At 38.6% G+C, this 57,671-nt stretch carries 41 protein-coding genes (1 of these 41 running past the window's edge); 25 read left to right on the top strand and 16 right to left on the bottom strand.

What is annotated here, in order from left to right:
* The 3 genes from IQ264_RS07490 to recR all read left to right on the top strand — a co-directional run.
* Positions 1–1,645 carry the 3' portion of a DUF1574 domain-containing protein gene (locus tag IQ264_RS07490; protein WP_193980117.1) on the top strand. The gene continues 1,586 nt to the left of window position 1, outside the view, so 1,645 of the gene's 3,231 nt are visible here — the last part of the coding sequence; its start codon lies off the left edge, out of view; it ends in the stop codon at positions 1,643–1,645.
* Between the two features lie 94 nt (positions 1,646–1,739).
* Complete coding sequence (locus IQ264_RS07485; protein ID WP_193980115.1) at positions 1,740–3,257, top strand: MBOAT family O-acyltransferase; 1,518 nt, start codon at positions 1,740–1,742, stop codon at positions 3,255–3,257.
* A gap of 241 nt (positions 3,258–3,498) precedes the next feature.
* Positions 3,499–4,095, top strand: a complete 597-nt coding sequence (gene recR, locus IQ264_RS07480; protein WP_193980113.1) for a recombination mediator RecR — start codon at positions 3,499–3,501, stop codon at positions 4,093–4,095.
* Between the two features lie 66 nt (positions 4,096–4,161).
* Here the strand turns inward: recR and IQ264_RS07475 are convergent, their stop codons facing one another.
* Positions 4,162–5,007, bottom strand: a complete 846-nt coding sequence (locus tag IQ264_RS07475; protein ID WP_193980111.1) for an Npun_R2479 family HD domain-containing metalloprotein — start codon at positions 5,005–5,007, stop codon at positions 4,162–4,164.
* Between the two features lie 400 nt (positions 5,008–5,407).
* On the opposite strand from IQ264_RS07475, the gene IQ264_RS07470 reads away from it, so the two are divergent.
* The 4 genes from IQ264_RS07470 to IQ264_RS07455 all read left to right on the top strand — a co-directional run bounded on the left by IQ264_RS07470 (position 5,408) and on the right by IQ264_RS07455 (position 13,500).
* Entirely contained in the window at positions 5,408–7,291 is a 1,884-nt protein-coding gene (locus tag IQ264_RS07470; protein WP_193980109.1) for an AAA-like domain-containing protein, read from the top strand.
* A gap of 101 nt (positions 7,292–7,392) precedes the next feature.
* The gene (locus IQ264_RS07465) at positions 7,393–10,845 is read left to right on the top strand and encodes a GAF domain-containing protein (RefSeq protein WP_193980107.1); all 3,453 of its coding nucleotides are present in this window, start codon (positions 7,393–7,395) and stop codon (positions 10,843–10,845) included.
* 161 nt (positions 10,846–11,006) lie between these two features.
* A complete protein-coding gene (locus IQ264_RS07460; RefSeq protein ID WP_193980105.1) occupies positions 11,007–11,645 on the top strand; it encodes an NAD(P)H-dependent oxidoreductase in 639 nt (212 codons plus the stop codon).
* Positions 11,635–13,500 carry a monovalent cation:proton antiporter-2 (CPA2) family protein gene (locus tag IQ264_RS07455; protein ID WP_193980103.1) on the top strand — a complete coding sequence of 622 codons (1,866 nt, stop codon included), beginning with the start codon at positions 11,635–11,637 and terminating at the stop codon, positions 13,498–13,500. Before IQ264_RS07460 ends, IQ264_RS07455 begins: the two co-directional genes overlap by 11 nt.
* A 216-nt stretch (positions 13,501–13,716) precedes the next feature.
* Here IQ264_RS07455 and IQ264_RS07450 read toward each other — a convergent pair whose 3' ends face one another.
* Together IQ264_RS07450 and IQ264_RS07445 are read right to left on the bottom strand one after the other, a co-directional pair.
* Entirely contained in the window at positions 13,717–13,953 is a 237-nt protein-coding gene (locus IQ264_RS07450; protein WP_193980101.1) for a hypothetical protein, read from the bottom strand.
* Positions 13,954–14,228: 275 nt separating this feature from the next.
* A complete protein-coding gene (locus IQ264_RS07445; RefSeq protein ID WP_322744629.1) occupies positions 14,229–14,804 on the bottom strand; it encodes a response regulator in 576 nt (191 codons plus the stop codon).
* 150 nt (positions 14,805–14,954) lie between these two features.
* Between IQ264_RS07445 and IQ264_RS07440 the strand changes: the two genes are divergently transcribed.
* Positions 14,955–15,995 carry a lipoyl synthase gene (locus IQ264_RS07440; RefSeq protein WP_193980097.1) on the top strand — a complete coding sequence of 347 codons (1,041 nt, stop codon included), beginning with the start codon at positions 14,955–14,957 and terminating at the stop codon, positions 15,993–15,995.
* 227 nt (positions 15,996–16,222) lie between these two features.
* The gene (locus tag IQ264_RS07435) at positions 16,223–16,366 is read left to right on the top strand and encodes a photosystem I protein PsaX (RefSeq protein WP_193980095.1); all 144 of its coding nucleotides are present in this window, start codon (positions 16,223–16,225) and stop codon (positions 16,364–16,366) included.
* 41 nt (positions 16,367–16,407) lie between these two features.
* Here IQ264_RS07435 and IQ264_RS07430 read toward each other — a convergent pair whose 3' ends face one another.
* Positions 16,408–17,280, bottom strand: coding sequence for a branched-chain amino acid ABC transporter permease (locus tag IQ264_RS07430; protein ID WP_193980093.1), 873 nt, complete (start codon positions 17,278–17,280; stop codon positions 16,408–16,410).
* 219 nt (positions 17,281–17,499) lie between these two features.
* Between IQ264_RS07430 and IQ264_RS07425 the strand changes: the two genes are divergently transcribed.
* Positions 17,500–18,180 (top strand): DUF305 domain-containing protein, encoded by a 681-nt coding sequence (locus IQ264_RS07425; protein ID WP_193980091.1) that lies wholly within the window; start codon positions 17,500–17,502, stop codon positions 18,178–18,180.
* Positions 18,181–18,349: 169 nt separating this feature from the next.
* On the opposite strand, the gene IQ264_RS07420 is transcribed toward IQ264_RS07425, so the two are convergent.
* Positions 18,350–23,962, bottom strand: a complete 5,613-nt coding sequence (locus tag IQ264_RS07420) for an ATP-binding sensor histidine kinase (RefSeq protein ID WP_193980089.1) — start codon at positions 23,960–23,962, stop codon at positions 18,350–18,352.
* Positions 23,963–24,456: 494 nt separating this feature from the next.
* Here IQ264_RS07420 and IQ264_RS07415 point away from each other — a divergent pair, with 494 nt between their 5' ends.
* Positions 24,457–25,254 carry a hypothetical protein gene (locus tag IQ264_RS07415; protein WP_228061352.1) on the top strand — a complete coding sequence of 266 codons (798 nt, stop codon included), beginning with the start codon at positions 24,457–24,459 and terminating at the stop codon, positions 25,252–25,254.
* A gap of 39 nt (positions 25,255–25,293) precedes the next feature.
* Entirely contained in the window at positions 25,294–25,488 is a 195-nt protein-coding gene (locus tag IQ264_RS07410) for a heavy-metal-associated domain-containing protein (RefSeq protein WP_193980087.1), read from the top strand.
* A 76-nt stretch (positions 25,489–25,564) separates the two neighbouring features.
* Here IQ264_RS07410 and IQ264_RS07405 read toward each other — a convergent pair whose 3' ends face one another.
* Both IQ264_RS07405 and fmdA read right to left on the bottom strand, forming a co-directional pair.
* A complete protein-coding gene (locus tag IQ264_RS07405) occupies positions 25,565–25,843 on the bottom strand; it encodes an FmdB family zinc ribbon protein (protein ID WP_193980085.1) in 279 nt (92 codons plus the stop codon).
* Between the two features lie 228 nt (positions 25,844–26,071).
* Entirely contained in the window at positions 26,072–27,247 is a 1,176-nt protein-coding gene (gene fmdA, locus IQ264_RS07400) for a formamidase (protein WP_193980083.1), read from the bottom strand.
* A 312-nt stretch (positions 27,248–27,559) separates the two neighbouring features.
* Here fmdA and IQ264_RS07395 point away from each other — a divergent pair, with 312 nt between their 5' ends.
* Positions 27,560–28,432, top strand: a complete 873-nt coding sequence (locus tag IQ264_RS07395; protein WP_322744628.1) for an urease accessory protein UreD — start codon at positions 27,560–27,562, stop codon at positions 28,430–28,432.
* Positions 28,433–28,573: 141 nt separating this feature from the next.
* Here the strand turns inward: IQ264_RS07395 and IQ264_RS07390 are convergent, their stop codons facing one another.
* Positions 28,574–29,323 (bottom strand): ferritin-like domain-containing protein, encoded by a 750-nt coding sequence (locus tag IQ264_RS07390; RefSeq protein ID WP_193980081.1) that lies wholly within the window; start codon positions 29,321–29,323, stop codon positions 28,574–28,576.
* A gap of 112 nt (positions 29,324–29,435) precedes the next feature.
* Between IQ264_RS07390 and ureA the strand changes: the two genes are divergently transcribed.
* The 10 genes from ureA (at position 29,436) to ureC (ending at position 38,617) form a co-directional block, all read left to right on the top strand.
* A complete protein-coding gene (gene ureA, locus IQ264_RS07385) occupies positions 29,436–29,738 on the top strand; it encodes an urease subunit gamma (RefSeq protein ID WP_193980079.1) in 303 nt (100 codons plus the stop codon).
* 39 nt (positions 29,739–29,777) lie between these two features.
* A complete protein-coding gene (locus IQ264_RS07380; RefSeq protein WP_193980077.1) occupies positions 29,778–30,749 on the top strand; it encodes an FkbM family methyltransferase in 972 nt (323 codons plus the stop codon).
* Positions 30,750–30,827: 78 nt separating this feature from the next.
* Positions 30,828–31,394 carry a DJ-1/PfpI family protein gene (locus IQ264_RS07375; protein WP_193980075.1) on the top strand — a complete coding sequence of 189 codons (567 nt, stop codon included), beginning with the start codon at positions 30,828–30,830 and terminating at the stop codon, positions 31,392–31,394.
* 15 nt (positions 31,395–31,409) lie between these two features.
* Entirely contained in the window at positions 31,410–31,724 is a 315-nt protein-coding gene (locus IQ264_RS07370) for an urease subunit beta (protein WP_193980073.1), read from the top strand.
* Positions 31,725–31,771: 47 nt separating this feature from the next.
* Complete coding sequence (locus IQ264_RS07365; RefSeq protein WP_228061351.1) at positions 31,772–31,957, top strand: Coq4 family protein; 186 nt, start codon at positions 31,772–31,774, stop codon at positions 31,955–31,957.
* 120 nt (positions 31,958–32,077) lie between these two features.
* Positions 32,078–34,498, top strand: coding sequence for a response regulator (locus tag IQ264_RS07360; protein ID WP_193980071.1), 2,421 nt, complete (start codon positions 32,078–32,080; stop codon positions 34,496–34,498).
* On the top strand, positions 34,473–35,897 hold the full coding sequence (locus IQ264_RS07355) for an adenylate/guanylate cyclase domain-containing protein (protein ID WP_228061350.1): 1,425 nt from the start codon (positions 34,473–34,475) through the stop codon (positions 35,895–35,897). Before IQ264_RS07360 ends, IQ264_RS07355 begins: the two co-directional genes overlap by 26 nt.
* 16 nt (positions 35,898–35,913) lie before the next feature.
* Positions 35,914–36,303, top strand: a complete 390-nt coding sequence (locus IQ264_RS07350) for a response regulator transcription factor (RefSeq protein ID WP_193980069.1) — start codon at positions 35,914–35,916, stop codon at positions 36,301–36,303.
* Between the two features lie 40 nt (positions 36,304–36,343).
* A complete protein-coding gene (locus tag IQ264_RS07345) occupies positions 36,344–36,883 on the top strand; it encodes a DUF1349 domain-containing protein (protein WP_228061349.1) in 540 nt (179 codons plus the stop codon).
* A gap of 9 nt (positions 36,884–36,892) precedes the next feature.
* A complete protein-coding gene (gene ureC / locus IQ264_RS07340) occupies positions 36,893–38,617 on the top strand; it encodes an urease subunit alpha (RefSeq protein ID WP_193980067.1) in 1,725 nt (574 codons plus the stop codon).
* A 51-nt stretch (positions 38,618–38,668) separates the two neighbouring features.
* Here ureC and IQ264_RS07335 read toward each other — a convergent pair whose 3' ends face one another.
* The 5 genes from IQ264_RS07335 to IQ264_RS07315 form a co-directional block, all read right to left on the bottom strand.
* Positions 38,669–42,262 (bottom strand): AAA-like domain-containing protein, encoded by a 3,594-nt coding sequence (locus tag IQ264_RS07335; protein WP_193980065.1) that lies wholly within the window; start codon positions 42,260–42,262, stop codon positions 38,669–38,671.
* A gap of 298 nt (positions 42,263–42,560) precedes the next feature.
* Complete coding sequence (locus IQ264_RS07330; protein ID WP_193980063.1) at positions 42,561–42,791, bottom strand: hypothetical protein; 231 nt, start codon at positions 42,789–42,791, stop codon at positions 42,561–42,563.
* Between the two features lie 336 nt (positions 42,792–43,127).
* The gene (locus IQ264_RS07325) at positions 43,128–46,652 is read right to left on the bottom strand and encodes an AAA-like domain-containing protein (RefSeq protein ID WP_228061348.1); all 3,525 of its coding nucleotides are present in this window, start codon (positions 46,650–46,652) and stop codon (positions 43,128–43,130) included.
* Between the two features lie 71 nt (positions 46,653–46,723).
* Positions 46,724–49,381 carry an AAA-like domain-containing protein gene (locus tag IQ264_RS07320; protein ID WP_193980061.1) on the bottom strand — a complete coding sequence of 886 codons (2,658 nt, stop codon included), beginning with the start codon at positions 49,379–49,381 and terminating at the stop codon, positions 46,724–46,726.
* 86 nt (positions 49,382–49,467) lie between these two features.
* On the bottom strand, positions 49,468–51,648 hold the full coding sequence (locus IQ264_RS07315) for an AAA-like domain-containing protein (RefSeq protein ID WP_322744626.1): 2,181 nt from the start codon (positions 51,646–51,648) through the stop codon (positions 49,468–49,470).
* Positions 51,649–52,176: 528 nt separating this feature from the next.
* On the opposite strand from IQ264_RS07315, the gene IQ264_RS07310 reads away from it, so the two are divergent.
* Both IQ264_RS07310 and IQ264_RS07305 read left to right on the top strand, forming a co-directional pair.
* Positions 52,177–53,328 carry a sensor histidine kinase gene (locus tag IQ264_RS07310; protein WP_193980059.1) on the top strand — a complete coding sequence of 384 codons (1,152 nt, stop codon included), beginning with the start codon at positions 52,177–52,179 and terminating at the stop codon, positions 53,326–53,328.
* A gap of 343 nt (positions 53,329–53,671) precedes the next feature.
* Positions 53,672–55,051 carry an aldehyde dehydrogenase gene (locus IQ264_RS07305; protein WP_193980057.1) on the top strand — a complete coding sequence of 460 codons (1,380 nt, stop codon included), beginning with the start codon at positions 53,672–53,674 and terminating at the stop codon, positions 55,049–55,051.
* A 165-nt stretch (positions 55,052–55,216) separates the two neighbouring features.
* Here the strand turns inward: IQ264_RS07305 and IQ264_RS07300 are convergent, their stop codons facing one another.
* The 3 genes from IQ264_RS07300 to IQ264_RS07290 form a co-directional block, all read right to left on the bottom strand.
* On the bottom strand, positions 55,217–55,813 hold the full coding sequence (locus IQ264_RS07300; protein WP_193980055.1) for a sulfite oxidase-like oxidoreductase: 597 nt from the start codon (positions 55,811–55,813) through the stop codon (positions 55,217–55,219).
* Between the two features lie 157 nt (positions 55,814–55,970).
* On the bottom strand, positions 55,971–56,147 hold the full coding sequence (rpmF, locus tag IQ264_RS07295; protein ID WP_193980054.1) for a 50S ribosomal protein L32: 177 nt from the start codon (positions 56,145–56,147) through the stop codon (positions 55,971–55,973).
* Between the two features lie 181 nt (positions 56,148–56,328).
* Positions 56,329–57,393 carry a hypothetical protein gene (locus IQ264_RS07290; RefSeq protein WP_193980052.1) on the bottom strand — a complete coding sequence of 355 codons (1,065 nt, stop codon included), beginning with the start codon at positions 57,391–57,393 and terminating at the stop codon, positions 56,329–56,331.
* Between the last annotated feature and the right edge of the window lie 278 nt (positions 57,394–57,671).

Here is a 57,671-nt window from a genome sequence, read left to right as displayed (position 1 = left end):
CGATACAGAAGATTTACCTCCTGGTTGGCTAGAAACGCAATTCGAGAAACTTCAGGAGAGAGTTGGTAAATTTGGACAGTCTTGCTATGCGACTTTAACGCGATCGCAAATTTGCACCCCCAGCGAAACAACCCAAAATTTCTTAGCTTTACCAGGAAATGCCAATTACAGCGGCGCAAAAGTAGCTTTGGTATGGGGAGCTTTGGGAATTATGTTGGCTTTAAGTACAGACTTAATTGTTGGTAGTGTACTGAAAATGGCCGACAGTCCCCAACAAAATTCCCCGGTGTTGAATGATGCCGCTTTTCGGGAAAAATATGAAAATGAAAATCTAACACCAGAAAAACCAGCAGCAGCCAACACAGAATTAGTCCAGGAAAATACCACCAAAAAAAGAAGATCTCGTCAGCGCAAACGCCGCCAACCAGAAAATATTTTTGATACTACTGGATTTACAAAACCAGGAGATACAGAAGTAAAGGTAGACCCCACAGGGGAAAATGCTACCTTAAATGTTAAACATTCAGATTTACCCAGTTTTGACAATACTCAATTCGATGAAAAACTGGCAATCTACAAAAAACAAATAGAAAAACAAGGCCCTCCTGATGTATTAATTGTCGGTAGTTCTCGTGCTATGCGTGGGATCGATCCGGCAATTTTGCAAAAAGCTTTAGCAGAGCAAGGTTACGGCAAAGTTCAAATTTTCAACTTCGGAATAAATGGTGGAACCGCTCAAATTGCTGACTTATTAATTCGCCGCGTTCTTACCCCAGAAGAAATGCCTAAATTGATTATTTGGGCAGACGGCGCAAGGGCTATGAATAGCGGTAGATTTGATTTAACTTATAGTAAACTGACTACATCTCCAGGTTACAAAGGAGTTGAAGCAGGGACATTTCATAAACTAGAACAACCAGAAGATTTAGCTAATCAAACTCCAAAAAATCAAGAAGCCCCAACAATTGTTGCCGAATTATCAGAAAATATGGGGGAAATAAAAGCCCAAGATGTAGATAATTTGTTAAATCAAAAATTGGGCGAGATATCGGCAAGTTATGAAGAACGCGATCGCTTAAATACAAAATTACGCGATTGGTTTGCGAATAGTTTTGGAGAACCAGAAAAACCGGGTCAAGTGCGATTGAGCAATGAAGAAATAGAGGAACGTCCTTTTAATTGGGATGGTTTTTTACCCATTTCTCTCCGCTTTAATCCCGATACCTACTACGAAAACCACGCCAAAGTCAAAGGAGATTATGATACAGACTACAAAGATTTCTATTTAGGAGGGCCACAAAACGCCGCCTTGGAATCTTTAGTTCAGTATACTCAATCTCTGCAAATTCCTCTGGTTTTCATCAATTTGCCCCTGACCAAAGAATACTTAGATTCTCACAGGCGACAATACGAAAAAGAATTTGAAATTTATATGTTGCGCCTTTCCTTAAGAAAAGGATTTGTGTTCCGTAATTGGAATCAATTATGGCCTAACAAAAATGAATACTTTTCCGATCCCAGTCACCTAAACCGCTATGGCGCTGCTGCTGTAGCTCAAAGACTAGCTCTAGATCCCTTAATTCCTTGGCCCAAGGAGCAGGGGAGCAAGGGAGCAGAGGCGCAGGGGAGCAGAGGGGAAAAGTAAATATTAGCTCCTTATACTTATTCTTCCTTTCTGACTTCTGCCTTTCCCAGTGCCCAATCCCTAGTACCCAGTCCCTAACTATCAACTAGAGAGAATGACTTTTGTTTCCCTTTTATACGGTGTATTCCTGTTAGCTGTCCTAGCAATTTACTGGCTAATTCAAAGTCAGTGGTTGCGGTTATGGATACTTTTGTTAGCTAGCGTAATCTTTTATGGTTCTATCCAAATTTATTACATTCCTTTACTTTTTGCGCTGACATTTTTTAACTTTCGCTTGGGATTAATCTTAGGTAAACGTTCCTTATTAAGGTTAAATTCCAAAGATTGGCGATTGTCTAATCAAGAATGGCAAAAAGTACAAGAAAATTGGGATAAGAAACGCTTGCGCTTTTTATGGTTAGGAATTTTCTTGAATGTTTTCTTATTGTTTGGCTTCAAGTATGTACCATTTTTCCTAAATTCGATCGCTTCCCTATTTAACTTACCAGTAATTAAAGAACAAGCAACTTGGCTGAACCTGCAACTAATTGCACCCTTGGGAATTTCCTTTTTCTGTTTTGAATGTATCTCTTATCTAATAGATGTTTATCGCGGTGCACCAGCTACCGGAAATTTCCTCAAATTTTCTACCTACAAACTGTTTTTTCCTAAACTAATTTCTGGGCCGATTACCCGTTATCATCACTTAGCAGCACAATTAAATACTCTACGATTTCCCAGTACCAATCAAATAGTAGAAGGACTTTGGTTAATAGCTTGTGGAGCAGTCAAAAAAGCCTTAATAGCAGATAGAATCGGCATATTAGTTGGGGTCAGCTTTGATAATTTAGAACGGGCTGGTAGCGGGGATTTGTGGTTAGCAACCTTTGCTTATGGATTACAACTGTATCTTGATTTTAGTGGCTACGTTGATATTGCCTTGGGTACAGCTTTGTTACTGGGATTAAACTTACCACAAAACTTCGATTTCCCCTATTTTACTACTAGCATTGCTGAATTTTGGCGACGCTGGCACATTACACTAGGAGATTGGTTGCGGAATTATCTTTACTTTCCCCTTGGAGGTTCTCGACAAGGTTTGGGACGCACCTGTTTTAACTTATTAGTTGTCATGTTAATCGCTGGAATTTGGCATGGTGCAGCTTGGGGTTTTGTCGCTTGGGGCGCATATCACGGCATTGCTTTAGTAATTCACCGCTTAACAGAAACCCTATCTGATAATGTTTCAATCCTGAAAAAATGGTGGCAAACTATTCCCGGTATAGTCCTAGCTTGGGCGATTACTCAATTAATGGTATTTACTTCTTGGATCTTTTTCCGCTTACCTAATTTACAAGATTCTACTTGGGTATTTACTCATTTGTGGGGACACCAAGCTGATGTTCAGTTTGCCCAAAAGGTATACTTAGAAGCGATCGGACTTCAAAGAGAAGAAATCACATTATTACTTTGGGCAATAGTCGGCATCATGGGATTAATTTTTGCCCTGCATCGCCGTTTAAAGCTACAACTAAATTGGCCGATCAAAATTATGTTAGTACCCTTGAGTTTGTATGCAGTTTGGATGCTAGCCCCCAAACAAGGTTTGCCTTATATCTACTTTGACTTCTAAAGAGGGAATTGGGTAATAGGGATTGGGTACTTGGACTCCTCATAAATCAGGTATTCCCCGAATAAAAAGTTTACTTATCACCTTATGCACGAGAAACCAAATCTAAAAATTACCTAATCCCCAGTCCCCAGTCCCCAGTCCTCAGTCCCTAACCCCTATAAGTACGAGAGAACCTAAAGTTGTTAGCATTTGAATGCTGAGGCGAAAATCCTGATTCAGTACTCAGCATTTCTAACTGAAAATGGTATATACACGCCCTTTAGCTCGTTTGATTGAACAATTACAACGTTTACCAGGAGTTGGCCCAAAAACGGCGCAACGCTTGGCTTTACATATTTTGAAACGTTCCGAAGATGAAGTCCAAGCACTTGCCCAAGCTTTAATAGAAGCCAAACAGCAAGTTGGTTTATGTTCCGTTTGTTTTCACTTATCAGCTGAACCAGTTTGCGAAATTTGCCGCAACCCAAATCGTGATAGCAATACTTTTTGTGTAGTCGCCGACTCTCGCGATGTCATTGCTTTAGAAAAAACGCGAGAATTTAGCGGAAAATATCACGTTTTAGGCGGTGTAATTTCCCCAATGGATGGTATTGGCCCCGAACAATTAAATGTTTCTCCATTAGTGAAAAGAGTAAGCCAACAAAAGCCAAAAGAAGTAATTTTAGCAATTACTCCTAGCGTAGAAGGTGAAACAACTACTCTTTATGTAGGTCAATTATTAAAACCTTTTACCAAAGTAACGCGGATTGCTTTTGGTTTGCCAGTAGGTGGAGATTTAGAATATGCAGATGAAATAACATTAGCCCGTGCTTTGGAGGGCAGAAGAGAAATAGATTAGAAATATTAGTAATGGGCAATTTGGGTATTTTTGAGATTTTCTTAAATCTTCAAATCCCATTACTTGTTAATCCTCTTTTTGTTGAGAGTGTTCCATCCGAAATACAGTGGAATATAAGTTAGCCAAAATTTGCTTACCTTGCAAAGTTACGTCGAGAAATTCTAAAGCAGGTTCAATAAAAGGATAAACTACTCCCCAATAAAATTTGGGATAGTTTTTCCGTAAATCATTGGGATTTTTATAACCCAAAGTTTTATTCATTCCGGTTTCTTCAAATTCATAAAACAAAGCACTGATTTTTTGTAAATAGCGGGGGTCACTTAATTGACCAATTAAATCCCCTGCACGAACTAATCCAGGATATTCTTTTGTATCTTGATGGTCTTCATCTTTTGGTACGGGAAAACGAGTTAGTTCAATGTTTTTTTTGATGATGTTGGCATTAATAATTTTGTGTCCACCAAAACGTTCTTGGATAAATAATTTTCCTCGGTCTACGTGATAGTTATTGAGACTTGCGTCAGTACAACCAAATGGTAATGTAATCATCACATCATCTATGCCTGTGGCATATTTTCTTTCTGATGGTTTGTCAGTTCGGCACACACCTTTAACAAATCCAATATCGTGACATAAAAGAGAAATGATGCAATGCAACCAATCTTCACAACTTACTCCACCTTCACGGATATGCTTACCCCAAAGAATTTCCTGCCCTACTAAGGTGACATAGATTGTGTGTTCCACGTTATGATACAAAGCATCGCTGTTGGCAATATTTTCTAGCGCCATGTTAGCTGCCCAGCCGATAATATCGGCGTAGTCAGGGTTCAAACCTCCGTAATTGCGACGGTAGCCAGCTTGTAAGTTTTCTACGAAACCATCGATCATGTATTTTGTAGGATTGTACATAGTTTCCCCCCGGAAATGTTTTGCATTGGCTGCTTTATTAGTATTTTGATAGACTATCCCTGGAAAAAGTGCCAGATTATTATCTGTTTTGTCTTAGGACTCAAAATAAACCATTATTGGGCTTTAATAGTAGTTATAGCAATATTTTAAGAGACATCAAACCAGGAAAGTCCATATCTAAAAAATTTCAGAATATATTTAATTTTTAACTGTTCAGGAAAAGTCTGTACATTTAAATTACTTGAGTGGGAATTATTCAGGAAAACTCTGTAAAACTCAGTAATTTAATATTAATGGACAATTATTATAAATTTTTGTTATACTAATCCTGATTGCTCAGGGTGATGTTAGATTATATAGTTTTAACTAGGCAGCAGCAATAGGAACTTAAGTTAGTTGTATGGAAGTTGAGCAAGCTTTGGAATTTGTTGATAAGTTAGTCTATGATGATGCAGGAAAGTATTTGAATGATTTGGAAAGAAAGGTATTTATTGGTTCTTGGTCAGGACTAACTTATGACAAGATTCATCCTGAAAATCCTGAATATGTGGAAAAGGATGTTGCATATAGGTTATGGAGAAAGTTATCTCAAGTATTAGGTGAAGAAGTAAAGAAAAAAACTTTGCAAGGTGCAATAACTAGAGCATTTAAAGCAAAAAATTCTCAGTTAGAACTAACTGGATCAAGTTTAGAAAATAAGTTTTTTTTGCCAAGTATAGGTGCAGCTAAGACTTTTTTTATTAGTTACCATCATCAGCAACCTGATGCTAATTTAGCAACGGAGTTAGAGCGATCGATCGCACAATTAGGCGGACAATCATACAAGTTTCCTCTCAGTTTTCACAATGCGGTAGAAGTAAATTCTAATTCTTATCAAGCTGAGGCAGATTGGTTTGCTGATATTAATCATAAGTTGCAACAATCCGATTATTTTCTGCTATTGTTATCTCCCGAATCTGCTGTAAGTGAAATGGTGATAGAAATTTTGCGGCGGGTGCGGGAGTTGCGCGATCGCCAGCGAAATCATCAGCTAACATTATTAACTATTCGGGTAAAGTGCCCAGCTAATACTATTTTAAATCATGATTTACGTGGCTATTTAGCCGAAGTCAGACAACGCGAGTGGAATTCTCCTAGTGATACGCCTTATTTACTGGAAGAAATCAATAGTTTATTATCAGGAAAAGTAGTCAAATGGGAGAACTCTAAACCCCCATCTACTTACAAAGTTACGCCTGGAATTCCTTTACCAGTAGCAGAACCAGAAATACCCAGCGGACAAGTGCGCCTAGCTTCAGCTTTTTATGTCGAAAGAGTTCCTTGTGAAAATCAGTGTTATTCAGCTATTTCTCAACCTGGGGCGTTAATTCGGATTAAAGCACCCAGACAAATGGGCAAAACATCTTTAATGGCGAGGCTTTTGTATCATGCAGAAGAAAAATTAAGTTACCGTACAGTTCCCTTGAGTTTTCAGTTAGCAGATACAGAAATTTTTACGGATTTAAATCAACTCTTAAGATGGTTTTGTGCGATAATTTCGCGCAAATTAGGTTTAGCTTCTCAGCTAGATAAGTTCTGGACAGATACTTATGGTAGTAAGGATAATTGCACAATTTATTTTGAAGATTATTTGTTACCAGCAGCTAATAGTGCCTTAGTTTTAGGTTTGGATGAAGTCGATCGCATTTTCCAATACCCAAAAATTGCTGATGATTTTTTTGGGTTACTACGTGCTTGGTTTGAGGAAGCTGGGTATGGCAGTGGTGATAGCAATCTTTGGGGAAAATTGCGTTTAGTAGTAGTACATTCCACTGAAGTTTATATACCTTTAAACGTTAACCAATCCCCGTTTAATGTCGGCTTGCCCATTGAATTGCCGGAGTTTAATTTTAATCAGATACAGGTTTTAATCGATCGACATCAATTAAATTGGCAGACCAATAAGATTGAGCAATTAATGACTTTAGTAGGAGGGCATCCTTATTTAATTAGATTAGCACTTTATCGAATTTCTCAAAACGAAATTACCTTAGAAAAACTCTTAGAAACTGCACCTACAGAGGCGGGTCTTTATAATGACCATTTGCGAAGACATTTATGGAGTTTGCAACAGCATCCAGAATTGGCAGATGCTTTTGCTCAAGTAGTGACGGCGGACACACCCATAGAATTGGAATCTGTGCCAGCATTTAAATTACATAGTATGGGCTTGGTAAAATTTCAGGGAAATCAAGTAATTCCGAGATTTAATTTATACAAACTTTATTTTCGCGACCGCTTATGAACAAGCAATTAAGTATCGATCGATAGTAAACAAAACAGCAAAATTTTCTTGCCTTTTGCCTTCTTACACTAGCGGTGTTCTCTACTCATTAATAAATAATAATGATTACAACACAAAATTCGACTTTCACTTATAAAGTGGGCGGACATTTACCTTTAGATGCACCCAGTTATGTTGTACGACAAGCCGATCGAGAACTTTATGAAGGTTTAAAAGCTGGCGATTTCTGTTATGTTTTGAATTCCCGACAGATGGGTAAAACTAGCTTGAGAGTGCGAACAATGCACAAATTACAAGCAAAAGGTTTCGCCTGTGCAGCAATTGATTTAAATAAAATTGGTAGTCAAGATATTACGCCGGATCAATGGTATGCGGGAATCATGCGGCGGCTATTAACCAGCTTTCAATTAGTAGAAAAAATTAATTTACAAAGTTGGTTGCGCGATCGTGCTTTTCTCACACCTGTCCACCGATTAAGCGAATTCATAGAACAAGTACTTCTAGAATCAGTTAATCAAAAAATTGTTATTTTTATTGATGAAATTGATAGCGTTCTTAACCTCAACTTTCCCACAGATAATTTTTTTGCTTATATTCGTTCTTGTAATGAACCAGACAACCGAATTACTTTTGCTTTACTTGGAGTAGCCACGCCATCGGATTTAATTCAAGACAAAAAAACGACACCTTTTAATATTGGGCGTGCGATTGAATTACATGGCTTTCAATTAGGAGAAATTGGGCCTTTAGCTGAAGGTTTAGCAAATAAAGTGCATCATTCCCAAGCTATATTAAAAGCTGTATTGGATTGGACGGGAGGACAACCATTTCTCACGCAAAAACTGTGTAATTTAATTCATTGTTGGGAAGCTGATATTCCCGCGAATGAAGAAGAAGAGTTTGTCCAACAGTTGGTGCGATCGCGTTTAATTGAAAATTGGGAAGCCGGGGATGAACCACCGCATTTAAGAACGATTAGAGATCGGTTATTGACAATTAGTAAAAGGTCGCGATCGCTATTAAATATTTATCAAAAAGTGTTGCGGGAAGAAGAAGTTATAGCCGATGAAAGTACAGAACAAATAGAATTACGTCTTTCTGGTCTAGTAGTTAAACACCAGGGAAAATTAAAAATTTGTAACCGCATTTATGCAGAGATATTTCACCATATCTGGGTTGGCAAAGCTTTAGCTGAATTACAAGCAGATTTTATCCAAGTTGTTGAAGCTCAAGAGCAAAAATTACTTTCTATGTTAGATGCAATGGAAGGTAAAGCTTTTGAATTTATTCTAAAAGAAATCCTCGGTTCAATCACCAAAAAATTAGGTGAATTAATGAATGCTGAATGCACCAGAATTTTTTTCATTGATGAAGAGAACCAAGAACTTTGGTCAATTACTGCTACAGATAGGTATAGCCAGCAACCAGAATTAGAAATTAATGTTAATCAACAAACTGAAAGTATAGTTAGTAACTTTAAAAAACTGATTAATCAGCCATTTAAATTTGGCGAGGAAAACATTAATATTTTTCCAGATTTAAGTAAAGAAAAAACTTACTATCCCATATACAATAGGCTAGTCATACCACTATTTAATGAACATAAAGATGTAGTTACAGTTGTTCAATTAATTAATAAGCTTAAAGCACATAATAATCCGTGCGCTTCGTTATCAGAAAGAATCGATCGCCAAGGTTTTACTGAAATAGATGAAAAACAATTTGCAGAATATGCACCAAAAATTCGCCAAATTTTGCAAAAGTGCCAATTGTTTTATAAACAAACCCAAAAAGTCCAAGCATTAAAGGCTTTAACAGAAGCTACAGTATCTCTTTCGCAAAGTAGTTTAGACTCAGAAGCTACTTTAACTAGAGTTATGGAAGAGGCAAAAAAGTTGATGAATGCCGATCGCAGCACCCTCTGGCTTTTAGATCAAGAAAAAAATGAACTTTGGACAAAAATTCCCTTTGAAAATGGCGAAATTAAAGAAATTAGAGTGCAGGTTGGACAAGGTTTTGCTGGTAAAGTTGCTCAAACAGCCAAACCTTTAAATATCCCTTTCGATCTTTACAAACACCCCGATTCTGCAACCGCTAAAAACACAGATGAAAAAACTGGATATCGGACTTGTAGTTTACTATGTATGCCAGTTTTTAGCCCAGATGGAGAATTACTTGGTGTTACCCAATTAATTAACAAAAAAAGACTGGGTGAGTTCCCTAAATATAACCCAAATGATTGGCCTCAAGCACCAGAATGTTTTCAAGCTAGTTTCGATTCTCAAGATCAAAAATCGATGAAAACATTTAACGAGCAAGCTGGTGTAGCATTGCATAATGCGAAGAAATTTGAGGCGTTAAAAGAAGAGTTAAAAAATCAGCCGAATAACGTGGTGACGCAAGCTTTAGCTGTACTCACTAGCGTTATGGATATTCAAGGTTGTGATGAAATTATTGATTCCATTTTACGCAGAATTACCTTAAAAATGGGGAGGTCATTAAATGCCGATCGCACTAGCATCTTTTTATTAGATGAAGAAAAGAATGAATTTTGGTCAATTGTTGCTGAATCAGATAGTGACGAATTTCTGGAAATTCGCATTCCCACGAATAAAGGTATTCTTGGTGAAGTAGCAGCCCATAAAAAAGTAATTAATATTCCCTTCGATTTTTATGACGATCCTCGATCGACTACAGCCAAAGAACAAGATAAAAAGAACAATTATCGTACTTATACAATGTTAACTTATCCGCTGTTAAATGAGCAGGGAAATTTAGTGGCAGTAGTGCAATTACTTAATAAATTAAAGTCGGGAATTGCTAAAAGTAAGCCTTTAGCAGAAAAGATTGATCGACAAGGCTTTAATACTGCTGATGAACAACGATTGCTTAAAGATGCTCAAGAAATCAAAATAGTTTTAGAAAGTTTCCGTTCCTATCATAAAACAGCGCGGGGACAACGAGTAGCGGCGGCTTTAATTGCTGCTACACGCACTGTTAGTAACGGTAGCATGGAGATTAAAGAAATTCTGCAAAGGGTAATGGAAGAAGCGAAAAAACTGACTAATGCCGATCGCAGTACCCTCTGGTTATTAGATAATGATGAACGAGAATTATGGACAGAAATCCTCTTTGAAGATGGTTCCTTTAAAGAAATCAAAATTAAAGTGGGACAAGGTTACGCAGGCAAAGTTGCCCAAACCAAAAAACTAATAAATATTCCCTTTGATTTGTACAATCACCCAGACTCAGAAACCGCTCGAAAAACCGATCAACAAACAGGTTATCGTACTTGCAGTTTACTATGTATGCCAGTATTTAACCCTGATGGTGATTTGATTGCTGTCAGCCAATTAATTAACAAAAGAAAAACCGGAGATTTTTCGGAATTCTCACTAGCTTACGATCTAGAAGTACCAAATCAATTTCAAACGAGTTTTGATGAAAGTGATGAAAAATATATGCAAATTTTCAATAATCAAGTGGGAGTAACCCTGCAAAATTCTAAGCTTTTGGAAAAATTGAAAGGTTATTTAGCAGAAAACCATCAATAAAGTGGTTTTAGCGTACTTGTGAAAGATCTAATGAAGAGGTAAGCTCAAGTACATTTTGATAAAATAAGCTCTGTTAAAATATAGCGATCGCGAGCGTTTGGAAAACCTGCTGAATCGTTTTTAGATTGCCATCAACTCTGTCGTATTACTTAATTACATCAATGGGTAAGCCAAACCGTATTTTAATTTTATTCGCTCATCCTGCACTAGAAAAGTCACGCATCAATCGCCAATTGATTAAAGCCGTTCGTGGAATGGACTACATTACAATTCGCGATCTTTATGAGCAATATCCCAACTTTCATATTAACGTGAAGCTTGAGCAAGAACTTTTGCTGGCTCATGATATCATTGTTTTTCAACATCCTTTTTACTGGTATAGCAGCCCTGCGATCCTCAAGGAATGGCAAGATTTAGTGCTTGAACATGACTTTGCTTACGGTAACAATGGCACTGCCTTGCATGGGAAAAAGTTTCTTTCTGCCATTACTACCGGGGGTAGTGAAGAGGCTTACTGCCGACAGGGACATAATTACTTCACCATACGCGAACTTTTGGCTCCCTTTGAGCAAACAGCACGACTTTGTGGGATGGAATATTTGCCACCCTTTGTGATTCATGGAACCCATCAACTCCGGGAAGCGCATCAACTTGCCCGATATGTTGATCACTACCGAAGTGCGATCGCCATGTTCCGCGACAACATGATTGAATGGGAGCAACTACTACAACACAAACATCTCAATCATTACCTTGAGCAAGTAATTAACAAACTGGAGTCACCTCTCCATGTCCAATGAAAACTTTTTCTTTCAAGCTTTTGTCTACCTGGCGGCTGCCGTCATTACAGTGCCAATTTCTAAACGGCTGGGACTGGGTTCTGTCTTGGGATATCTGATTGCTGGAGTCGTAATCGGGCCATTTGGACTGCGCTTAGTAGGGCAAGAAGGTGAGGAAGTCATGCACTTCGCTGAGTTTGGCGTAGTGATGATGTTATTCCTGGTAGGCTTGCAACTTCAGCCGGAGTTGCTGTGGCGGATGCGAGTTCCGATCTTAGGATTAGGCGGGTTGCAGATGATTGCCAACGTTGTCTTGCTGTCAGGGTTAGGCATGATGCTGGGACTATCGTGGCAACCTGCACTGGCGATCGGACTAATCCTACCCCTCTCTTCAACTGCGATCGGTGTGCAAACCCTGACTGAACGGGGACTCATGAAAACAGAAGGAGGACAATCTGCCTTTTCCATCCTCCTATTTCAAGCAGTTGCCGTGATTCCAATTTTGGCATTGTTGCCCCTGCTGAGTACCAATCCAGTCGCAGCTGTGAGCCACACTGCAACATCCAGCAACACCTTAGCAGGTTGGCAACAAACGCTGCTGGTTATGAGTACGGTGGGTGGTATTGTCGTGGGTGGACGATTCTTGATGCGTCCTGTATTTCGCTTTATTGCGATAACTCGCCTGCGGGAGATTTTTACAGCAACGGCACTCCTACTGGTTGTAGGAATCACCCTGGCAATGCAAGCAGTCGGCTTATCTCCAGCCTTGGGAACATTTGTCGCCGGAGTGGTGCTGGCGGAAAGCGAATATCGTCATGAGTTAATGAGCACGGTTGAACCGTTCCAAAGCTTGTTGTTGGGATTATTTTTTCTCTCGGTTGGAGCCAGCATTGATTTCAATTTAATTCTGGGGCAACCTTTGCTAATTTTCGGATTAATTATCGGAGTTTCTCTCCTGAAATCAGGGGTTTTGATCGGGCTAGGAAAGCTATTCAAATTGGATTGGAATCAAAGGATCTTGTTTGCCTTTGCTCTGGTACAAGGTGATGAATTTGCGTTTGTTTTGTTTTCTTTTGCGGCACAAAGTAAGGTACTTTCGGAGAATTTGGCAGGTAGCTTGATTGCTGTTGTTGCACTTTCTATGCTGCTATCGCCGCTGTTTATGATTGCTTACGATCGCCTAGTCGCCCCTCGTTTTATTTCACAATCTGATGAGCGAGAAGCCGATGAAATTGACGATAATGAAAACTCCGTGATTATCGCTGGATTTGGGCGATTTGGTCAAATTGTGGGAAGGTTGTTAATTGCTAATGGCTATCCGATTACTGTTTTAGAGCATAGACCAGCCCAAATCGATCTGTTGCGGCGCTTTGGCTGGAAGGTATTTTATGGGGATGCCTCGCGGATTGAATTGCTCTATGCAGCCGGGGCAGAACAAGCTAAACTCCTGGTTGTCGCGATCGATGATAGCGAGCAAATTCTGGAGATTGTCAAGTTAGCGCGAAAGCACTTTCCTCAGCTGAAGATTTTGGCAAGGGCGATCGATCGTAGCCATGCCTATGAGTTGATTCGCCTGAGAGTTGATGCTATCCAACGGGAAACCTTTGGCTCGGCGTTGGATATGGGCGTTGACGCATTAAAACTATTGGGAGTTCGCTCTTACAAAGCACATCGCGCCGCTCAAACTTTTAAACAGCATGATGAAGAAGCATTATCTGAAATGGCTTTTGTCAAAGACGATCACTCTGCTTTAATGGCACGCTCTCGTCAGTTAACAGAAATGTTAGAGCAAATTTTGCAGTCTGACGAACGAGAAGCTAACCATGAAGTCGATCGAGCTTGGGATATCTTAGCTCAACAAACAGAAACAAACTAATGTTCTAGGAGAACTTTTTATTCTTTTAATAAAAGTCAAACAATTTTAGATTTGGGATTTGGGATTTTAGATTTATAGCAAACGCCAGGGCGGTTAAGCCAGAATGAAGGGCTAGCACCCTTGTTTTTAAAGCTTTTCCCTTCTGCCTTCTGCTTTGTTACTGGCACTTCATTAATTAAGTTTACCGCTCCCCAGAAGTACGCTAAAACCGATATTTTACTGCGGAATTCGACTCATAATTCTTCTTTGACGTTCAGCAGCTTTATCATCATCTTCTGGTTCAGAATGAAGCGGAACTGCGGCAATGATATCGGAAAAATGATTAATATCTTGTTCAATTACTGCGACATTAAGCTCAGTATAATCAGAACTTGCCGGATCGGAACCAACTTCAGAGTCAAGAAAACCAGAATCATCAAAATTTGCTGCTGGTTTATTTGAATTTAATATCATTTTCTTGCCTCCATTTGAATGCACAAATACTAACAATACTGCTGAATAAAAGCAGTATAATCGTTAAAAAAAATACAGTAAGGAAAAGCTACACAACTGGGAAGAAATTACTCAGGTGTCACTCTGATAACATAACTTGATTATATAACTATCTTTAGGGAACTTCTCTGGTTTGGCGATCGCTAAAGTGGAGAAAATAATTAAATTAATAAAAATAAGTCTAGCAGCGTCCCATGACTGCCAGACTCAGGAAAATATTTATTTAACAAAGGCTACTATTTTAATTTTTGCTTAATAAAAGTCATAATTTGAGCCTGTTGTTTCTTCAAAGCTTCTACCTCAGCATTCAACTTAGCAATTTGCTGTTTCAAAGCTTGAATTTCCCCTGCACTGGCACCATCGCCAGCTGCGGCGGGTTTTGCTGTAGCGGCGGGTGCTGCTGTTGCAGCTGTAGTGGGTGCAGCAGCTACTCTCAGCTTCACCTTTTCCATTGAACTTTTTAAAGCCGCCATCAATTGCTTTTGATCGAAAGGCTTAACAAGAAACTCGACAAATTTAAAAGAAGCATCGGGAATTTTTGATGTTACTTCTTCCTTACGCCCTGACATTACTACTAAAGGAATCTTGCGGAGTTCGGGTTGTTTTTCCAACTCTTGATAAACATCCCAGCCACTCATTTTCGGCAAGATGAAATCTAACATAATCCAATTTGGGCGTTCCTTCTTGGCGAGATTGAGTCCTTCTACACCATCTTTGGCTTCTACAATCTCAAACTTACCCGCAGGTAACATATCTTTTACCGTTTTACGGATCACTCCGCTGTCATCAATAACTAAGATTTTGTTTGGCACGACCAATTCCTCTAATAGGGACTATATTACGCTTGACTGAAGTTGCCTCTTAATCATAATGCTAGTTTAGCCAAAGCTCTACAATGTGCATCATCCTCTTTATTAAGAGTTCTGTTAACCTCTATTAACATATAATTTTTCCACTTAATCATGCCTTCTGAACCTAACCCAACAGTTCTATCTAGTTTTGTCAATTCGCAAATGCGATCGGAAATTGAAGCAATGCCTCCTTGGTTAAGACAGCGAGGTATCGGCAAAGCCAGTGAAATTTCTACAGTACAACGAATCATTAAACAAAGACAGATTCATACTATTTGTGAAGAAGGGCGTTGTCCAAACCGAGGCGAGTGTTATTCGCAAAAAACCGCAACTTTCCTATTGATGGGGCCAACTTGTACCAGGGCTTGTGCCTTTTGCCAGGTGGACAAAGGACACGCACCTATGCCTGTTGACCCCCAGGAACCGCAAAAAGTTGCCGAGTCAGTGCAATTGTTGGGGTTGCGTTATGTGGTGCTGACTTCAGTTGCTAGAGATGATTTGCCCGATGGGGGTGCAGGTTGGTTCGTTGCAACAATGGAAGCGATTCGCCAACTCAACCCAATCACTCAAATTGAAGTTTTAACCCCTGATTTTTGGGGAGGACTCTTGGGACAAGGGGACAAGGAGGACAAGGGGACAAGGAGACAAGGGGACAAGGAGACAAGGGGACAAGGAGAAGATGAAAGTGTTGTAGATGAGGGGAACTTGGGAGGAAAAATATCACTGGAAGAGAAGCAATATCAGCGAGTTGCCACTGTAGTTAAGGCAAAACCTGCTTGTTACAACCACAATATTGAAACAGTGCGACGGTTGCAAAACCCAGTGCGTCGGGGGGCAAAATACGATCGCAGTCTCAACGTTCTCAGAATTGTCAAAAATCTTGACCCAAATATCCCGACGAAATCAGGTTTGATGTTGGGACATGGGGAAACTGAAGCGGAAATTATCGAAGCAATGAAAGATTTAAGGGAGGCGGGTTGCGATCGCATTACTCTCGGTCAATATCTCCGCCCTTCTTTAGAACACCTGCCAGTGCAGAAATATTGGACACCCGAAGAATTTGAGCGATTAGGTGCGATCGCTCATGAACTCGGCTTTTCCCACGTCCGTTCCGGCCCCTTGGTGCGGAGTTCCTACCACGCTGGGGAATAGGCAGAGGGGCAGAGGGGCAGAGGGGCAGAGGAGCAGAGGAGCAGAGGAGCAGAGGAGCAGGGGGGCAGAATGTAAAATATTCTGCTCCCCTTGTCCCCTTGTCCCCTTGTCCTCTTGTCCCCAGTCCCCTTTGTTAAGAGACGAAAAGATTTATATCGGTTTGTACCAAAGGGTGAGGTTCTTTGGTATTCCTTTATAAAAGTCTCATCTTTTAGGAGCTAAACTTTATGGCAACCCCAGCTACCAATCCGACTGGTGCTACTGTACCCAAAACTGGCAAACCACCTTACCCATTTCGTACAGGTTGGGCGCTGTTTCTGTTAGCAATCAACTTTTTAGTGGCTGCTTACTATTTCCATATCATTGAGTAATCTCGCTTTTTTGAACCCATAAATCGGATCGTTGATGCTGCTCAGAGCGTGCCTTTGAATAAACCTTGGGGACGAATGAGTAGCACGACGATCATCATTAAAAGTGCTACGCCTAATTTGTACTCGCTACCTAAGAAGGGAACGCTGAGTTCTTGGACTAAACCGATGATTAGGGCACCTGCGATCGCACCGTAAGGGTTGCCAATCCCGCCCAAAATTACTGAAGCAAACATCGGCAAAATCAAAAACCAACCCATGTTCGGGCGCACAGCCGTAATTAAACCATACATTCCCCCGCCCAAAGCCGTTAAACTCCCAGCAATTACCCAAGTCCAAATTACTACTCGGTCTACATTAATCCCTGTGACACGGGCTAAATCAACATTATCGGCAACTGCCCGCATTGCTTTGCCAATTTTGGTATTTTGCAACAGCAAATGTAATGCCACAATTGCTAAAATTGCCAAAATTACCACCAAGATGCGATAAAAAGCAATTCTGATGCCAAAAAGTTCAATTGCGGTAACTACAGGCAAAGCATAAGATTGATTGCCACCACCCCAAATAAAAATGATGCCATTGCGAAGAAATAAAGCTAATCCGATCGAGATGATAATTAGGGTAGTGGAAGTGGCACGGCGATCGCGCATTGGCGACCAAATGATTTTTTCTGACAATAACATTGCCGCCACTGTACCTACAGCACCTAACATCATCGACAGCCAAATATTTATCCCAGCAGCAGTATTCGCTAACCAAGTAAAATAAGCTCCCAGCGTCATAAAGTCGCCATGAGCAAAATTAGAAAGCCTCAAAATTCCGTAAGTTAGTGTTAACCCGACAGCTGCTAGGGCAATAACGCTACCTACAGCAATTCCATTGACAAATAATTGTGCAGTTTGTTGCAGATCCATAATTTAAAGTTAAATACGCTCAACACAAATTTGGCGAATGATTATTGATTGTGCCTGAAATTGGCTATTGCTTTGGCATCATCATCTCACGAGTCAGGAAAATCTAAAAAAAAAGTTAATTTATGCCTTGTTCTCTTGACTCTCCACCTAAGAGGAGTCTTTATCATAAAAGAGTTAATTCCTGAAAGCAGAAAAAAGGGCTTTGGGAGGTTAAAAGATATGTTAATGCCAAAAAGATTGTTAATTGCTTTTGCTGTTGCAGGTGTTGGTGCTGCAACTTTAGCCACTACGCAGGTAACAAATGCTGGTTCACCCTCACCGAATAAACAAACAAATTATTCAGTTCCCGCCGTAGGTTGTCCCGGAATGGGAATGGGCGGCAAAATGGGAATAATGCACTCGATGAGAGTGGAAAACGAAGCAGATTTTCTCACCCAAATGATTCCCCATCATGAAGAAGCGATCGCAACAGCTAAACTATTAAAAGCGGGAACGAATCGCCCAGAAATGAAAAAATTTGCTGATGATATTATCCGAGTGCAAAGTGCAGAAATTCAGCAAATGCAACAATGGTTAAAACAGTGGTATCCGAATCAAAATACCAAAGTAACATATCATCCAATGATGCGAGATTTAACTAATCTCAAAGGTGATGATTTGGATCGAGCATTTTTAGAAGATATGCGATTCCATCACATGGGCGCAGTCATGATGTCTAATCAGCTATTAGGAAATAATTTGGCTAAACACAATGAAGTGAGTAAATTAGCCCAACAGATTAGTATTAGCCAACGTCAAGAAATCCATCAAATGCAAGCTTGGTTAATCGGTTGGTTTAATGCTGGTGGTATGGGTATGATGGGGCCAAGAAATGGTGGTGTTGGTGGACGCTGGATGTAAATTTCTTCACCCTTTTAAATCCCCCTGTTTAATATCATGTCCGGTTAATTAGTAATGTTTACTACTAATTTTCACCTCACCCCTTAATCCCCTCCCCGTCTACAGGGAGGGGAGACAAAGCTATACTTTTTTGTGTTTTAATATGTGTCTGACATAAGGGTTTCAATTGCTACTTTGCGGCTGAGTTAACTTCATTATTGATAGGTTTTTTTAGCTGCTGCACGGGAATCTCGATCGCAAACTCTGCCCCTTTTCCAGGAGATGAAATACATTTTAACTGGCCGCCGTGTTTGTCAACTACAATCTGATAGCTAATCGACAAACCCATTCCAGTACCTTTGCCCACTGGTTTTGTGGTAAAGAAAGGGTCGAAAAGTTTTGAACGTACTTCCTCAGTCATTCCCAGACCATTATCAGCAATTGCAATCTCTACATAGTTAGCATTAAGCTTGAGAGTGCGAATCCGAATTGTCGGACACTCAGCTGTTAGTCCTCGATCGACAGTTGAAAGTCCACTTTCTCTTGAGTATTCTAAAGCATCGATGGCATTAGCAATGATATTCATTAATACTTGGTTAAGTTGACCTGCATAACACTCAACCATAGGTAAATCGCCATACTCTTTTATCACCTGTATTCCAGGACGATCGGACTTAGGTTTCAACCTATTTTGCAAGAGCATTAGGGTACTATCAATCCCTTCGTGAATATCAACTGCCTTCATTTGCGCTTCATCTAAACGCGAAAAGTTCCGCAAAGATAGTACAATCAGACGAATGCGATCGGCACCCACTTTCATCGAAGAAAATAATTTAAGCAAGTCTTGTTTGAGAAATTCTAAATCAATTTCATCTATTTCAGCACTAATTTTATCTGTAGGATTGGGATACTCTTGTTGATAGAGATCCAATAGATTTAGTAAGGATTCGGTATATTCATTTGCATAAGTAAGATTGCCATAAATAAAGTTAACCGGATTATTAATTTCATGAGCAACACCAGCAACCAGCTGACCTAAACTAGACATTTTTTCTGCCTGAATTAGTTGTGTTTGAGTAGCTTGTAATTCCTTAATAGTTTGCTCTAAATTTGTTGTTTGTTCTCGCAAACAAGTATTTTTAGCTTCTAATTCTAGCGTTCTTTCTTTTACTTTATCTTCCAAACTTCGACTATAATCCTCTAATTGTTGGTTGGCTTGTTTGAGATTATTGCTAACTTTGATTAAATTTTCATAGAGACGTGCTTTATCAATGGAAATAGCAGCCTGAGAAGTCAGAATTCTTAAAACTTCAATCCGCTCAGTTGTAAAGGCACGACGGCTGAGATTATTTTCCAAATAAAGCAGTCCGATAAGTTTTCCTTGAGTCAGGATAGGCGTACACAAAATCGATTTTATTTCATTTTTAATGATGTACGGATCGGCAGTAAAAATTCCCTCAGTGTAGGCATCGTTTAAAACCACACTTTCCTGAGTTCTGACAACATAATTTATCAGAGAAATCGGCAGGCATTCACTATTCTCTACAGTAGTAGATAGCCCTAATCTAACTTCGTTAACTGTACCTGTAGCTTCTAACAAGATTTTGCCATCTTGATCGAGAAGTAAATATACAGTTTGAGCGCCCGCATTGTGCATAACTAACTTGATTAATTGCTGCAATAAACTTTCTAAAACAATTTCATTAGAGAGGGCTTGCGAAGCTTTAATTACAGCATAAAAATCCAATTTTGTAGAACTTTCTCCCGTCGTTGAACTTGTTGTTCCATTCGACTCAAATCGATAATTTTCTCTATCTAGTAACTGGGAAAAGAACTCTGGATACCTTGATTCTAAATCGCATATTTTTGCTTTAGCTCCCCAGCGATCGTATCCATAGTAGGCATCAGTTAGGTATATTTGAGCTACTTTTTCTCGATTCCGGTGAAAGTAAAACTCCGCTGCCAATTCAAAAGCTAGTGCTTCTTCCTGAAGATATCCTTGTTCCCTAGCGCCTTTAATAGCTCGATCGTAATATTCGGCTGCTGTGTCATTTTTTCCTAATAGTCGTGCTTTCTCTGCCTCAACTAACTCGTATTTGTGTAGATAATTTGTGGGAGAATTGTCTGCCCATTGCTGCATTTTTTTCTGATTCTCAGCAACTTTTTGCAAATATTCTTGACGTTCTTTGTTTGAGGCTGTGCGAGACAAAGCTAGGAGGGCAAGAGAAGCGTAAAAGTTATGCACGGGAATATAAACGCTACCGCTAGCAGCTGGTACATATTTTTCTGCCGCACAAGCATTTTCCCAGGATTCAGCATAAAGTTTAAATGAATAACATAGCAAAGCTTTTGCTAAATAAGCTGGGAAAAGTACCAACCCATTTTCAGATTCAATCAAAAGGGGAAGCATTGTTTCTTCGCTAAATTGTTTCCCAGAAAGAGCGATCGCATTATCCGATTCCCCTTGAAAATTCAAGACTACTTGCGCCCATATTTTGACTTGATTAAGTTGATATTCCTGCTTGTATTGCACTAACAAATCAATATATTGACTTTGCTTTTGAATTACAGAGTCTAGAGGTTCACCGCTCAAAAATAAATAACTGCAATAAAACCCTGCACAATGACAACCATATTCTATATCTCCGGTTGATAAACCAGTTTGAGAACCCTCAAGTAAACCTGCTAAAGCTGTTTTAATATGCTCCTTCCAATGAGTAATAAAAACATACAATGGTATAGAGACGATCGCAGTAACTTCTTTAGCATTAAATTGGTGTAAAAGTGTGCGAGCTAATTGACCATATCGATATCCAGAATCAAAATCTCCCAGCATTGCACAATGAAGCAAGCCATAAGTTCCATACCCATAAGTAGATAAAGGTGTATTCCCATATTTCAGGGACAAATTGACCATTTTAAAAGTTACTAGCGGATAAAGATTCGGTCTTACGGCAAAGGCAGCCGGACTGAGAGCTAATAATATCCGCATAGCTGCAAGGAGTTCATCATCTGTCATTTCTGGCAGAGAAGCTAATGCTTCAATTGATTTATTTCCTTGCCGCAATTTTGTCTTAATTAAACTAGCTAATACATTAAATTTATTCGGTTGAGAAGGCAGATTTATGCCTAATATTTTCAATGCTTTTAAGCTAGTTTCTAATGCGGGAACAGGTTGGTTTTGAGAAAAATAAAATTTGCTCTGAATTTCATATACTTTGACTTTTTCCAGCCGCTTTTGAGCATGATTCAGAATAGTATGAAAAATCTTTACTGCCTGTTGAGGATTAACTATATAACCAATTTCTAAAGATTCTAAATAAAGTTCGATCGTCAAATCGTACTGGTTTTCCCAATCCTTTTCTGTTAGTTGTTCTAAGCCAATACTTAAATACTTAAATGCTGCTTCATAGGCTGTTGCTGCTTTAGCTTTTTTTCCAGCTAAAAGGTTTAATTTAGCAAGATCTTTTCGTTCTGAGGGATTGTTGATTAGTTCCGCACTTATATTTAATTGGTTGACAATATCGAAAATATTTTCTAATAAGGCATGAGCTGATGTTTTCTGTAGTAACAATTTACCAATTTTTAGGTGAGTAGCTTTTTTTTGCTCTTCCGGTATGAGTGAATAAGCTGCTTGCTGAACTCTGTCATGCAAAAATTTGTAAGAAATGGGCGAGTGAAAAACGCCTTCCTGATTTCCCCAGTCGAGTATTCGCTCTTGGGTTTCTCTTTCTTGATCGTCAAATACTAAGGGAATTTTGTAAGCACTATTGAGAGGCAGAATCAAACCTGTCTGAAGTCCTTCCCATAAATCATCAGCAGTAGTTAACAAAGATTGCTGATTAACGATCGCCAGGACATCTAAGTTAAATTGGTTGCCAATACAAGCTGCTAATTTTAAGGCGTGCTGTGTTCTATCCGACAGTTTTTGGATATTTTTAGCTACCAGTTCGACAATATTGTAATCAATGATTCCCAAGGATTGTATTTGGGCAACATTCCAAAACCAGCGACCTTTAATAAAGTCGAATTTTAACAAATTTTCAGAATATAGCGTTTGCATTAATTGGGTCAAAAAGAAAGGGTTGCCGCCTGTTTTATGAAAAAGTAGAGATGCTAAAGAACTTATTTCTGATTTAAGTGGCTTTAATTTTTCTATTTCGTCCCACAGTTCAAAAGGTTTTCCAAATGATAGCGTGTCGGCTAATAATTGGCTGACGTTATTAATATCTAAAGGTTGAAGTATCAGTTGATTAACTGTCGCGCCATTTTCTTTGATTTTATCGATCGTCTGAATAGTAGGGTGAATTGGAGAAACTTCGTTATCTCGATAAGCTCCCATCATCAATAAATATTTACTCTCTGGATCAGTTACCCAGATTTTGATTAATTTCAAAGACGCTGGATCTGCCCACTGGAGGTCATCTAGGAATAGCACTAATGGATGTTCGGCTTTGGTAAATACGCCAAGAAATTCTTTAAATACTTTATTAAATCGGTTTTGAGATTCCAGCGGCAACGACAGTTGAGGAACAGCAGGTTGAGAGCCAATAATAAGTTCTAATTCCGGTATAATATCGATAATAATTTGACCTTGTTCGCCCAGCGTGCTTAAAAGTTTTTGTTTCCAAATCTCTATCTGATCTGAACCTTCGGTTAATATTTGCCTTAATAATGATTGGAAAGCTTGGATTAGGGCAGCGTAAGGAATGTTGCGCTTAAACTGATCGAATTTGCCTGCGATAAAATAACCGCGTTTTTGTACGATCGGTTTGTGAACTTCATTTACTAGCGCAGTTTTACCAATTCCCGAATAACCAGAAACTAATATCATTTCGGTTGCGCCCTTGCTAACTCGCTCAAAAGCTTGCATTAATAAGGTAACTTCCTGAGAGCGACCGTAAAGTTTTTGCGGAATCAAAAATTTGCCAAACTGATCTAGTTGTCCGGGTGTAAAGTTTTCAATTTTACTAGTTTTTTGTAACTCAAGTAGGCAAGTTTCTAGGTCAGCTTTTAGTCCAAAAGCACTTTGGTATCTATCTTCAGCGTTTTTTTGTAAAAGTTTCATCACAATAGATGAAATCGCCTCTGGAATTTCTGGATTTATTTGATGGGGTGGAACTGGTGTGAGAGCTATATGGCAGTGAATTAATTCTAGTGGGTCGATCGCATTAAAAGGCAGCTGACCCGTGAGCATTTCATAGTAGGTAATACCTAAAGAATAAAAGTCCGTGCGATAATCAATTGACCGATTCATTCGCCCAGTTTGTTCTGGCGACATATAAGCAAGAGTCCCTTCTAGTAAACAGGGACTTCCAATCTGATTGGTTTCTCTTGTTAGGCGCGTGGAAATACTAAAATCTGTAATTTTGACTTGGCTTGTTTTCGGGTTGACGATGATGTTGGCTGATTTAATATCTTTATGAATTATTTGGTTTTGATGCAATTCGCCCAAAGATTGCGCTAGTTTGATAGCGATGTTCAGAAAATCTATAACTTGTAGGAGGCGATCGGCAAGCAATTGCTTAAGCGATTTACCTTGAAAATCTTCTAATATGAGAGCAAAACCATTCTTATATTTTAATAATCCATAAGTCTTAACAATTCCCTCTACATTGAAAAGGCTGGAGTTAATTTTATATTCATGTTTTAATCGCGCAATTTCTTCTAATGTAGGATATTCCGATTTGAGGCTTTTGATAATGACTGGCACCCGGTCTGATTTCCGAACTCCACGTTCGATTAAAGTTCGGATTCCTATATGAATTTTTTCGATTATTTCGTAATCTGATATTGTACTCATTTGAGAGATAATTAACATTTTTACATTATTATAGTAGAAAAATAAAACTTAAGAGAGCTAGCGAGTTCATGAACTAGCACTGTAGCTAGTGTTTGCCTCTAGTACTTGAAGAGGGATATTATACAATGATATAGCTGTGATTTGCATCAGGGTAATTACTGATTGATTTAACCATAACAATTTGCGTAATTGTAATATTTACTTAAGTAAAATAAACATTACTTTTTAGCTTTAAATTGCTGTAAATATCCCTTCACAAAAAAGATTTTCTTTACTCTAAATCTACCTTAAGAAAGAAGATTTTCCTGAAAAAATTAAGATTAAATTTTTAAAATATATAAGCGCCTAAATCACTAATATCTAACGATAAAAATCACAAATTTATGCGATCTAGAACACAAAAACTTCTCAAATAACCCATAAGATTTATAAATAACTTCTCAACAAAGTTCGTTAATTTTTTCAGCTCGATTTACTACTTAGGTGTATTAGTCATGAAAGAAGTATTAGCATTAATAGAAAAGAAAAAAGAAGAGTTTGCTCAGTTAGCTTTATTTGAGTTTTTGGCAGATAAAAGCATCGATCCCAGGCAGCGGTTAGCTTTTGCTCCTTGCATGGCTCCTTTTGCAATGATGTTTAAAGATATTAACGCATACGCTCTGCGAGAGGAACCAACAAACAACCCAATCCAAAAGATGATCAATCAGCATAGTTATGAAGATGGTCGTCATTGGCGATGGTATCTTGAGGATATAGAAAAACTCGGATTTAATGAATCCATGCAGTTCGTAGATACCTTGAAATTCCTGTGGGGTAAAGAGACACAAAAGACGCGGGAGGTTTCCTATAATTTATTTGCGTTATGCGTTTTTCAAACCGATCCAATACTAAAGCTAGCGGTTGTGGAGTCGATCGAAGCGACTGGAACAGTTGCATTGGATGTAATTGCTAAGTTGGGTGACGAACTGCAACAGCTGACAGGACAACGCTGTCGTTATTACAGTGCGTCTCATTATGCAGTGGAAACAGGTCACATTCAAGCAGATGTAGATGATGTGGAGCAGTTTCTGGAAAACATCGAGTTGACTGAAGAACAAAAAGAGAAAGCTTGTCAGGCGGTAGAAACTGTGTTTGCTAGTTTTTCTGCGGCTTTGAACGAGTTTCTGGTCTATGCTAAAAATCATTCTTATCAGCAACCATTTGCCAAGCTAGATTCAGTTACAGCCATAACATTTTCAAATGAGGTGGAAACACCAGCTCTTACAGAAGTACAATTGTTAAGTACAGTTTGACTGAGTTGAATTTGTCGTTTTGCTGTTGGCGAGTAAAGAATGAACATGGAATTAGAAGTTCCCAGTATGGCTTGTTCTGCTTGTAGCGATACTATTACCAAAGCGATTAAAGCTGTCGATCCCAATGCTGTGGTACAAGCCGATCCGAAAACTAAGTTAGTGAATGTGGAAACGGAAAAACCGGAGACAGCAATTCGGGATGCGATCGCCTCTGCTGGCTATCCAGTCACCTAAAAAATTAAGGTTCGCCGTCAAAAAATGAGGTAATTTAGAGATAAATTACCTCATATAAAAGTTATTATTGCTAAATTTAATGACCAATCATCCAAGGTCTGTCATGAGCATGATGATGATGGTGTTTATGTGTATGAGAATGCTTAATTTCTGAACGATTAACTAGGCGAGGTTCTGCACCTTTATCAATGCGGGTTCTTAATGATTGAGGTGTCATAATTAAACCAGCTACGGAATAAATTCTTTTAGCTTCCGCTTGGCAAGTTGGGCAAAGCATTGGTTTACTAGCTTCGCTCATACTGCGGAATTTTTCAAAAGTTCCACAAGTTTGGCAGTCAAATTCGTAAAGAGGCATAGTTAATTTTAGATTGAGGATTGTTAGGGTAGAAATAGATTTGTTGTGAATTTCACAAATCTGATTTTTTTACCACAGATATCCACAGATAAACACAGATGTAGGCGTAGCCTTCCCGTAGGGTACACAGATAGTATTTAGAGGATATCGACTTTTGCCAGAGATGTATTCTACTTTCTTATTCCCCCTCTCTGTAGCGGAGAGGGGGTTAGGGGGTGAGGTTTTTCCCTACGTTGGCAAGACATTTTTTTCAAAAATTGCTGTGGGAACTGCGAGGGTACAACAAGCATTAGGAATGTCTACAATGCCACTAATTCGACCTTCTACTGGTGCGGAACCTAACAGCAGATAAATTTGCTCTCCAGTGTAACCGAATTTCTTGAAATATTCGATCGCATTCAAACAAGCACGCCGATAAGCAACATGAGCATCTAAATAATATTGTTGCCCAGTAAATTCATCCACAGAAATCCCTTCAAAAACCAGATATTCTGAATAGCGAGGCTCCACTGGTCCCGGTTTAAAAATTGGATTGGTTAACCCATATTTTGCTACGCCACCTTTAATAATATCGATATGCAAATCAATATAACCCGCCATTTCAATCGCACCACAAAAAGATATTTCCCCATCACCTTGGGAAAAGTGAATATCTCCCATTGAAAGTTTGGCACCATCTACATAAACTGGGAAATAAATTCTCGAACCTTTGGACAAGTTTTTAATATCACAATTTCCCCCATGTTCGCGAGGCGGAACAGTTCTTGCTGCTTCTTTGGCAACTCTGTCATATTCTGCACCTTTTAATGAGCCAAGAATTGCATTTTGCGGGTTAGGTAATGCGGCTAAAGGTGGTACTCGATCGGGGTTAGTTGCTACTAAGTCTGCTTCCCGTTTATTCCAAGTAGCAAGTAAGTCATGGGAAGGCGCACAACCAATTAATCCAGGGTGAGGAATTCCCGCAAATCTCACATCAGGAATATGACGAGATTTCGTGTAAATTCCCTGAATATCCCAAATCGCTTTTTGAGCAATAGGAAAATGTTCTGTCAGGAAACCACCGCCATTTTCTTTGGCAAAAATTCCGGTAAATCCCCATTCATATTCTGACAAAGTTCCCACATCTAAAATGTCAACAATTAGAATATCTCCCGGTTGAGCACCGTTAACATGAATTGGGCCACTTAATACATGAACTACCGTTAAATCAACATCTTTGACATCGTTGGGATTGTCATTATTGCCAATCTGTCCATCTGTCCAATCTTTACATTCAATGCGAAATACAGCCCCCGGATTCACAGAAACGATTGCTGGAATATCAGGATGCCAACGATTATGTCCAACTAAAGATTGTTCGGTGAATGGTTTGTTCAAGTCTACTTTGAAGAGAACTTCAGGCATAATATTCCCCTGATTAGTTAATTTTTTTTAGTCCTATCTGTCCCACAGAAATATATCTGTTTTCCGCAGATTGACTAATTAATTCTGTCTTTTAGCTGCCCTTAAGTTAAAGATAACTATACCAGAGATACTGTATTTTTGAATACAAAAATTATGAGAATATGTAACTATTAATTTAGTTTTTGGTAAAAGATTATATGCTAATATTGAGATTGGTAAAGTACTATTTAAATTTAATAACTTTGATGCTCAAATTTTTGCAATAATTTGCAGTATAATTTCATCAAATAGCCTAAGACCTATTAATACAAAGTGAACGAAATATCTTCTGATAAAATAGCTAGTTCTTTATTTTCTGAGTGGCATGGAAAAGTTAATTTAATTTATGCCGATCGCCAAAAGACCACCCAACTAATTCACAATTTAGCGACCGCACCCCTAAAAGTACAAAAACCTTTTTATCCAGAAGGTACAGATATTTGTCATAGCGTAATTTTGCATACTGCGGGGGGAATGGTGGGAGGCGATCGGCTTTCTTTTGATGTTCAATTACAACCAAATGCTAAAGCTTTAATCACCACTGCTGCTGCAAGTAAAATTTATCGAAGTAACGGCTTACAAGCACAACAAAATATTCAAATTAAAGTAGATTCCGATGCTTATTTAGAATGGCTAACCCAAGAAAATATTATTTTTAATGGTGCAAACTATCGACAAGATTTGCGTGTTGAATTAGCCCCAAAAGCTACTTGGTTAGGTTGGGAGATTACCCGCTTTGGACGTAGCGCCAGAGGTGAGAAATTCATAACAGGAGAATGGCGCAGTTACACCGAAATTTGGCGAGAAGGAAAACCTTTATGGATAGACAGACAATGGCTACCAGCAGGAGAAGAAATTATTAATAGTCCTCACGGTTTAGCTGGACAACCAATAGTTGCTAGTTTAGTTTGGGTAGGTGAAAAAGTATCACCTGAAATAGTAGAAAAAGCGCGAGAACTCTGGCAAAATCAACCTACTTTTTCCAGTAAAGGAGAAGCAGGAGTTACCCAAATAACCGAAGGCTTATTATGTCGATATCGGGGTGCTTCTAGTGCAGAAGTAAAACATTGGTTTAAAGGAGTTTGGCATTTGTTGCGGTTGTGTTTTTGCGATCGTCCCAGTTGTCCGCCAAGAGTTTGGCAGTAAAAAAAGGAATTTTCTTATTCATCTGTGTACCCTACGGGAAGGCTACGCTTACATCTGTGGACATCTGTGGTTAAAAAAAAAACTCTATTTTTTAAACCGCAGATGAACGCAGATAAACGCAGATGAATTAATTACATATTTCTACTTAGCAATAAGCTCAGATTCTGGAATTTCTACCTCATTTTCTAATTCTGAAGGTACACCATCTCGCGCCAAGTTAGTCATTTTTCCACCTTTTTGCAAAAAATCATTAATCATGGCAAAAAGTGCATTAACCTTGCGCGATCGCCATTCATCAGTTAACTTCACAACTTCCACCGCAGGTAAACGACGTTCTAACGCTTCATAAAGGTAATCAGCATGACCTGTTTCATCTTTTGCTACACTCAAAATTCCCTTTTTGATATTATTACTGATGGGATCTTCCGGCAAAGCATTCGCCATTCGGACAAAATCTTTGCTAGCATCTAATTCTAAGATGTAAGTACTAGCCATAAATACATTCCAATCGATGTTTTCTGGCTTCAAATCTTCACTAGAATAACCCTGGAAATAAGCTGCAAAAAATGAACTACGGTTGTTATTATCGCTTTTTGGCAAGCTTTTAAAATCAATTACTTGCTTGTTTAATTGTTTCAAAGCTTGGGCAAAAATTTGTCCGTGACGACGTTCATCAGCAGCATGACGCGCTAGTTTTTCTGCAAGCCAAGTATCACCTTCAGAAGCCGCCCTTTGACTGAGTTTTTCCAAAAAAGGAACTGCGCCAGATTCAGAAAGTTGCAAACTTGCTAACATACTGGGGCGAGTCAGACTGTCACGCATATTACGCGCAGTTACATAAGCTGCGGCACTAGAGGTAAAAATGTGCAAAATGTTGGTGATGAAGTTCATAATCGAGAGTTCAGTCCTTATCTAGAAATTTTATGAAAATTAATCGAGAATGGTTGCTGATTCTGATACATTCTAGAAAGTGTTATTCAATAATTGCAACTAGACCTCAACCATGCAACTGACACCACAGGAAAAAGATAAACTTTTAATTTTTACCGCCGCCCTGTTAGCAGAACGCCGCAAAGAAAGAGGATTAAAATTAAATTATCCCGAAGCAGTAGCCTACATTACTGCTGCTATTTTAGAAGGTGCTAGAGATGGTCGTACTGTAGCCGAATTAATGAGTTATGGTACAACCATACTCAGCAAAGAAGAAGTGATGGAAGGTGTAGCAGAAATGGTGCATGAAGTACAAGTAGAAGCGACCTTTCCTGATGGGACAAAATTGGTTACTGTACATCACCCAATTCGTTAACTGCTATGAATAAATTAGTCGTCATTCGGAAGTAAAATTATGTCAACTTTTCTTACCAGTTTAAAAAGGAGTGGTCATTTAGATGACATCACGATGACTATTTTTAATGTTGGTTCTCGGAAAGTTAGTAGTGAAGATGATTATGGTAGTCAAGATTGGGGAATTTTTGCCCCTAACTTAATAATTTACGCTTTTGATGCAGATGCTGATGCTTGCGATATTGCGAATGCTGATTTAGCATCTCGTCAAGTAAATTGGACGGAAAAACATATTCCATTAGCTTTAAGTGACACTGTAGGAGAAGCAATTCTTTATGTTACTAAACATCCTATGTGTAGTTCGCTGTTTCCACCAAATGAAGCTTATCTTAGTCGGTTTAGCGAATTAATAGAATACATGGGGTTGGATTTTACTATAGATATTGAAACCACAACTATTGATGATTTTTGCCAGAAAGAAGGAATTACAGAAATTGATTTTTTAAAAGTAGATGTCCAAGGGGCAGATTTGAAGGTTTTACAAGGAGCAAAAGAAATATTAGAAAGTAGTATTTTGGCAATTCAAACCGAAGTAGAATTTTGTGAACTCTATCTAAATCAACCTTTATTTAGCAATATAGATAGCTTTTTAAGAGAACGAGAATTTAGCCTGTTTAGTTTACCTGTGGCTTTTCGTCATCATCAAGTTTCTCCAATTGTTTCCGAAATTAATCCGGGACAATTACTCTGGGGAGATGCACTTTACATTCGTGATTTGCTGGAAGAAAGGGTGAGAAAAAATTTAAAACAACCAGATAAAATACTAAAATTAGCGTGCATTGCTGATATCTTAAATTTCCCTGACTATGCCTTAGAGTTACTTGAATATTTAACTTTAAACTTTGGAAAAAACTCTAAATATAACTGCGCTAATACTATTGTAGAAGGGCTGAGTCAATTTCCAGAGTTACTCAAACAAGGTTTAGAGTCTTTACCTGTAATTGCCAAAATTCAAGAGTATTTAATTGTTTAAAACAGGAATTGATTTAGCGATTCTCTGTGGAGAGGCTACGCCAACGCTCAACCAAACCCAAAAACCACCAGGCTAACTATGAAAATTGCATTTATCATTTACAACGGATTGACTACTTTAGATTTTATTGGGGTATACGATCCAATCACTCGACTAAAAACAATGGGATTCTTGTCAGATTTGCAATGGGATATTTGTTCTTATTATCCAGAAGTAAAGGATAACATCGGATTAGGTTTAATTCCCACAAAAGTCAAGGAATCTCTCCAAGAATATGACATGATTATTGTTCCTGGTGCAGTTGTTACTAGACAATTAGTTGAGGATGCAGAATTTATTTCTTGGTTGCAAACTGCAAAACATTGTAAGTACAAAGTTTCTGTATGTACAGGTTCTTTACTACTTGGTGCAGCCGGATTTTTAACTGGAAAAATCGCTACAACTCATCCCAATGCTTTCACAGAACTAGAAAAATATTGTGCTTCTGTAGTAGATCAAAGAATAGTCGATCGAGGAGATGTAATAACCGCCAGAGGTGTAACTTCATCAATTGATTTAGGACTGTATATCTGCGAGAAATTCTGCGGTTATGATGTAAAAGAACAGATTCGTAAACGCATGGATTACCCACATAATAGTTATTAATTTGAGGAGGAGAAAATGATACCTGGAGAAATTATCACACCAGAGGGTGAAATTGAACTAAATGCTGGTCGTTATACTCGAATAATATTGGTGGCAAATAAAGGCGATCGACCTATTCAAGTGGGTTCACATTTCCACTTTTATGAAGTTAATGAATTTCTGGAATTTGACAGAGAACAAACTAAGGGAATGCGCCTTGATATTCCGGCGGGTACAGCAGTACGCTTTGAACCTGGAGACGAAAAAGAAGTGGTGTTAGTACCCTTTGTCGGCAGTCGAGAAGTTTACGGCTTTAATGGCAAAATTAATGGGAGTCTACCAACAACATAGCCCAAACTCGTAGACCAACGTCTATTATATTATTAGCAGGCGGTTTATTGCGAACTTTGTTAAGTTTTCCAGAAGATTTGGATCTGTTATTAGATCGGATTGCGGTGGGCTATAGAATGGGAGCCAAAGCTAAACCATTTTTAGCCCAAAAATGGGAAAAAAATTGGGAAAAACCTGTGGCGGAATGGAGGGCAGAATTAGGAGTTGAATTGGCTCCTGTTTATGTTCCATAATAAGTTTAGAGTGGGCTAAATGCCCACTTTACTTTTTACCAATCAAAACGGAACGCAACCTTCTGCTTTGTGCTTGCTTGGGTAAGTCGTGTCTTTTTCCCATGTGTTGAGATCTCAAATATGCAGTCTGACCTAAAAGTAAATATTCTCTTAGTTGACGATCGTGCAGAAAATCTGTTTGCTTTGGAAGCGATACTAGAACCTCTAGGTCAGAATTTGGTGAAAGCAAATTCTGGCATGGAAGCTTTAAGATCTCTGTTAAATCATGATTTTGCGGTAATATTGCTCGATGTTCAGATGCCAGAAATGGATGGATTTGAAACGGCAATGTTGATTCGACAAAGAGAGCGATCGCGCCATACTCCAATTATTTTTCAAACAGCATACAATACCAACGAAACTAATATATTTAAAGGCTATTCTATCGGTGCAGTTGATTATTTACTCAAGCCGATCAATCCGGGAATATTAAAATCAAAAGTAGCAACTTTTGTTGACCTTTACCAGAATACAGAACAGGTTAAACAACAGACTTTGCAACTTGAATCTGTGAATGTCGAACTTAAGGAAAGTGAGGAACGATTTCGCTCTTTAAGTGTTTGCTCACCTGTCGGTATTTTCCAAACTGATATTGTTGGACTTTGTACATATACGAATCCTCGCTGCCAAGCAATTTGTGGCTTTACGCTAGAGGAAAGTTTGGGAGAGGGATGGTTAAATTTTGTGCATCCAGACGATCGCGATCGTGTATCAGCAGATTGGTATACCTATACCCACCAAGGTCGGGAATATTCTGATGAATGTCGCTTTATGTCAAAAGAAGGAACCGTTCGATGGACTTATTTAAGGTCATCTCCTCTACTTTCCGGTCAAGGCGAACTCATCGGTTATGTGGGAACAATTGAGGATATTACTGAACGCAAGCAAGCAGCAACGGAACTGAAAAAAGCCAAAGAAGAACTAGAGATTAGAGTAGAAGAACGTACATCTGAATTAACAAAAGCGATCGAAGATTTACAGAGCGAAATAGCCGAACGCAAGCGAGCAGAAGAAGCACTCCAACAAGCAAAAGAAAGCGCAGAGATCGCCAATCGTGCTAAATCGGATTTTTTATCTGTTGTCTCCCACGAATTAAGAACTCCTCTAACTTCTGTATTAGGATTTGCCAAAATTATTAAAAAGAAATTAGAGACAGTCGTATTTCCTGAAGTTAAAACCGAAGACAAAAAAGTGCAAAAAACAGTCAAGCAAGTCGAAGATAATCTTGACATCATCGTTTCCGAAGGAGAAAGACTAACCAACCTAATTAATGATGTGCTCGACCTAGCAAAATTAGAATCAGGAAAAATTGAATGGAAATTAGAACCAGTTTCGCTCACGGAAATCATTGAACAGGCAACAGCTGCTACATCAGCCTTATTTTTGACAAAACCATTGCAATTAATTCAAGATATTGAACCTGAACTTCCACAGATAGTAGCCGATAAAGACAGATTAATCCAAGTCATCATTAATTTAATCTCTAATGCAGTCAAATTTACATCAGAAGGTTCGATAATTTGTCGAGTTAATAAAACTAATAAAGAAGTCATCATTAGTATTATTGATACTGGGATTGGTATCGCCACAAATGATCAAAATCAAGTCTTTGAAAAATTTAAACAAGTCGGTGATACCCTAACAGACAAACCTAAAGGTACAGGACTCGGACTATCGATTTGCAAGCAAATTGTAGAATATCACGGTGGTAGAATTTGGGTAGAAAGTGAACTAGGTAAAGGCAGTAACTTTTCCTTCACATTACCAAATGGTTCTTTAACAGAAGGTGAGTTATTAAAAACAGATATAAATACCCTCCTCAAGCAACTGAAAGACCATGTTGTAACTTCCACACCCACTTCCGTCGAACATCAAAAAACTATTTTGGTTGTAGATGATGAAGCGCCAATTCGGGAATTGCTCAGACAGCAACTAGAAGCAGAAGGTTATAGCGTGAAAGAAGCTCAAAATGGTGTAGATGCCATTAGGCAAGTTAAACAAGAAATTCCCGATTTAATTATCTTAGATGTCATGATGCCCGCAATGAATGGGTTTGATGTGGCTGCCGTACTTAAAAACGATCCAAAAACTTTCAAAGTACCCATTATTATCCTATCAATTGTCGAGGACAAAGACAGAGGTTATGGTTTAGGAATTGACAGTTACTTAACCAAGCCGATCAATACAGAAGAACTGCTGACTAATATTGAAATACTTCTGTCTCAAGGAACTTCTAAAAGAAAAGTTTTAGTAGTAGACGAAGATGCGTCAACCGTGAGAATACTAGCTGATGTTTTGCAAGCTAAAGGCTATAGTGTTGTTGAAGCGTTTAATGTTGAGGAGTGTATTGAAAAAGCAATTTCAGTCAAGCCTGATATGATTATTGTAGATTCAATTCTTTCAGGGCAACACAATCTTGCTAAGACGCTACGATTTGAAAAGGGCTTGGAGAATGTCCTATTCTTTTTTATAGCAAATGGAAAAAAATATGATTCAGATTAGTCTGAAGAAGCTACTTCTTAAAAAAGAGTTTTCAGTAATTTTAAGTAACATCAATCAAGCTCTAGGCGCTCCCATCAGTATTCAAGACCGGGGAGGAAATTTATTATGGGGTGAAGTAAGTAATAGCGAATTTAATAAATACCCTGTAACTGTTGAAAAAGAAATAATCGGCTGGGTAGTTGGCGATGAAAAAGCATCAACAATTGCCCAACTTCTTAGCTACTTAGCTAATGAAGAGTTACAAAAAAAAATATTAGCACGGGAAACTTTAGATAAATATAAAGAAATCAACCTTCTCTATAATATTTCCGAAAAATTTACAGCTTGTCTGGTGCTTAAAGAAGTTGCCAAATTAGCGATCGAAGAAGCCACAAAAATCATTAAATCAACAAGTGCATCAGCGATGCTACTTTCGGAAAAAACCGGAAATTTAGAAATCATAGCTGCCTGTGGTAAGGAATATCACCATAAAACAATTTTACTTCCTGGTGAAGGCATAGCTGGAAACATATTTTTAACAGGAATAGCAGAGATAGTTAATGATGTAGAGTCCGATCCGAGATTTGTTAGGGGTGCTAATCAAGTAAAATCTTTAATTTGCGCTCCACTCAAAACACAGGATGCAGTACTCGGAATACTTACGATCAGTAATGAGGAATTAGTTAATTATACAGCCCATGACTTAAAACTTTTTACTGCTGTGGCATCTCAGGCTGCATCTGCGATCGAAAATGCCCTCTTACATGAAAATAAACTAAAAGAAGAACGAATTAAAAGTAATCTAGAGCGGTATATCCCCGCACAAGTTGTTCAAGCTATTTTACATAGCAAAGGATATATTTCTTTAGCTCCAGCTAACAAGAATATCTCCATTCTTTTTTCTGATATTAGAAATTTTACAACTAAATGTGAAGAATTAGCACCGGAAGCCATTGTAGAATATTTAAATGAATATTTAACTAATATGGTTGAGGTTATATTTGAACAAGGCGGTACAGTTAACAAATTTGTAGGAGATATGATTGTAGCGATGTTTGGCGCACCTTCAACGCTTGTTGATAATGAACGGCGGGCTATTGAAACAGCAATTAGGATGCAAAACCGAATTAAAAATATTTCAGTTCCCTGGATTAGAAAGAATTTTATTACAGGAATTGGCTTAAGTTCAGGAGAAGTAGTTGTGGGAAACATTGGCTCTCCTCAACACATGGATTACACAGCCATAGGAGATAAAGTAAATATAGCATCTAGGTTACAATCGATCGCTAAAGGGGAACAGATACTCATCACCCAAAGCATCTATGAAGCTACAGAAAATTTATTTGAATTTAAGGAATTTGGCACGATACAACTCAAAGGTAAAAAAGAAGCTATCAAAGTTTTTGAAGTGGTTTATTAAATAAGCAAAAGTCTTTATGAGTAAAACAATATTGATTGTTGATGATGAGCCTCACATCAGGCTTTTACTAGAACAAACCCTTGAAGATCTTGAAGATGAAGGGGTAGAAATATTAACTGCTAGCAATGGGGAGGATGCGCTGGAGATCATCAAAACACAAAAACCCGACCTGGTATTTCTGGATGTGATGATGCCGAAAATGAATGGTTTTGAAGTTTGTAAGACTGTCAAAAATGATTTGGTAATGCCGGATATTTATATCATCATGTTAACGGCAAAAGGTCAGGAATTTGATAAACAAAAAGGAAATGAAGTAGGCGCGGATCTTTATATGACCAAGCCCTTTGACCCGGATGAAGTTATGGAAAAGTCCATAAAAATTTTAGGTTTTTCAACGTCAAACTAACCATACAATTAACCTAATAAAGTTTAATTAGCAAAACTTAATGATGGAATGGTACAACGAGCCACAAAATTGGCGAATTCAAGGTGATACAATCAGTGTGACTTCTAAGCCTAAAACTGACTTTTGGCGTGAGACGCACTACGGCTTTATCCGAGATAACGGTCACTTTTTTTATCAAACAGTTCAAGGAGATTTCGTCGTAGATGTAAAAGTTAGCGGTGAATACCGAGACTTGTACGATCAAGCAGGAATTATGGTGCGGTTGGATGAAGTTAATTGGTTAAAATGTGGCATTGAATTTGTCGAAGGTGTGCAACAAGTTAGTGCTGTTGTGACTAGAAATTACTCAGATTGGTCAGTTGTACCCTTGCCAGAAAATCCCACTTCTATTTGGATAAAAGTAATTCGACGTAGTACTGCGATCGAAATAAAATACTCTTTTGATGGTGAAGATTACACAATGCTGCGATTGGCATACCTGACTCCGAAAGTAACAGTAAATGCGGGTTTAATGTGTGCCTCTCCTGATGGAAATGGGTTTTCTACTAAGTTTGAAGAATTTAAAATTAGTCAATTGTGAGGAGATATTATGAGTTATAGAATGGATCGGCGGGCTTATGCGGAAACATACGGGCCAACTGTGGGCGATCGCATTCGTTTAGCCGACACAGAATTATTTATTGAAGTAGAACAAGACCTGACAACCTACGGCGATGAAGTCAAATTTGGCGGCGGTAAAGTAATCAGAGATGGCATGGGACAATCACCAATTTCTAACAGTGATGGAGCCGTTGATTTGGTAATTACTAATGCTTTAATCGTTGATTGGTGGGGAATTATTAAAGCAGATATTGGCATTAAAGATGGCAAAATTTACAAAATTGGTAAAGCCGGAAATCCTTATATTCAAGACAATGTAAATATTATTATTGGCCCCGGAACCGAAGTTTTAGCCGGGGAAGGCATGGTACTGACCGCAGGTGGTATAGATTCACACATACACTTTATTTGCCCGCAACAAATCGAAACTGCGATCGCATCAGGAATTACCACAATGATCGGCGGTGGAACTGGCCCTGCCACTGGGACAAATGCTACCACTTGCACCCCTGGCCCCTGGAATATGTACCGAATGTTGCAAGCCGCCGATGCCTTCCCCGTCAACTTGGGATTTTTGGGCAAAGGCAACAGCAGCAAGCCGGAAGGATTGGAAGAACAAGTATTTGCTGGCGCAATGGGGTTAAAACTGCATGAAGACTGGGGAACCACACCAGCAACAATTGATACTTGCCTCAGTGTGGCGGACAAATACGACGTACAAGTAGCAATTCATACTGATACTCTCAACGAAGCTGGATTTGTCGAAGCTACGATCGCCGCCTTCAAAAATCGCGCCATCCACACTTACCACACCGAAGGCGCAGGCGGAGGGCACGCACCCGACATCATTAAAGTGTGCGGCGAGTTAAATGTGCTACCTTCTTCCACCAACCCGACTCGACCTTACACATTGAACACTCTGGAAGAACACTTAGATATGCTGATGGTGTGCCATCACCTTTCCCCCAGCATTCCCGAAGATGTTGCCTTTGCCGAGTCGCGCATTCGTCGGGAAACGATCGCAGCGGAAGACATTTTGCACGACTTGGGCGCATTCAGCATGATTTCTTCCGACTCGCAAGCAATGGGAAGAGTAGGCGAAGTAATTATTCGCACTTGGCAAACCGCCCATAAAATGAAAGTGCAAAGAGGAATTCTCTCCCCTACATCACAAGGAGAAATGCAGGAGAGAGCAGACAACTTCAGGGTAAAGAGGTATGTAGCTAAATATACTATTAATCCCGCAATTACTCACGGAATTGCTCAATTTGTTGGTTCAATAGAAGAAGGGAAATTAGCAGATTTGTGTCTTTGGAAACCTGCATTTTTTGGCGTAAAACCAGAGATTGTGATTAAAGGTGGTGCGATCGCTTATGCTCAAATGGGTGATGCTAACGCCAGCATTCCCACACCTCAACCTGTGCATACTCGCCCGATGTTTGCTAGTTTTGGTGGTGCGATCGCGGCAACATCATTTACTTTTGTTTCCCAAGCAGCATTAGAAAGAGAAATTCCCGCACAGTTGAAATTACAAAAAAGTGCGATCGCAGTATCAGGAACTCGCCAAATTACCAAGCGAGATTTGAAATTAAACGATGCTTTACCGCAAATAGAAGTCGATCCAGAAACCTATCAAGTTAGGGCAGATGGAGAGTTATTAACTTGTGAACCTGCAACAGTTTTACCTATGGCGCAACGTTACTTTTTGTTTTAATTTTGAGAGCTTTAGTTCTGTCTCCTTGGGATATCCTAATTTATGTATAAATTAGGGAATTTTTACACAAATACGGGCTGCTTTCGGATGAGTGACAAAGTAATCTTTTAACCATAAGCAACTTCGCTTCAGCAATTCGTCTAATCCTTCCACGCGCCAACGCTTGACTGTACCATCTCTTCCCGCAGTGATTAAGTATTTTCCATTAGGGCTAAAACTGACACTGTAAACTCTACCTTCGTGACCGTTAAATTGGGCAATTAGCTGTCCTGATGGCAACCATAACTGTGTTGTTCCGTCCTGTCCAGCAGTAGCCAATAGCTGACCATCTCGGCTAAAAGTAGCATTCAATACTCCGCCCTGACCAGTAGTAAACTTATTTAATTCTTTACCAGACAAGTTCCAAACGCGAATTGTCGTATCAGTTCCGGTACTGACTAAATAATGACCATCTGGACTAAAGTTAATACTTAAAACTTCGCCTTCATGACCATTAATTTTCATCAACTGTTTTCCCGATAAATTCCAAAGTCGAATAGTACCATCTTTTCCGGCTGAAGCGATGTATTCTCCTTGGGGACTAAAAGTAACGCTATTAACTGAATCTTGATGTCCTAGAAGTAGAATAGGTGGCTGTGCTGCGGAAATTTTCCAGAGGCGAACAATGCCATCTTTTCCCGCTGTAGAGATGTTTTTATTATCGAAACTAAAACTAGTACTGTAAACTCTATCGGGATGAATTAGCGATCGCACTAACCTTTTTGATTCCCAACTCCATAATTTCACTTGATAGTCATTTCCTGCTGTAGCTAACAACTTGCCATTTCGACTAAAAACTACAGTATTAATTCCATCTTTATGACACTTAAATTCAGCTAATTTTTTGCCTTGTAAGTCCCAAACTTTAGCTATACCATCTTTTCCAGCCGAAGCAAAATACTTTCCATCAGGGCTAAAATTAACACTCCAAACTTCTGCACTATGTCCTTGCCAACTTGATATTAATTGCCGCGAACTTTTCAAAGGCCATTCCCAGTTCCAAATTCGCACTTTCCCATCTGCACCTGCTGTGGCGATGATTTTTTTATTAGGACTAAAACTGAGACTTTCCACCCGTTTTTGATGACTAGGTAATTCTGCTAATAATTGTCCAGATATGCTCCACAGCCTAGCTTTCCCATCAACTCCGGCAGTTGCTAAGAATTTTCCATCAGGACTGAAACTAATATTTAATACAGCATCTCGGCTATTTCTCCATTTTGCTAAAGGTTGTCCGAATGATTTTTTGGCAAGATTCCAAAGTCGAACAATTCCATCTTCTCCAGTAGTGACTAAGCGTTGTCCATTTGGATCAAAACTAAGACTAATGACAGATCCTTGATGTCCTATTAACTTCTTAATTTCTCTTCCCGATCGCTGCCAAATTCTTGCTGTTCCATCTTTCCCAGCAGTAGCAATATATTTGTCATCTGGGCTAAAAATTGCATTCCAAATAGAGCTTTTGTGTCCTTTTAATTCCACTAATTGTTTACCTGATAAATCCCAAATTCTCGCTGTTCCATCTTCTCCCGCAGTCACAACACGCTTACCATCTCGACTAAAACTGACACTCCAAACTTCTCCTTTGTGTCCTTTTAATTCGACTAATTGTTTACCTGATAAATCCCAAATTCGCGCCGTTCCATCTTCTCCCGCCGTTGCAATATATTTGCTATCGGGACTAAAATTCACACTCCGTACAGGCTTATGACTATGACTGATAAATTTTATAATTTTTTTGCCAGAAAGGTCTAAAATTTCGATAATTCCATCTTCTGCTGTAGTTGCTATATACTGTCCGTTAGGACTAAAAGTAACGCTAAAAACTCGACCTGAATGAATATTAAAATAATTTTGTTCAGAAATATTACCTAAAATTTCTTGGAGAGTTGATACAGGACTGAATGCAGGATATTTCTCCCATAAATGAGAAGATTTACTGATTTCTTTTAAGCGGTTTCCTGAGTTTATTGCTGATATTAAAACTTCTAATTGTTCGCTGTTAAATTGTCGCAAAGTGTTGGCAGATGATTGTTCTAGTTTTGTACCTTCTATTGCTTGTTTGGCTTCTTCTTTAGCTTGTTCAAAAATTCTACCTCCCCAAAAAGCGATCGCGATCGCACAAGCTGTAGTTAAAGCTAATCCTACAAAACCTGTACGAATTATCTTGCTGGCTTTTTTTTGCGCTTCTGTTAGTATCTGAATCTCCTGTTGTGCTAACTCCTTAGCTTTTCTTTCTGCTTCTAAATCTCTTTTGACTTGTTCAGCTTTCCTTTCCGCTTCAAAAGCTTTTCTTTCTGCTTCTAATACCTGTTGCAATTCTCGACTCTTTAAATTTTGACTCGCAGCTAAAAACTGATAATCTTGATTACTCAAATTTTTATCTACACACCAAGCCAGTGCATCTTCTAATGCTTGTCCCCTTAACAAACGGGAGTCATCCTGGCAGCCTGAAACTAACCAAGCTGCCAAATTTTCTGCGTAAGGACGCAAATTTTCTAATTCTTTTTCAACCCATTTTAGATTAAAAACTGCTTCATAAATATGGTTATAAACTTTTAATTGTCCTTGCTGCTTGACTACTAAACCAGACAGACGTAAATCCATTTGTTCAGAGCTATCATCAGCTATAATACTCTCTTTTAACAATATTTGTTGATAAATTGCTAACATAGAACTGGCATATTTTTTATTGCGAAGAATCCGAGTTTTAATGGTCTTCAAGTGTTCCGGCTCATCCTGCGTTTCCCAATTCTTGATAACCCTCTCTAGTACCAAATTTGCTACCCATTCATAAGGATTCTTGATTAATTCGCAATTTAAATCCTTGTGGATTAATTTACAAATTTTTTGCGTTAAAAATGGTTGTCCGCCAGTCCAAAATAACACCGCTTCTAGCATTGATTGGAAATTTTCGACTTTATTGGCTAACCCTAATGCTAAAGGTTGTGCTTCAGCTAATTGAAAACCAGTTAATTCAATAGCGCGACCAATATTAAACGGAGTACGGCGACGGTCACTTATCAAATCTGCAGGTGTTGCTACTCCAATTAAAGCAAAAGTTAAACGGTTATAATCTGGTTTATCTGCTCGTTGGTTGAAACAGTCACGGATCACTGCAAAAAAGTCATTTATATTAAATGGTAAAGCCAATACGCTATCAATTTCATCAACAAAAATTACAATTTTTTTATCAATAGCTTGCAGGAGGATTTCTCCCAAAAATTTACTAAACTTTTGTACAGGCGAGAGTAAATTATGAAATGTCCACCATTCTTCTAAATCGAAACAGTTATAAAGCTCAAAACCATTCACTAAATAATCAATTACTCCAGCATACCATTGTTCAGAGGTAATCTCAGAAGTACCAATCGCAGTAATATCGATCGCCGCACAAGCAATTCCATCAGCTTGTAACCGTTGCATTGTCTGCACCCGTAAGCTAGATTTACCCATTTGCCGAGAGTTTAGTACATAGCAAAACTCACCGAATATCAAACCATTGTATAAGTCATCATCTGCTTGTCGCCTAACATAAGTAGGAGCATCAATTGGCAGGCTGCCACCTACTTGATAATAATATACTGAATTATCTCCAGAAGTCATTGGGCTTTTCAGGTTTTAATTTTTGATTATATTGCTTAATCATACAAAATTTATACAAAACTGCTCAGCAAGTAATTGTATTGACTACTTGCAATTACAAGCTCTTTGTAATGAGAGAATGAAATTTCTTTTTTATAATTAATTAATAATAGTAAATCACTAAAAAATCAGCAATAATTTTCCTGGTAAGCTGATGCCTCATCAACTTATAGAATACAGAAGATAGCAGATGCAGTTGAAATGATCATTAGCTGACAAAAAACGTAAATAAAACAACTCAGCTAAACAAAGATTGCCATCAGCAGAACTTAATTTCTTTGGTTATGTCTTCTTTGAATCTGCTAGCTCTTCCTTTACCTTTTCCTTTACCATCTCTAGTATCAGGAGAACCATCATCTTGTGGCACAGCCTCAGCTAAAATGATAATTTCCGAACGACTTTTAGCACTATCCAGAGGTTTCAGGTTAGAGTAAAAAATTAGGAAGCCACTTATCATGATTAGTTCCGAAGCGATTAAAAGTAATTTCATTTGCTTTTACCTCCACTGCTTGTTGAATAAAATAGATGAATAATGGCTGGGATTAGTTTCCCGATTTGCCACTCAAATATTAATTTACAATTGTATTCACAGGATAAATACTATTACCATCTATCTCATCCCGATCCGGAAAAATATTTCTATTTTTCCTGACTCTGGTACTATTCACTATAATTATAGAAAATGTTTAGATTTGCGCCATTGGGGAAATTACGACTCTTTTCTCCCATTCTACAAGTATCGAACTTATGCAAAAATCTGGTTTATTGTACGTAAGTCAGTTTTTCCAGCAATTGCGTTCTTTACATCAATGCCGAAATATCACAATTAGGGAATTTTTGCACAAATACGGGCTGCTTTCGGATGAGTGACAAAGTAATCTTTTAACCATAAGCAACCACGCCTCAACAATTCGTCTAATCCTTCCACGCGCCAACGCCTGACTGTACCATCTCTTCCCCCAGTGACTAAGTATTTTCCATTGGGGCTAAAACTAACACTGTAAACTCTACCTTCGTGACCGTTAAATTGGGCAATTAACTGTCCTGATGGCAACCATAACTGTGTGGTTCCGTCTTGTCCAGCCGTAGCCAATAGCTGACCATCAGGGCTGAAAGTAGCACTCAATACTCCACCCTGACCAGTACTAAAGTTATTTAATTCTTTACCAGACAAATTCCAAACACGAATGGTCGTATCAGTTCCGCTACTGACTAACTGTTGACCATCTGGACTAAAATTGACACTCAACACTTCGCCTTCATGACCCCTAAATGTAAACAACTGTTGTCCCGATAAATTCCAAAGTCGAATAGTACTATCTTTTCCAGCTGAAGCTATGTATTGCCCATTCGGACTAAAACTAACGCTATTAACTGAACCTTGATGACCTTTAAACAGAATAGTTGGCTGTAGTGCGGAAATTTTCCAGAGGCGCACAATCCCATCTTTTCCACCTGTAACGATACTTTGATTATCGGAACTAAAATTAGCACTGTAAACTCTATCTGGATGATTTAGCGATCGCACTAACCTGTTTGATTCCCAACTCCATAGTTGTACTCTTTTGTCATTTCCTGCCGTAGCAAATAACTTTCCATTCCGACTAAAAACTACACTATTAATTCCATTTTTATGACAATTAACTTTAGCTAAAGTTTGGCCTTGGAAGTTCCAAACTTTAGCCATACCATCTTGTCCAGCTGAAGCAAAATACTTTCCATCAGGGCTAAAATTAACACTCCAAACTTCGGCGCTATGTCCTTGCCAACTTGATATTAATTGCCGCGAACTTTTCAAAGGCCATTCCCAGTTCCAAATTCGCACTTTCCCATCTCCGCCTGCTGTAGCGAGGATTTTTTTATTCGGACTAAAGCTGAGGCTTTCCACCCGTCTTTGATGACTAGGAAATTCTGCTATTAATTGTCCAGATCTATCCCAAAGTCTAGCTTTGCCGTCAACTCCGGCAGTAGCTAAGTATTTGCCATCGGGACTAAAACTGATATTTAATACAGCATCTCTGCTATTTTTCCATTTTTCTAAAGGTTGTCCAAATGAGCTTTCGGCAAGATTCCAAAGTCGAACAATTCCATCTTCTCCAGTAGTGGCTAAGCGTTTTCCCTTTGGATCAAAACTAAGACTAATGACAGATCCTTGATGTCCTGTTAACTTCTTGAGTTCTCTTCCTGATGAATGCCAAATTCTTGCTGTTCCATCTCTACCAGCAGTAGCAATATATTTGTCATCTAGACTAAACATTGCATTCCAAATAGAACCTTGATGACCTTTTAATTCTATTAATTGTTTACCTGATAAATCCCAAATTCTCGCTGTGCCATCTTCTCCCGCAGTCAAAACACGCTTACTATCTCGACTAAAACTGACACTCCAAACTTCGCCTTTGTGTCCTTTTAATTGTCTCAATTCTTTGCCTGATAAAGTCCAAATTCTCGCTGTGCCATCTTCTCCTGCCGTAGCAATATATTTACCATCTGGACTAAAACTAACACTTCGTACAGATTGATTGTTATGACTTTTTAAATTTATAGTTTTGTTGTGAATAATATCTACAATTTGGATAATTCCATTTTCGGCTGTAGTTGCTATATACTGTCCACTGGGACTAAAACTAACGCTAAAAACTCTACCTGAATCAATATTAAAAAAATTTTCTTCTTTAATATTACCTAAAATATGTTGAAGAGTTGATACAGGAATGAGTGCAGGGTATTTCTTCCCATAGCGAGATTGTTGAATTATTTCTCTTAATTTCTGTCCGGTTTGAATAGCTGATAGTAAAGCATCTAATTGTTCAGTCTGGAATTTTCGTAAAGCGCTATCTGCCTTTTGTTCTAAACTTAAGCTTTCTTTGGCTTTGTTTAACGCATCCATAGTTTGTCCAGTTGTGTGTGCCCATACCACTACACCGATCGCACAAGCTGTAGTTAAAGCTAATCCCACAAAACCTGTCCGAATGGTTCGTCTAGCTTTTTTCTGTGCCGCTTTTAAAATTCGATTAGCTTCAATCTCTATTTGTAGAGCAATTTTTTGGCTAGCAGATAAGAACTCATAATCCTGATTACTTAAATTTTTATTTTCCGCCCAAGCTAAAGCATCCTGCAAAGCTTGACCACGCAATAATCGGGATTCATCCTGACATTTTGAATCTAACCAAGCTGTCAATGTTTCCGCATAAGGTCGGAGATTACTTAATTCTTTTTTTACCCAATTCAAATTAAAAACCGAAGCATAAATTGGATTATAAATTTTTAATTTACCCTGTTGTTCGACAACAATACCTAATAAACGCAATTCCATTGATTCCAAGCTACCATCAGCTAATACTTCCCCATGTTGTAAAATTTGCTGATATAAGCCTAAAATTCTTGCCAAACGTTCACCTTTGTTCAAAAAGCGATCGCGAATCGTTCTTAAATGTTCTGGTTCATCTTGAGCTTCCCAATTTTCAATAATCCGGCTTTGCACTGAATATTTAATCACCTCTACTTCTGCACCATCATTAATAAAATATTCCGAATTTCGGACAATTTTACATAATCTCTGAGTCAAAAAAGGTTGTCCACCTGTCCAAAACAAAATTTCTTTTAACACCGCTTTAGGATTGCTAGCTTTATCTATGATTCCACTAGCTAATGGTGCAGCTTCATCTAACTTAAACCCAGATAATTCAATAGCTTGACCAATATTAAAAGGTGTGCGGTTTTTATCCAAAATTAAATCCGAGGGAGTTGCTACACCCAATAAAGCAAAACTCAAGCGTTGATAATCGGAATTTTCCGCCCTTTTGTTATAACAGGCGCGAATAAAAGCAAAAAAATCATCACTAGAAAAATTTAAACTTAAAACGCTGTCAATTTCATCTATAAAAATGACAATATTTTTGTCAACTTCTTTTAATAAGACTTCTTCAATATACTCACTAAAATTTTGTAATGGCGAAAGATATTGGCGATCGCGCCACCAACTCCGCGAACTAACTGTTAAATTAAAATTCGTGACCAACTTGTGCGTAATTCCCGCATACCATTGCTCGATCGTAATATTCTGACTACCAATAGCTGTCAAGTCAATTCCTGCACAAACAACCCCTTCGCGTTGTAATCTCTGCATTGTTTGCACTCGCAAACTAGATTTACCCATTTGTCGCGAGTTCAATACATAACAAAACTCTCCAGATTTTAAAGCTTGATATAAATCTTGATCTGCTTGTCGCTTGACATAAGTCAGCGCATTGACTGGCAAACTACCGCCTACTTGATAATAAGAATCTAAATAATAATCTTGATTCATTTGTGTATTATTGGGAGCGATCGCTGTAAAATTTCCAGTCATTACTTTGGCACCTTTACTAATTCAATTTCTTCGCTTTGGCTAGATTTAGCGATGAAACAATCAGTTCCAAGCTATGTAGTTACACCTCCGATTTCTTTTAATTTTTCAGGATGGCTGTTGAGATAATCTCTTAACCAATCATCAGCTTTTACTAATAACTCATTTAAACTAACAATTTCCCAAGAAGTGATAGTACCATCCTCTCCCCGACTAGTTAAATATTGCCCATCAGGACTCAATCTCACGCCATACACTCTCGTATATTGGCTACACAATGGCACCAAAGGTTTCCTTAAATCCCAAATTCGGAACGTTCCATCTGCACCTGCGCTTGCTAAATATTTCCCATTTGGACTAAAGCAAACATCCCGAACTGTAGCCTGATGACCATTTAATTGTAATAACAGCTCTCCAGACAAATTCCAAATTTTAATTGTACTATCCTTACCAGCCGTAGCAATATTTAATCCATCAGGGCTAAAACTGATACTTTTAATTTCGCTATGTTCAGTTTGCCATTGAAACATTTGCCGTTTAGAAAAGTCCCACAATCGTAGAATATTACTTTTTTCTATCATCACTAAACGTTGTCCATCAGGACAAAAAGCAATTTCCGTAATTTTTCCGTGAATAGTTTGATTAACTTTCAGTTCCAAAGGTTGTTGTTGAAAACGCTTCCATAAACGAACTATCCCATTACGAAATGCCGCAGTAACACATTCTCCATTTGGGTGAAAGCCAACAGTACTTATCCAACTTCGATGAATATTTCTGTTAGCTATCTGCTGTCCTGAGAGATTCCAAAATTTAATTCCATCTTCAGCAATTGTCACTAAATTTTTACCATCCGGGCTAAATTTAGCTTCAATTACTGCACTGCTATGATGCTCAAACTGATGGATCTGCTGTCCAGATAAATGCCAAATTCGAGTACTATCATCCTCTCCTGTGGTAACTAAATGCTGCCCATCAGGACTGAAGTTAACATTCCAAACTTCTCCTTGATGAGCTACAAATTCAATCAATTTTTCACCTAAAATACTCCATATTTGGATTTTACCATTACGACCTCCAGTTGCCAAAAACTGGCTGTCAGGAGAAAACTTAATCGAAGTAATTCCTAGCCAATCACCGTAAAATTTGTTTTTTTCCCGGATGTATTCTACAATAATCTTTAAAGCTAATAAGGGACTAAAACAGGGATATTTTATTAAAGATATCTCATCATTAATTAGCAATTTTAAAGCTTGCCCCGCTTGCAAAGCTAACAATAATCCGTCAATTTGTTGATTTTCAAATAATCGTAAAGCACTAATTCCAGTTTTGTCAATAGTTGCTGCTTCTTGAATAATTTGCTCCTTATCTTCAGCAGATGAATGAATTTCTTGTAATCTTTGATGCGCTTGAGTAATTTCTCTTGTCTCTAAAGATTGACTAGCAGTTAAAAATTGAAAATCTTGAGTACTTAAGCTTTTATCTGCTGCCCAATCCAACGCATCTCGTAAAGCTTTTCCGCGTAATAAATATGTTTCATCTTTTCTATTTGTGGCTTCCCAAGCCACGATCGCATCTGTGTAAGGACGTAAATTAGCTAAAGCTTCATCTACCCACTGGCGATTAAAAACTAACTCATAAATCCGATTGTAAACTTTTAATTTACCATCTTTTTTTACAACTAATCCCGATAACTGCAACTCTAATTGGTCTGAATTATTATTCGCTGAAATCTCGCCTTGCTGCAAAATTTGTTGGTAAATTCCCAACAATCTACCTGGTTGTTGGCAACTTCTCAATATGCGATCGCGTATTGTCCGCAAATGTTCCGGTTCATCCTGTGCTTCCCAATTTTCAATAACTTGAGAAATAATAATCTTTTTAATCCAATCTTTTTGATTATAAATCTTATTGTTCGGATTCAAATTTGCTGCACAACCGAGATAATTTTGGATAATTCGACAAACCTTTTGCGTCAAAAAAGGTTGTCCACCAGTCCAGTTTAAAATTTCCTTTAAAACCACTTTAGGCGCGGGAACTTTTCCCTGAAAGCCTGTAAGTAAAGGTTCTACGTCTGCTAATTGAAAACCACAAAGATGAATTGCATGACCAATATTAAAAGGCGTACTTTGGTGTTTAGTATCAATTAAATCATTAGGCGTTGCTACACCCAACAGTGCAAAAGTTAACCGCTGATATTCTGGTCGATCGGCCCGATTATTATAACAAGCCCGAATCGCTGTAAAAAAATCATCGACTCGGAAATTTAAACTCAGAACACTATCAATCTCATCGATAAAAATGACGATTTTTTGATTTATTCGACTCAGCAATACTAGTTCAATAAATTCATTAAATCGCTGTACAGGAGAAAATAAATCTCTTTCTCGCCACCAACTGCGTAAATTAAAATCAGCCGCCAAACTAAAACTATTAACTAACCTTTGAATTAGTCCTGCATACCATTGATCCGGTGTAATTTGCTGACTACCGATCGCCGTAATATCGATCGCAGCACAAGCCACGCCAGACTCTTGCAAACGCCGCATTGTTTGCACTCGCAAACTCGATTTCCCCATTTGTCGCGAGTTTAAAACATAACAAAATTCCCCCGCTTGTAACGCCTCAAATAACTCATCATCTGCCTGTCTTTTTACATAAGTGGGAGCGTCCACTGGCAGACTTCCGCCTACTTGGTACATATCCGCAGAATTTCTTAAGTTTAAGTCAGCCATGCGATTTTAGATTTTAGATTTTGGATTTTCTCATAAGCCCCCCAGCCCCCCTGCTAGTTCAAAAAACAATTAAAATAATTAACAACTTAATCTAAGCGATCGCGCAAATAAAACCGATACAGATCGCATCTTGGAGTACATTCATTTCCCTGCAAATATACTAAACCCATACTATGCAATTTAAACGCTGACAAAGCTTCTAACCGCACTGGAGTATCAGCATTCATCACCTCTTTAATTCCTCCCGCCAACTCTGAATGCTGTTGCAAATTCCACAAATGTCGGCGTAAATGATCGGCATAAAGTCCTGCTTCTGTCGGCGCAATTGCTAACAATTCATCCAAAGAAAGATCGCCACGTTGAATATGATATAAAGCCAACCTGATTAAATAAGGATGACCCCCTACCATAGCCATCAATTTTTCAACTTCTGTCCCCTCCCATTGCAATCCATAACGCTTAGCTAAATCTTGAACTTGTTCTTGATTAAACTCTGGTAATTCAATGGGTAAGCCTACATTAAACGGTGATTGATTAATACTAATTGGGATATAAACCTCCGTTGAATGTACCACCAAAAGTCGTAACTTTTTCCAAATATCACGATTTTTAGCATCTTCATGCCAAGCCCGTAATAAACCAAAAAAATCAGCCGCTATTTCTGGATATTGAAACACACAATCCACTTCATCTAATCCCAAAACTAAGGGACTTTCGATATTCTCTAATAAATATTCCTCAAAGTAAGCAGTGCAGTTATCTTTACTGCCAAAAATTTCATCCCAATAATCATCCAACCGATTAGCTAACCGCAATCTTCTCGCTATACTAGCAGCAAACCAGCGTAAAAATTTATCCAAATCAGTAAAAACTTTCCCATCAGCTAATTGAAAACTTAAAGGAACCGCATTAAATCCAGAATTTGCCGCATAATGTAAAATTCTCGCTAACAAAGATGTTTTACCCATTTGTCTAGGAGCCTTAATTCTAATTAAAGAACCTGGCTGTAAAACCGTTTCATAACATCTTAATTCAATTGGTGGTCTTTCGACATAAAAAATTGAAGCTAACTCTACTTGACCTTCTGGTATTTCAGGAATTTGAGGGAATTCGGGAATAGCTACAGGCAAAGGTTTAGCTTGGGAATCTGATATTGCTACAGGATGTTTTTGACTTTCTGTTGTCTCTTCTTGAGCTCTTCCTTCTGTAACTATTTCCAGAATTTCTTGGACAATATTCTGAGTATCTTCTGGATTATGCCATTCTCGCTGCTGAATACAACTTAAATATTCTCGTAAGTTGTAATTTAATGGAGAATTGAGGGGAAATTTAACCCGAATAGGCAAAATTATTGGTTTACCTTTGGAATTGCGATCGCGCAACTCCTTCGCCCTCCGCACCTCCTCAATCACCATTTCACTGGTTACAGACTTCTCAGATAACAACAACAATAAATAATCACTTTGTTTTAATTCTGCCTCAATTCGTTGCGGCCATCCTTCCCCCAAACGAATACTTTGTCCCGCCATAAAAGCTTCATGTCCCGCAGCTTTTAAAGCTCTATAAAATTCTTCAGCTAAACTCAAATCAGGATCGTGACTGCGATAACTAATAAAAACTTTCTTATTAGTTGATTGCTCAATATCTAAAGCCGGAATTTGGTAAACTGTAACAGGTTCTTCAATACCTTTAACTTCCCGCACCTCTCGATAAATTCCCGGTAACGGCAAGCGATTTTTCACGACATCATAGACAGTTTGGGAAATACAAATACCACCAGCTTGAGCTGCTGTTTGCAACCTGGCTGCCATATTTACACCATGACCTTTAACTTCCCCACCCACAAAATGAGCCACATCTCCTAAATGAATCCCAATTCGATGTTTAAGTACATTATTTTCCGGCAATTGAGCAGCAGTTTTAAAAATTACTTTTTGAATTTCTTGAGCACAAGATACCGCATTTACCGCACTAGAAAAGTACATAAACAATCCATCACCAGTATCTTGGACTACTCTGCCCTTAAATTGTTCACAGATTCGTGTCATTAGTTGCAAGTCGCGGTTAACTAAAGCCAAGGTACGATTTTGGTTAGCAGCCATTTTGGAAGTGTATCCCTCTACATCCGTAAAGACTATAGCGGCTAATGTACAATCTGCTTCTATTAACGGTGTTTCCTGGTTTTCCTTTGGTTCCATAAGTGGAGTTTCCTCGTATTGGCTCAGCTTAGAAGGTGTGAGGAAATTAGATTTCTGTTGATTATTCACAAATTTTAGTTTAATTCAGGGAACTTCTTGAGGCTCAAAGAATAGCGATCGTCATCCCATTTTGCTAAAATTTGCTTTCATACCCTAATTCTTCAGGTGATTTTTCTGTTTATTGTCCGTGTAATTACTATCCTGGAAATCTCACTTGAGAATCTTCTCCTTCAGTCCCGTTATATGTTGACAAACTCATGATTTTTCTCATATTCCACATAATTGTTAACATTTCTGATACCATAGTCCCTAAAATTGCCATAAAAAATCAAAAATTCAGTTAGTAACGTAAGTTATTATTTAAATTCTGTACGATGTGTCAGAACCAGAAAACTACTGTCCTTACCTAAAAGTGTAGTGTTTGACGCAGCTTACAGATGACAAAACCACCCAGAATTAATAACTGGCAACTTGAGTTACTAGCAAAGATCTATTTCGGGAGGATGATGTAAACTTAATACTCAGTGGGAAAAAATATTACTAAGGTTGATTGACAAAAAACAGTTGTTAAAAATCATTTCCAAAACTTCTTCTACTATGAATCGTTTTTTATCCTCTAGCTCTGTAGGAAAAGACCAGATTTTGGTTGTGGATGATTCACCTGATAATGTGTTTCTCATTCAAGCTATTTTGGAAGAAGAAGGCTATGAAGTTAGTACAGCTTCCGATGGATTTTCTGCTTTAGCTCTCATTGAAGAATCACCACCCGATCTATTATTGCTAGATGTTATGATGCCTGGAATGGATGGCTTTGAAGTCACCCAACGAATTCGTCAGAACACAAGTTTACCATTCATGCCCATTTTGTTAATCACTGCTTACGATCATCTTAGTGTAGCCAAAGGATTAGACAATGGTGCTGATGATTTTATCCACAAACCAGTAGAAGTGGATGAATTACTAGCAAGAGTACGTAGTCTCTTGCGATTAAAACACAGCATAGACGAACGCGATGCGATCGCTCGTCAGAGAGAAGATTTTGTTTCCCGTCTCACTCATGACTTACGAACACCTTTAATTGCAGCCGATCGAATGCTCGTATTAATTCGTCAAGGAGCATTGGGTGAAATCTCTCCCCCAATCTTAGAAGTGCTAGATACAATGGTTCGCAGCAACCACAATCTCCTAGCAATGGTAAACACATTGTTAGAAGTTTATCGTTATGAAGCTGGACGGAAAACACTTAATTTTACCCAAGTTGATTTGAAGGAAATACTCAAAGAAGCAGTTCAAGAACTGCAACCTTTAGCCAATGAAAAAAACTTGTGTTTAAACCTTGATTTAGGTCAAAAACCAGCAGATTTGTTAGAAAGAAAAATCACTGTGGAAGGCGATCGCTTAGAATTACATCGAGTTTTTATCAACCTAATTGGCAACGCCATTAAATTCACTGAAGCTGGATCGGTAGAAGTTCGTTTGATAACTCAGGATGATAAGAAAAACAATTCTAAATCTTCAATTTTAGTAGAAGTTGAAGACACAGGGCTGGGTATTTCCCCAGAAGATCAAACTAAATTATTTGAAAGATTCCGCCAAGGTAAACATAAACAAGCTGGTAGCGGTTTAGGTTTACATCTTTCACGCCGCATTATAGAAACCCACCAAGGAACCATTGATGTTAAATCAGAAGTAGGCAAAGGTAGTTGTTTCACTGTCTGTTTACCAGTCAAACAATCTGACAAATCCTAAATCCTCTCTCTTGTCTTTAATTGTTAGACAGCCAAGAGCAACTTCCTTAAAAAAAGGAACAGAGAACAGCAAGAAAGAAGATTTTGCCGCTCAATAAAGTAGTTTCTTTCGTTTTTCTCGTTCCCACCCAGGTTCAACCTGGAAACGAGAGCAAGGGAGGTTCTACCTCCCCTGCTGCAAGACCTGAAAAACAGGGAACAGAGAACAACAATATAGAAAATTTCATTGCTCAATAAAATAGTTTTGAAATTTTCCCTTGTTGCCAATTCACTCCTAATATCCCATAAAATGAACTCTTGGTTTTCACGATTTTCACTATTGTTTTGCCTGCACTTGAACTCAAATGATTACTCAACAATTAGCAGTACAAGAAATTCTCCAAGAACAACGCAAATTTTTCTCCACTGGTAAAACCAAAGATATTGCTTTTCGCTTAACTCAACTAAAAATTTTAAAACAAGCAGTTTTGGACAACAGAGATCAAATTATAGATGCCTTAAAAGCAGACTTAAACAAACCTATATTTGAAAGTTATATCACCGAAATCGGAGCGATCAAAGAAATTGATTATGCGATTAAAAACTTGAAAAAATGGAGTAAACCCAAAAAAGTATCAACTCCCTTAGATCAATTACCTGGTTCAGCCTTTATTTATCCAGAACCCTTGGGAGTAGTACTAATTATTACTCCTTGGAATTATCCTTTTTATCTGACAATCTCGCCTTTGCTTGGTGCGATCGCAGCCGGAAATTGCGTCATAATAAAACCATCAGAAAATTCCCCTCATACCTCTAATATTATTGCTAAAATCTGCCAAAAAAACTTTGACCCTGCCTATATTGCAGTTGTAGAAGGCGGTGTAGAAACCAGCCAACAACTATTACAACAAAAATTCGACCACATCTTTTTCACAGGCGGTACAGCTATTGGCAAAATAGTCATGGAAGCCGCCGCCAAAAATCTAACACCAGTCACCTTAGAACTAGGTGGCAAAAGCCCTTGCATTATTGATAGTGATATTAACATTGAATATACTGCTCGCAGAATTGCCTGGGGAAAATTCCTCAATGCAGGGCAAACTTGCATCGCCCCAGACTATCTTTTAGTTAATCAAAAAGTTAAACAACCCTTGTTAGATAGCATTAAAAATTGCGTCCAAGAATTTTACGGAGACGATCCAGAAAAAAGTCCAGATTTCGCTAGAATTATCAATCAAAAACAATACAACCGTTTAGTAGAACTATTAAAAAGTGGTGAAATTATAGTCGGTGGAAAAACCAACCCAGAAACTTGCTACATCGCCCCTACATTGATTGACAAAGTATCTTTAGATGCGCCAATCATGCAAGAAGAAATCTTTGGGCCGATCCTACCAGTAATTGAATATAGCAATCTCGAAGAAGCAATTTCTATAGTTAACAACCAACCCAAACCTTTAGCCCTTTACTTCTTCTCAAAAAATCAAGAATATCAACAACAAATTTTACAAAAGACTTCCTCTGGAGGTGTTTGTATTAACGACACCATCATGCACATTGCTGTTACAGAATTACCCTTTGGTGGAGTAGGTAATAGCGGCATAGGTAGCTATCACGGTAAAGCTAGTTTCGATACTTTTTCCCATCAAAAAAGCGTCTTGAAAAAATCCTTTCTAGTAGACATTAAAGTGCGCTATGCACCTTATTTAGGAAAAATAGATTTAGTGAAAAAACTGATGAGTTAAGGATTAGTAGATACGTTTCATGAAACATCTCTACCAATACTCGTTCCCAGGTTGAACCTGGGAACGAAACGCAGAGGCTCTGCCTCTAGGCGGAAGATCTGAGTTAAAAATAGGAAAGGAATAAATACATCTTTCCCCAGCTTGATTGTCTTCAAAAATTTTCAACTAAAAACCACCACTGTAACGTTCTTCCGCCCAAGGTTCACCTCGACGGTGATAACCATTACGTTCCCAAAAACCCAATTCTTCATTGTTTAAAAATTCCAAACCATTAATCCACTTGGCACTTTTCCAAGCGTAAAGATGAGGAACAATTAATCGCAAAGGGCCACCATGTTCTGGAGGTAAAGGTTCACCAAACAAAGTATGAGCAAAAAAGTTTTCTTCGCGCCAGAAATCTTCCATACTAATGTTAGTGGTGTAACCCCCGTAGCAGTGTTCCATAATATGTTTAGCTTTGGGGTCTACCTCAATATGTTGCATAAAATCTGTGACTTTTACCCCAGTCCACTGCACATCTAATTTCGACCAACGAGTTACACAGTGGAAGTCAGCGGTGAAATTAGTTTGAGGCATCGCCATAAGATCGGACCAAGTAAATCTTGCCTCTTTTGCTAAACCCCAAACGCGAAATCCCCAATTTTCAATGCTAACTTGGGGCGTACTACCATAAGTCAGTACCGGAAAACCTTTGCTTTCGTACTGACCGGGAGGGATGCGATCGCTCATTTCTGGCCCAGGTTTCTTGAAAAACTTCCCCATCTTTAAAATCCGATAACAATTTAGACTTTTCTGTGCTAACACAACAGAACCTATCTCTTCCCTGTTATATCAGCGCCTAGTTAAATTCTGTAACAGAATCGGTAGCGGGATAGAAAATAGAGCGATCGCTAAAATTACGCAAACTTCCAACCCATCTCTAGGATTCTTCCTCTTCGTCTTCATCCTTGGAAGGATAGACAAACGTAGAACGTCCAGACAAAATCGACTTACCCAAACTCAAAGCTTTTTGAGCTTGTAATGCTGCTTTCCGTCTCCAAGTCGCTCTACGTTGGTCACGTTTTGCCTTCGAGGTTTTCTTCTTAGGAACCGCCATAATCCTATATTTGCTATTAGTAGACAACCCTCCTATTGTAGGGCATTACCACGCTACCCGATCCCAGTTTTATCACAGAAGGCAGAAGGCAGAAGGCAGAAGGCAGAAGGGAAAAACCGTAAAAACAAGGGTTCTGGCTTTTCATCTTGCCTTAACCGTTTTGGCGGTTACTATAAAAACCTCATTGTCCACCAGTAGTGCCATTGATACCGTTAACACCAGTAGTTCCGGTCGTACCAGTAACCCCAGTAGTGCCATTGATACCGTTAACCCCAGTAGTTCCGGTCGTACCAGTAACCCCAGTAGTGCCATTGATACCGTTAACCCCAGTAGTTCCGATCGTACCGTTAACTCCGGTAGTGCCGTTGATACCGTTAACCCCAGTAGTTCCGATCGTACCGTTAACTCCGGTAGTATTATTCAGACCATTTACACCAGAGTTGTTACTACCAGGATTATTGAACAATACCGTACCATTGGCATTGTTATTTCCGGGAACACCTTGTACACCAGCATTACCAACAGCATTTTGTCCGCCCACATTACCAGGGACACCTTGTACCCCAGTATTACCAGTAAAACCTTGCAAGCCTGCGTTACCTGGGGAATTTTGGACATCAGCATTAACAGATACAACGTTACCGTTGGGAAGCACTTGTGTCCCACCGTTATTAGTGACAACTACGCCGTTGGGAAGTACCTGTGTCCCATTTCCAGTAACTACAATCCCGTTGGGAAGTACGCGCACACCGTTAGGAAGTGTCTGTCCGACAGAGGCAGCGTTTGTAGGTTGAGGTTGATTGGCAACGTTATTGTTGGGAGATGCGGGAGTTCTCAAGCCGAGAAGCGATCGCGAATTAGGAAAATAAGTAGCCAAGCGTTGAAGATTCTGACCACTTGCCCAAGTTTGGCGATCGACATTTAAAGACATAATTGGTACAACTTGACCAGCATTTTGACCCAAAATCGTCACAGAAACTCTTTTTGCTGAAGGATTTTGATTAAAAGAACGGGTTAAAACATTTTTTGCATTTGTTTGTGCCCTAGCAATTAAAGACTCGTAACTTTCATTAGGCTGACGATTCAAAGTCATATCAATACGAGTACCGTTGCTATTGATGAGAATTTCCGACTGCGCCCTAGCAGGAGTAGTTATAACCAGAGTACTTCCTAACCCTGCCAAAGCAAACAACATAGGAACAACCAAACGGCAACTTTTTAGCAAAGATTTATTAAACTTCCACATAATTAACCTAGCTCCTAATTCCTGATCGGCATCCACTGCGGTCTGTCTAAATTTAGGTTAGCTAGGTACTTTCCGAGTTTTATCTGTTTCCCGAAATAGAAGTTGCCTAGTCTAGAGAAAGATTTACGGAAGTGGGGAGATGGGGAGATGGGGAGATGGGGAGATGGGGACACGGACAAGGAGACAAGGAGACAAGGAGACAAGGAGACAAGGGGACAAGGGCATAGGGAGAAATAATTTAACTATCTATTCTCTTCTACTCTCCCTACCTCCCCATC

Origin of the sequence: [Phormidium] sp. LEGE 05292, assembly GCF_015207735.1 — a bacterium.
GTDB lineage: Bacteria > Cyanobacteriota > Cyanobacteriia > Cyanobacteriales > Aerosakkonemataceae > Floridanema.
The sequence above is the reverse complement of the archived record's forward strand: the minus strand, read 5'-3'. Positions and strand labels throughout refer to the sequence as shown.

Coding starts and splice junctions, on each gene's coding strand:
- IQ264_RS07460 (WP_193980105.1), top strand. CDS start 11,007: ATGGGTAAGCCAAACCGTATTTTAATTTTATTCGCTCATCCTGCACTA.
- IQ264_RS07355 (WP_228061350.1), top strand. CDS start 34,473: ATGGAAAAAAATATGATTCAGATTAGTCTGAAGAAGCTACTTCTTAAA.
- IQ264_RS07425 (WP_193980091.1), top strand. CDS start 17,500: ATGTTAATGCCAAAAAGATTGTTAATTGCTTTTGCTGTTGCAGGTGTT.
- IQ264_RS07430 (WP_193980093.1), bottom strand. CDS start 17,280: ATGGATCTGCAACAAACTGCACAATTATTTGTCAATGGAATTGCTGTA.
- ureC (WP_193980067.1), top strand. CDS start 36,893: ATGAGTTATAGAATGGATCGGCGGGCTTATGCGGAAACATACGGGCCA.
- IQ264_RS07375 (WP_193980075.1), top strand. CDS start 30,828: ATGAAAATTGCATTTATCATTTACAACGGATTGACTACTTTAGATTTT.
- IQ264_RS07450 (WP_193980101.1), bottom strand. CDS start 13,953: ATGATATTAAATTCAAATAAACCAGCAGCAAATTTTGATGATTCTGGT.
- IQ264_RS07370 (WP_193980073.1), top strand. CDS start 31,410: ATGATACCTGGAGAAATTATCACACCAGAGGGTGAAATTGAACTAAAT.
- IQ264_RS07470 (WP_193980109.1), top strand. CDS start 5,408: ATGGAAGTTGAGCAAGCTTTGGAATTTGTTGATAAGTTAGTCTATGAT.
- IQ264_RS07465 (WP_193980107.1), top strand. CDS start 7,393: ATGATTACAACACAAAATTCGACTTTCACTTATAAAGTGGGCGGACAT.
- IQ264_RS07300 (WP_193980055.1), bottom strand. CDS start 55,813: ATGGGGAAGTTTTTCAAGAAACCTGGGCCAGAAATGAGCGATCGCATC.
- IQ264_RS07410 (WP_193980087.1), top strand. CDS start 25,294: ATGAACATGGAATTAGAAGTTCCCAGTATGGCTTGTTCTGCTTGTAGC.
- IQ264_RS07345 (WP_228061349.1), top strand. CDS start 36,344: ATGATGGAATGGTACAACGAGCCACAAAATTGGCGAATTCAAGGTGAT.
- fmdA (WP_193980083.1), bottom strand. CDS start 27,247: ATGCCTGAAGTTCTCTTCAAAGTAGACTTGAACAAACCATTCACCGAA.
- IQ264_RS07405 (WP_193980085.1), bottom strand. CDS start 25,843: ATGCCTCTTTACGAATTTGACTGCCAAACTTGTGGAACTTTTGAAAAA.
- IQ264_RS07360 (WP_193980071.1), top strand. CDS start 32,078: ATGCAGTCTGACCTAAAAGTAAATATTCTCTTAGTTGACGATCGTGCA.
- rpmF (WP_193980054.1), bottom strand. CDS start 56,147: ATGGCGGTTCCTAAGAAGAAAACCTCGAAGGCAAAACGTGACCAACGT.
- recR (WP_193980113.1), top strand. CDS start 3,499: ATGGTATATACACGCCCTTTAGCTCGTTTGATTGAACAATTACAACGT.
- IQ264_RS07485 (WP_193980115.1), top strand. CDS start 1,740: ATGACTTTTGTTTCCCTTTTATACGGTGTATTCCTGTTAGCTGTCCTA.
- IQ264_RS07420 (WP_193980089.1), bottom strand. CDS start 23,962: ATGAGTACAATATCAGATTACGAAATAATCGAAAAAATTCATATAGGA.
- IQ264_RS07305 (WP_193980057.1), top strand. CDS start 53,672: ATGATTACTCAACAATTAGCAGTACAAGAAATTCTCCAAGAACAACGC.
- ureA (WP_193980079.1), top strand. CDS start 29,436: ATGCAACTGACACCACAGGAAAAAGATAAACTTTTAATTTTTACCGCC.
- IQ264_RS07330 (WP_193980063.1), bottom strand. CDS start 42,791: ATGAAATTACTTTTAATCGCTTCGGAACTAATCATGATAAGTGGCTTC.
- IQ264_RS07455 (WP_193980103.1), top strand. CDS start 11,635: ATGTCCAATGAAAACTTTTTCTTTCAAGCTTTTGTCTACCTGGCGGCT.
- IQ264_RS07325 (WP_228061348.1), bottom strand. CDS start 46,652: ATGACTGGAAATTTTACAGCGATCGCTCCCAATAATACACAAATGAAT.
- IQ264_RS07320 (WP_193980061.1), bottom strand. CDS start 49,381: ATGGCTGACTTAAACTTAAGAAATTCTGCGGATATGTACCAAGTAGGC.
- IQ264_RS07290 (WP_193980052.1), bottom strand. CDS start 57,393: ATGTGGAAGTTTAATAAATCTTTGCTAAAAAGTTGCCGTTTGGTTGTT.
- IQ264_RS07380 (WP_193980077.1), top strand. CDS start 29,778: ATGTCAACTTTTCTTACCAGTTTAAAAAGGAGTGGTCATTTAGATGAC.
- IQ264_RS07390 (WP_193980081.1), bottom strand. CDS start 29,323: ATGAACTTCATCACCAACATTTTGCACATTTTTACCTCTAGTGCCGCA.
- IQ264_RS07350 (WP_193980069.1), top strand. CDS start 35,914: ATGAGTAAAACAATATTGATTGTTGATGATGAGCCTCACATCAGGCTT.
- IQ264_RS07440 (WP_193980097.1), top strand. CDS start 14,955: ATGCCTTCTGAACCTAACCCAACAGTTCTATCTAGTTTTGTCAATTCG.
- IQ264_RS07435 (WP_193980095.1), top strand. CDS start 16,223: ATGGCAACCCCAGCTACCAATCCGACTGGTGCTACTGTACCCAAAACT.
- IQ264_RS07310 (WP_193980059.1), top strand. CDS start 52,177: ATGAATCGTTTTTTATCCTCTAGCTCTGTAGGAAAAGACCAGATTTTG.
- IQ264_RS07475 (WP_193980111.1), bottom strand. CDS start 5,007: ATGTACAATCCTACAAAATACATGATCGATGGTTTCGTAGAAAACTTA.
- IQ264_RS07415 (WP_228061352.1), top strand. CDS start 24,457: ATGAAAGAAGTATTAGCATTAATAGAAAAGAAAAAAGAAGAGTTTGCT.
- IQ264_RS07335 (WP_193980065.1), bottom strand. CDS start 42,262: ATGACTTCTGGAGATAATTCAGTATATTATTATCAAGTAGGTGGCAGC.